53 protein-coding genes, 5 tRNA genes and 3 pseudogenes (2 of these 61 running past the window's edge) are annotated in these 57,671 nt (G+C 47.9%); 16 read left to right on the forward strand and 45 right to left on the reverse strand.

Translation table 11 applies throughout. The annotated features are described in order from the left end of the window. From R2K26_RS05145 to R2K26_RS05285, 30 genes and pseudogenes are all read right to left on the reverse strand, one after another. Nucleotides 1–364: the 5' end (the start) of a DUF4868 domain-containing protein gene (locus R2K26_RS05145; RefSeq protein WP_316519072.1), read on the reverse strand. Its footprint begins 626 nt before the window's first position; only the first 364 of its 990 coding nucleotides appear in the window; its start codon is at nt 362–364; its stop codon lies beyond the left edge, outside the window. Between the two features lie 16 nt (nt 365–380). Then, nucleotides 381–1,016 (reverse strand): hypothetical protein, encoded by a 636-nt coding sequence (locus R2K26_RS05150; protein ID WP_316519073.1) that lies wholly within the window; start codon nt 1,014–1,016, stop codon nt 381–383. A 141-nt stretch (nt 1,017–1,157) separates the two neighbouring features. After that, a complete protein-coding gene (locus R2K26_RS05155; protein ID WP_316519074.1) occupies nt 1,158–1,607 on the reverse strand; it encodes a VanZ family protein in 450 nt (149 codons plus the stop codon). 168 nt (nt 1,608–1,775) lie between these two features. Continuing rightward, nucleotides 1,776–2,678 carry a sugar phosphate nucleotidyltransferase gene (locus R2K26_RS05160; protein WP_316519075.1) on the reverse strand — a complete coding sequence of 301 codons (903 nt, stop codon included), beginning with the start codon at nt 2,676–2,678 and terminating at the stop codon, nt 1,776–1,778. Between the two features lie 106 nt (nt 2,679–2,784). Next, nucleotides 2,785–3,816, reverse strand: coding sequence for an acyltransferase (locus R2K26_RS05165; RefSeq protein WP_316519076.1), 1,032 nt, complete (start codon nt 3,814–3,816; stop codon nt 2,785–2,787). 29 nt (nt 3,817–3,845) lie between these two features. Continuing rightward, on the reverse strand, nt 3,846–5,258 hold the full coding sequence (locus tag R2K26_RS05170; RefSeq protein ID WP_316519077.1) for an oligosaccharide flippase family protein: 1,413 nt from the start codon (nt 5,256–5,258) through the stop codon (nt 3,846–3,848). A 25-nt stretch (nt 5,259–5,283) separates the two neighbouring features. Continuing rightward, entirely contained in the window at nt 5,284–6,501 is a 1,218-nt protein-coding gene (locus R2K26_RS05175) for a hypothetical protein (protein ID WP_316519078.1), read from the reverse strand. A gap of 36 nt (nt 6,502–6,537) precedes the next feature. Next, on the reverse strand, nt 6,538–7,473 hold the full coding sequence (locus R2K26_RS05180) for a capsular polysaccharide synthesis protein (RefSeq protein WP_316519079.1): 936 nt from the start codon (nt 7,471–7,473) through the stop codon (nt 6,538–6,540). After that, nucleotides 7,473–8,546 (reverse strand): acyltransferase, encoded by a 1,074-nt coding sequence (locus R2K26_RS05185; RefSeq protein WP_316519080.1) that lies wholly within the window; start codon nt 8,544–8,546, stop codon nt 7,473–7,475. The genes R2K26_RS05180 and R2K26_RS05185 overlap by 1 nt, the downstream gene beginning before the upstream one ends. Beyond that, nucleotides 8,536–9,090, reverse strand: coding sequence for a DapH/DapD/GlmU-related protein (locus R2K26_RS05190; protein WP_055145739.1), 555 nt, complete (start codon nt 9,088–9,090; stop codon nt 8,536–8,538). The genes R2K26_RS05185 and R2K26_RS05190 overlap by 11 nt, the downstream gene beginning before the upstream one ends. Before the next feature lie 14 nt (nt 9,091–9,104). Beyond that, complete coding sequence (locus R2K26_RS05195) at nt 9,105–10,085, reverse strand: DUF6625 family protein (protein WP_316519081.1); 981 nt, start codon at nt 10,083–10,085, stop codon at nt 9,105–9,107. Nucleotides 10,086–10,092: 7 nt separating this feature from the next. Continuing rightward, a complete protein-coding gene (locus R2K26_RS05200; RefSeq protein WP_316519082.1) occupies nt 10,093–11,181 on the reverse strand; it encodes a glycosyltransferase in 1,089 nt (362 codons plus the stop codon). Nucleotides 11,182–11,236: 55 nt separating this feature from the next. Next, nucleotides 11,237–11,839, reverse strand: a complete 603-nt coding sequence (locus R2K26_RS05205; RefSeq protein ID WP_316519084.1) for a hypothetical protein — start codon at nt 11,837–11,839, stop codon at nt 11,237–11,239. Further along, nucleotides 11,840–12,085 (reverse strand): annotated as a pseudogene (locus R2K26_RS05210) (glycosyltransferase family A protein); the annotation flags it as partial. Nucleotides 12,086–12,117: 32 nt separating this feature from the next. Beyond that, entirely contained in the window at nt 12,118–12,813 is a 696-nt protein-coding gene (locus R2K26_RS05215) for an acyltransferase family protein (protein WP_396897227.1), read from the reverse strand. Continuing rightward, nucleotides 12,771–13,085 (reverse strand): acyltransferase family protein, encoded by a 315-nt coding sequence (locus R2K26_RS15440; protein ID WP_396897222.1) that lies wholly within the window; start codon nt 13,083–13,085, stop codon nt 12,771–12,773. Before R2K26_RS15440 ends, R2K26_RS05215 begins: the two co-directional genes overlap by 43 nt. Continuing rightward, nucleotides 13,085–14,266: a radical SAM protein gene (locus tag R2K26_RS05220; protein WP_118587473.1), complete on the reverse strand. Its 1,182-nt coding sequence runs from the start codon at nt 14,264–14,266 to the stop codon at nt 13,085–13,087. The genes R2K26_RS15440 and R2K26_RS05220 overlap by 1 nt, the downstream gene beginning before the upstream one ends. Further along, a complete protein-coding gene (locus R2K26_RS05225) occupies nt 14,259–15,296 on the reverse strand; it encodes an acyltransferase (RefSeq protein ID WP_316519086.1) in 1,038 nt (345 codons plus the stop codon). The genes R2K26_RS05220 and R2K26_RS05225 overlap by 8 nt, the downstream gene beginning before the upstream one ends. Next, entirely contained in the window at nt 15,293–16,495 is a 1,203-nt protein-coding gene (locus R2K26_RS05230; protein ID WP_396897223.1) for a glycosyltransferase, read from the reverse strand. The genes R2K26_RS05225 and R2K26_RS05230 overlap by 4 nt, the downstream gene beginning before the upstream one ends. 314 nt (nt 16,496–16,809) lie before the next feature. Continuing rightward, nucleotides 16,810–17,934: a glycosyltransferase family 4 protein gene (locus R2K26_RS05235; protein WP_316519088.1), complete on the reverse strand. Its 1,125-nt coding sequence runs from the start codon at nt 17,932–17,934 to the stop codon at nt 16,810–16,812. A gap of 400 nt (nt 17,935–18,334) precedes the next feature. Then, nucleotides 18,335–19,786, reverse strand: a complete 1,452-nt coding sequence (locus R2K26_RS05240; protein ID WP_316519089.1) for a sugar transferase — start codon at nt 19,784–19,786, stop codon at nt 18,335–18,337. A gap of 132 nt (nt 19,787–19,918) precedes the next feature. Beyond that, a complete protein-coding gene (locus R2K26_RS05245; protein ID WP_316519090.1) occupies nt 19,919–20,956 on the reverse strand; it encodes an LCP family protein in 1,038 nt (345 codons plus the stop codon). A gap of 3 nt (nt 20,957–20,959) precedes the next feature. Further along, on the reverse strand, nt 20,960–21,676 hold the full coding sequence (locus R2K26_RS05250; RefSeq protein WP_316519091.1) for a hypothetical protein: 717 nt from the start codon (nt 21,674–21,676) through the stop codon (nt 20,960–20,962). Between the two features lie 42 nt (nt 21,677–21,718). Beyond that, a complete protein-coding gene (locus tag R2K26_RS05255) occupies nt 21,719–22,498 on the reverse strand; it encodes a class B sortase (protein WP_316519092.1) in 780 nt (259 codons plus the stop codon). Beyond that, nucleotides 22,495–23,199, reverse strand: a complete 705-nt coding sequence (locus R2K26_RS05260; RefSeq protein WP_316519093.1) for a CpsB/CapC family capsule biosynthesis tyrosine phosphatase — start codon at nt 23,197–23,199, stop codon at nt 22,495–22,497. The genes R2K26_RS05255 and R2K26_RS05260 overlap by 4 nt, the downstream gene beginning before the upstream one ends. 3 nt (nt 23,200–23,202) lie before the next feature. Then, a complete protein-coding gene (locus tag R2K26_RS05265) occupies nt 23,203–23,946 on the reverse strand; it encodes a CpsD/CapB family tyrosine-protein kinase (protein ID WP_316519094.1) in 744 nt (247 codons plus the stop codon). Then, on the reverse strand, nt 23,943–24,704 hold the full coding sequence (locus tag R2K26_RS05270; protein ID WP_316519095.1) for a Wzz/FepE/Etk N-terminal domain-containing protein: 762 nt from the start codon (nt 24,702–24,704) through the stop codon (nt 23,943–23,945). Before R2K26_RS05270 ends, R2K26_RS05265 begins: the two co-directional genes overlap by 4 nt. A 640-nt stretch (nt 24,705–25,344) precedes the next feature. Next, nucleotides 25,345–25,431: transfer RNA gene (locus R2K26_RS05275), tRNA-Leu, on the reverse strand. 65 nt (nt 25,432–25,496) lie between these two features. Beyond that, nucleotides 25,497–26,996, reverse strand: a complete 1,500-nt coding sequence (locus R2K26_RS05280) for a glycoside hydrolase family 43 protein (RefSeq protein WP_316519096.1) — start codon at nt 26,994–26,996, stop codon at nt 25,497–25,499. 135 nt (nt 26,997–27,131) lie between these two features. Further along, nucleotides 27,132–27,217 (reverse strand) — tRNA-Ser (locus R2K26_RS05285). Nucleotides 27,218–27,528: 311 nt separating this feature from the next. On the opposite strand from R2K26_RS05285, the gene R2K26_RS05290 reads away from it, so the two are divergent. From R2K26_RS05290 to R2K26_RS05315, 6 genes are all read left to right on the forward strand, one after another. Further along, nucleotides 27,529–29,082 (forward strand): phosphatase, encoded by a 1,554-nt coding sequence (locus R2K26_RS05290; RefSeq protein WP_316519097.1) that lies wholly within the window; start codon nt 27,529–27,531, stop codon nt 29,080–29,082. A gap of 16 nt (nt 29,083–29,098) precedes the next feature. Continuing rightward, a complete protein-coding gene (locus R2K26_RS05295) occupies nt 29,099–31,213 on the forward strand; it encodes an RNA degradosome polyphosphate kinase (RefSeq protein WP_316519098.1) in 2,115 nt (704 codons plus the stop codon). Nucleotides 31,214–31,311: 98 nt separating this feature from the next. Then, nucleotides 31,312–32,388, forward strand: a complete 1,077-nt coding sequence (locus R2K26_RS05300) for an ATP-dependent 6-phosphofructokinase (RefSeq protein WP_316519099.1) — start codon at nt 31,312–31,314, stop codon at nt 32,386–32,388. A 65-nt stretch (nt 32,389–32,453) separates the two neighbouring features. After that, nucleotides 32,454–33,335, forward strand: coding sequence for a sugar phosphate isomerase/epimerase (locus R2K26_RS05305; protein ID WP_316519100.1), 882 nt, complete (start codon nt 32,454–32,456; stop codon nt 33,333–33,335). A 281-nt stretch (nt 33,336–33,616) separates the two neighbouring features. Next, entirely contained in the window at nt 33,617–34,828 is a 1,212-nt protein-coding gene (pepT, locus tag R2K26_RS05310) for a peptidase T (protein WP_316519101.1), read from the forward strand. Nucleotides 34,829–34,848: 20 nt separating this feature from the next. Continuing rightward, complete coding sequence (locus R2K26_RS05315; protein WP_316519102.1) at nt 34,849–35,841, forward strand: Gfo/Idh/MocA family oxidoreductase; 993 nt, start codon at nt 34,849–34,851, stop codon at nt 35,839–35,841. Between the two features lie 57 nt (nt 35,842–35,898). On the opposite strand, the gene R2K26_RS05320 is transcribed toward R2K26_RS05315, so the two are convergent. After that, a complete protein-coding gene (locus R2K26_RS05320) occupies nt 35,899–36,672 on the reverse strand; it encodes a CBS domain-containing protein (RefSeq protein WP_316519103.1) in 774 nt (257 codons plus the stop codon). A gap of 96 nt (nt 36,673–36,768) precedes the next feature. After that, nucleotides 36,769–36,843: transfer RNA gene (locus R2K26_RS05325), tRNA-Thr, on the reverse strand. A 192-nt stretch (nt 36,844–37,035) separates the two neighbouring features. On the opposite strand from R2K26_RS05325, the gene R2K26_RS05330 reads away from it, so the two are divergent. Together R2K26_RS05330 and R2K26_RS05335 are read left to right on the forward strand one after the other, a co-directional pair. After that, complete coding sequence (locus tag R2K26_RS05330; protein ID WP_316519104.1) at nt 37,036–38,031, forward strand: DnaD domain protein; 996 nt, start codon at nt 37,036–37,038, stop codon at nt 38,029–38,031. A 3-nt stretch (nt 38,032–38,034) separates the two neighbouring features. Then, nucleotides 38,035–39,036 (forward strand): ATP-binding protein, encoded by a 1,002-nt coding sequence (locus tag R2K26_RS05335; protein WP_176820526.1) that lies wholly within the window; start codon nt 38,035–38,037, stop codon nt 39,034–39,036. A gap of 63 nt (nt 39,037–39,099) precedes the next feature. Here R2K26_RS05335 and R2K26_RS05340 read toward each other — a convergent pair whose 3' ends face one another. The 4 genes from R2K26_RS05340 to prfB all read right to left on the reverse strand — a co-directional run bounded on the left by R2K26_RS05340 (nt 39,100) and on the right by prfB (nt 44,115). Next, the gene (locus R2K26_RS05340) at nt 39,100–40,791 is read right to left on the reverse strand and encodes a M3 family oligoendopeptidase (RefSeq protein ID WP_316519105.1); all 1,692 of its coding nucleotides are present in this window, start codon (nt 40,789–40,791) and stop codon (nt 39,100–39,102) included. Nucleotides 40,792–40,948: 157 nt separating this feature from the next. After that, nucleotides 40,949–42,220 carry a diaminobutyrate--2-oxoglutarate transaminase gene (gene ectB, locus R2K26_RS05345; RefSeq protein WP_316519106.1) on the reverse strand — a complete coding sequence of 424 codons (1,272 nt, stop codon included), beginning with the start codon at nt 42,218–42,220 and terminating at the stop codon, nt 40,949–40,951. Nucleotides 42,221–42,535: 315 nt separating this feature from the next. Beyond that, nucleotides 42,536–42,964, reverse strand: coding sequence for a GNAT family N-acetyltransferase (locus tag R2K26_RS05350; RefSeq protein ID WP_316519107.1), 429 nt, complete (start codon nt 42,962–42,964; stop codon nt 42,536–42,538). Between the two features lie 23 nt (nt 42,965–42,987). Continuing rightward, the gene (prfB, locus tag R2K26_RS05355) at nt 42,988–44,115 is read right to left on the reverse strand and encodes a peptide chain release factor 2 (protein WP_176820523.1); all 1,128 of its coding nucleotides are present in this window, start codon (nt 44,113–44,115) and stop codon (nt 42,988–42,990) included. A gap of 342 nt (nt 44,116–44,457) precedes the next feature. Here prfB and R2K26_RS05360 point away from each other — a divergent pair, with 342 nt between their 5' ends. The 5 genes and pseudogenes from R2K26_RS05360 (at nt 44,458) to rpsR (ending at nt 48,004) form a co-directional block, all read left to right on the forward strand. Then, the gene (locus R2K26_RS05360) at nt 44,458–45,549 is read left to right on the forward strand and encodes an RING finger protein (protein WP_316519108.1); all 1,092 of its coding nucleotides are present in this window, start codon (nt 44,458–44,460) and stop codon (nt 45,547–45,549) included. Between the two features lie 103 nt (nt 45,550–45,652). Further along, on the forward strand, nt 45,653–46,525 hold the full coding sequence (galU, locus tag R2K26_RS05365; RefSeq protein WP_316519109.1) for a UTP--glucose-1-phosphate uridylyltransferase GalU: 873 nt from the start codon (nt 45,653–45,655) through the stop codon (nt 46,523–46,525). 249 nt (nt 46,526–46,774) lie between these two features. Continuing rightward, nucleotides 46,775–47,068, forward strand: a pseudogene (rpsF, locus tag R2K26_RS05370) (30S ribosomal protein S6); the annotation flags it as partial. Nucleotides 47,069–47,212: 144 nt separating this feature from the next. Next, nucleotides 47,213–47,716, forward strand: coding sequence for a single-stranded DNA-binding protein (locus R2K26_RS05375; RefSeq protein WP_316519110.1), 504 nt, complete (start codon nt 47,213–47,215; stop codon nt 47,714–47,716). A 36-nt stretch (nt 47,717–47,752) separates the two neighbouring features. Continuing rightward, complete coding sequence (rpsR, locus tag R2K26_RS05380) at nt 47,753–48,004, forward strand: 30S ribosomal protein S18 (RefSeq protein WP_176820518.1); 252 nt, start codon at nt 47,753–47,755, stop codon at nt 48,002–48,004. Nucleotides 48,005–48,147: 143 nt separating this feature from the next. Here rpsR and R2K26_RS05385 read toward each other — a convergent pair whose 3' ends face one another. Beyond that, entirely contained in the window at nt 48,148–48,639 is a 492-nt protein-coding gene (locus R2K26_RS05385) for a sprT domain-containing protein (protein WP_316519111.1), read from the reverse strand. A 105-nt stretch (nt 48,640–48,744) separates the two neighbouring features. Between R2K26_RS05385 and R2K26_RS05390 the strand changes: the two genes are divergently transcribed. Further along, nucleotides 48,745–49,752 (forward strand): glycosyl hydrolase family 18 protein, encoded by a 1,008-nt coding sequence (locus tag R2K26_RS05390; protein WP_316519112.1) that lies wholly within the window; start codon nt 48,745–48,747, stop codon nt 49,750–49,752. Between the two features lie 348 nt (nt 49,753–50,100). On the opposite strand, the pseudogene R2K26_RS05395 reads toward R2K26_RS05390, so the two are convergent. From R2K26_RS05395 to R2K26_RS05410, 4 genes and pseudogenes are all read right to left on the reverse strand, one after another. Then, nucleotides 50,101–50,391 (reverse strand): annotated as a pseudogene (locus R2K26_RS05395) (methyl-accepting chemotaxis protein); the annotation flags it as partial. Nucleotides 50,392–50,960: 569 nt separating this feature from the next. Beyond that, entirely contained in the window at nt 50,961–52,466 is a 1,506-nt protein-coding gene (locus tag R2K26_RS05400; RefSeq protein ID WP_316519113.1) for a serine hydrolase, read from the reverse strand. Between the two features lies 1 nt (nt 52,467). After that, a complete protein-coding gene (locus tag R2K26_RS05405; protein ID WP_316519114.1) occupies nt 52,468–53,850 on the reverse strand; it encodes an MFS transporter in 1,383 nt (460 codons plus the stop codon). Nucleotides 53,851–53,981: 131 nt separating this feature from the next. Continuing rightward, nucleotides 53,982–54,845 (reverse strand): AraC family transcriptional regulator, encoded by an 864-nt coding sequence (locus R2K26_RS05410; protein ID WP_316519115.1) that lies wholly within the window; start codon nt 54,843–54,845, stop codon nt 53,982–53,984. A 124-nt stretch (nt 54,846–54,969) separates the two neighbouring features. Between R2K26_RS05410 and R2K26_RS05415 the strand changes: the two genes are divergently transcribed. Further along, the gene (locus R2K26_RS05415) at nt 54,970–55,275 is read left to right on the forward strand and encodes a hypothetical protein (RefSeq protein ID WP_316519116.1); all 306 of its coding nucleotides are present in this window, start codon (nt 54,970–54,972) and stop codon (nt 55,273–55,275) included. A gap of 68 nt (nt 55,276–55,343) precedes the next feature. Here R2K26_RS05415 and R2K26_RS05420 read toward each other — a convergent pair. Then, nucleotides 55,344–55,427: transfer RNA gene (locus R2K26_RS05420), tRNA-Leu, on the reverse strand. A gap of 165 nt (nt 55,428–55,592) precedes the next feature. Between R2K26_RS05420 and R2K26_RS05425 the strand changes: the two genes are divergently transcribed. After that, a complete protein-coding gene (locus R2K26_RS05425) occupies nt 55,593–56,126 on the forward strand; it encodes a methylated-DNA--[protein]-cysteine S-methyltransferase (RefSeq protein ID WP_316519117.1) in 534 nt (177 codons plus the stop codon). Nucleotides 56,127–56,251: 125 nt separating this feature from the next. Here the strand turns inward: R2K26_RS05425 and R2K26_RS05430 are convergent. The 3 genes from R2K26_RS05430 to R2K26_RS05440 form a co-directional block, all read right to left on the reverse strand. Further along, a tRNA-Leu gene (locus R2K26_RS05430) sits at nt 56,252–56,335 on the reverse strand. Between the two features lie 114 nt (nt 56,336–56,449). After that, entirely contained in the window at nt 56,450–56,923 is a 474-nt protein-coding gene (locus R2K26_RS05435) for a molybdopterin-guanine dinucleotide biosynthesis protein MobB (RefSeq protein WP_118497182.1), read from the reverse strand. A 125-nt stretch (nt 56,924–57,048) separates the two neighbouring features. After that, nucleotides 57,049–57,671: the 3' portion of an aldo/keto reductase gene (locus R2K26_RS05440; protein WP_316519118.1), read on the reverse strand. Its footprint extends 235 nt past the window's final position; 623 of the gene's 858 nt are visible here — the last part of the coding sequence; the start codon falls outside the window, past its right edge; it ends in the stop codon at nt 57,049–57,051.

Consider the following 57,671-nt stretch of genomic DNA (forward strand, 5'->3'; position numbering starts at 1 on the left):
GGATTGCATCCGCATTATCTTTATCCAAAAGTTTAAAATTTTCAATCTGGCTTTCTGGAACACTCAAATAGCTAAATGGCTGATAAGCATCATCCTGCTTTATCACATAGAAGCAAGTTTGCTCATTTGCCAAATCATCTCCATTAGCATATTTACTGTCATCAGTCAAAAATTTTCTTTGAATTGCCTCCTTAATACTTTCTCGAATCTTTCTTTTGAATCCATCTGTTGCATTTGGACTCCCCTCATCCAAAACAAATCTCTTTACTAACTGCTCTCCATCTTTCATAACAATATATATTTCGAATCCAAACTGCTCATTAAGCACGTCATTTATTGCTGCTATAATTCTTTGTTTAGGCATTTTTATCCATCCTTTATCATACGTCTTCATATATAAGAAACACATTATCAGATATTTTCTGCCTTTTTATACTGTGTCCTACGCTGACCGTGCTCCTTGTGATTCCGATACACTCTTTTCCTCTATACTCCGTTAGCTGCATTGTATCATATTTAAAAGAAAAAACTTCATATCCCAACACAGTTAACACCGGATTTTGGTAATACAAATTCGTTTTCCACATTAGTGCAAATAGCATTACCATTAAAATTCCAAATACAATGAATCCCTTCCAAGTGTCTAAATCATCCATCGCCATTGGAAGGACATACGTCATGAAAAAAGTCACTCCGGAATCGGATATCTTTTCAATATCAATAAGTGATTCACCTTCACTAACAAAATTAGCCCGTTGCGATTTTTCGAATTTTCGTACACTATATATTGAATAAATAATCCACAGTAAACAGAAAAGTTCTAATATCAATGTAACAAATGCCGAATGGTTTACAGCTTTTGTCAAAGCGTAAATTGGATCATTTAGAATTATGTCAGAAAATTTCTTACATAAATGAAACAATTTAAGGTCAAAATATTTTATCAACAAAATCAGAAACAATGGCGCAAAAGACTGCATAATCAACGCTCTTTTCATTGCTGGATTATCAGTCATAAATTCACCTTCTTTCCATTCTTCTCACATCTTCGCCGATCATAATAGATCGTTGCCTGCTGCTCACCACGGAGAGGTGTGTGATTCATTCGAGCAGTGTAGGGAGCTACCGCTCCCATTATATCACAATTTCAACCCTTTTTACAGACGTTTTCTTGCCTTCATCACCGCACAATACATCAATCCGCCGATCATTCCACCGACTGTGTTACAGAAGATGTCTGATAGCTGGAACGTACCTAAGCGAAGCAATAATTGCAACATCTCTATGCTTACCGAAAAGATAAATGCTATCTTCCCGCTTTGCCACAGTATCTTCTTCCCGCCGTTTCCTATCTTCTCTCCGAATGTCCACGCCACTACTGCTGAAAACGGCATCATCATGATCACGTTCTCGATGCACTCGGTGGTCAGTTGCTGTTCACCATTCACTGTCTCCCAGATGCCCCAACCGCCCATGACATCGGATAAAGGATTCATCCACAGCTGACGGTTTAACAGGGTTCGGAACAGAATAAGTGAGGTCACAAAGGCCAATAGAAACAGTTTCCGAAAAAATACACTCTCTTTGAATTTCTGATACCAGGTCACTATGGCACTCTTCCATCCTTTGCCCGCATGTATTGGCTCATACGCATACAGGTAGAAAAACATAGCTAGGAAGGAAAGCAGGAGTGAAAATCCGAATGGCTCATACAGAGCAGTCAAGATGTTTGTGAGGATCTTTCCGAGTAAATCAATCGTTTCTTTTATCGTCGTTTACAGATCACTGAACAGGTCGGCCTTATACACGCCGTTCTCCAACATCTTCTTGAAGCTGTCCTTTACAGCTGCAACATCCTCATGGTAGGTCATACCATACCAGGTGTCGTTGGTCTTCAGAACTTTTACGGACATCTTGCCCCGCTCCAATAATTCTCCAATAAAGATGGGGATCAGGTACTCTGCTTTCAGAGGATTGCCCGGGACTTCTTTCTCAAAGAACTCTTTGAAGCCTTCCTCCAGTACATCCAGAAACTCTGGAGTCAATCCCCACATGTTCATGGAAACCAGAGAATTTACATCCACAGCCACGCCGTCTGCTTCTGCTCCAGTTGCGGTCTTTACAATATTCTTGGTCTCCACAACCTCAGTCAAGTTGTTATCCTCGTCCATCTTGCAGATACCACGAGTCACACCGCCATTATCGGACAGTGTGTTCTTCAGCACAAAGCCTGCCATACAGGACTTACCACCATTCACCAGATACTCATGAACAGCCTTAAAACCTTCCTTGCCGTAGTAATCGTCTGCATTGATCACAATGAACGGGGTATCAATCACATTTTTAGCAGCAAGCACGGCCTGACCGGTTCCCCACGGTTTTGTACGGCCTTCCGGAAGTTCTCCTGGAATATCGTTAATATCCTGGAAAGCGTAGTCTACAGTTACATTGTGAGAGGAACAAATGGAGGCAATGCGATCACCGATGACCTCTTTGAACTCTTTCTCGATATCCTTGCGGATGATAAATACCACATGATTGAAGCCTGCTTCGATCGCATCATGGATGGAATAGTCCATGATAATGTGATTAGAAGCATCCACCGGCTCCAACTGTTTGATTCCTGTTCCGAAGCGACTACCGATACCGGCTGCCATGATAAGTAATGTTGTGTTCATTTTGTTTACTCTCCTTTCGAGGTTTCAAAATTCCGTTTATTCTCTTTAGTCTAAGCATTCAATCTGACTCGTTTTCACTTGAAATACTTTTTGCGAATGCCACACGCTAGTAAAAAATGAAGATCTTTTGACTAATATTAATTATATCACCTAGCATTTTCAACGCAGCTTTTCTAAAAGGTTTCAACATCCATTGTGCTAGTACGTCGATTGACATACAACCAACCATTGCGATTAATGCAACAGCAATATTTACTAAGGGCCAGTACCATTCTCCTTCATATATGCTATAGTCAAAAACAATATTTTGCACAATTTGCCGTAATGCACCTTCAAAAAGATACACTGCAAACACATGTTTTGCAACTCTATTAATGAAATCCGAATGGAATTCAACCTTCATAAAGAACATCATCAGAACCGTTGCTTCTATTACAATAAAAGCACTGCAGTCCCTTGCAAAAGGAATATGTGGCTTTCCTCCTGTAGCAATGCTGATCAAAGAATTCAAAAGAACATTTAATGCCGTCGTTGCTATCAGGATCTTTAAAAGAGATTTCTTATCAAACCGTTCGTCCAAACTGTATTTTCTAATATATGACCCCAGAAAATACAAAAGAAGCATATTTATAACATTCTTGCCTCCCCCCAGAACACTGTAATAAATTACAGTAGGTGCAACAAGAAACACAGCCGACATAAGCAACAGTAGTTGTCTATGTTGCAATTCACTCATCGAATCAATCGCCCTATTGATATATGGGGAGAAGATCATCAATAATATGTAGCAAGAAATAAACCAATAGCAATTCGTTGAAACAGGAATAAAAGCTTTGATTATGCTTAATATAGACGCTTTTCCAAAGTAGCATCCCACTAATGCGCTTAAAACCGCATAAAGAATCACTGTCGATTCCAACTCAATCAACTTTTGAGTGCTTCGTCGTATTCCGAAGTATCCTGATATTAAAACAAAAATCGAAACTCCGGCATTAAAGATGCCATTTTCAATCTGTGTCCAAGCAAATCCAGTTCCTGAACCATGCTCCATTACCGCCCCATTCGTATGCATAATTACAATTCCTAGCATCGCCAGGATTCTAAGCATTTCAATGCTTGAATTTCGTTCTTTCTTCATACATTCCTCTCTACCAAACGCCATTTTTATTATCTGCTCTTCACACGTGACAGCACTTTCCTTGCAACTCCTGTTAATTCTTTAAAATATAACACAAAGACAGCAACTACAAAACCGATTTGAATCAGGCACCCACTCCAGTTATAGCTATAAAACACTAGGAGTGTAGCTTGTAGATACAGCAACACATAACTCAAAACATCTCTAATCAGGCTGATATCTAGTTTCATCTGACGGGTTACTTTATATAGCCGCAACGCCCAAATCAGCATATACGACAATGATGTTGCAATGGCAGCCCCTAAAGGTCCGCAAGCATATACAAAAGCTACATTCATAATCGTATTGGCTGCTGCACCAATCAAAATCGTGTTTCCAAATGCCTTCGATTCTTTTGCCGCTGAGAAAATCCCTCCCAAAAGCTGAACCAATGCACCAAACACTACTGAAATCATCAGGAAAGGAGCATACTTCCATGCTTCATAAAAGTCTGCTCCGAAAAGGATCTTAGCGATAACCTTATCAAATAGAATCAAGCCTGCACATGTAATCACCATACACATGTTGTACGCCTTATAGATTGTGCTATAAAACTCACTGCTGTCCTGATCGTATTCCTTTACAGCTGATATTGTCCATGCCTGATTAAATATCTGCTGAAACATCGAAAGAAGCGATGGGATTTTATATGCCACTGAATACACACCATTGGCAGCAAGGCCACAAATCCACGTTACGATATAGCGATCAGAGACATTATTAATCCACCATCCGATATTGCCAAGTCCCATTGGTACACTGTAGGTAACCATTTCTTTTTTCAAGGACCGATTTTCCGGTTTCCAACTAATAACCTTCCAAATTTTCAGCTTAATTAGCAAATACAAGTCTGTGCTTGCAAATGACAAACAATTGGCAACAAAATATCCAACAAGCCCCCACTTAAATACCAACAAAAAAAGAACATTTAATGTAAGCATCGATACCGAACCGATAATGCCTCCAATGGCAACATCTGATACCTTTTCGATTCCGCGCGCATAATTATTGAGAACATCCGACATCAGGCTTGTAACGAAATATAAAACAAGGAGCTGTGGGTACAACGTCAAGGTTTTTATTATAGAAAAACACTGATTAACACCCACCAGTAAAATGCACAGAACACATGCGACAATGTACCGTCTGACACCAACCATAAAGACTTCACGCTTATCATAGGTTTCATCCAGTGAGAAGCGCATAATTCCATCTGCAATATTCAATGACAAAACTGGAACAATCAAAAAGAGTGTGGTCTGATAGATATCATACGTTCCATATGCTTCTGTTGATAAAATATTTGTATACAGCGGAACCATTAAAAATGATAATATTTTGGTCCCAAAGCTGGCCAATGTCATTATGCCAACATTTTTTAAGAGATATTTGTATTTTTCCATAATCTTCCTGTACGATATTTTTATTCTAGTCTATTGTTTCTACTTCATTAGCAGGCTTCATAACAGCTGCCAATGCTATTGCACCAATCATACCTGCAGGAGCAGAAAGAATTGCAGAGCCAACAGCATGAATTATATACTGCATGTAACCAGCGTATAAAAGTGCTTTCTGCTCCGAATTCAAATTCATCCACTTGAACGAGAAGAAGATCCGTACATAAATCAATATATACAAAATCGAACCAATCCATCCGAACTGTCCAATTGCCATCGGCCAGAACGTGTCACTCAAGAAAGATCCATCCTCGGTATTCATTCCGAATAAGCTGTTAAAGCCATATTGATAATATAATCTCGAATAATTTCTAGCTGCCTGATCCGAACCGAATGTGGCAAACCCGGAACCCAATGGGAAATATGTATTTGCTGTTTTTCCTCCGTAGTAGAAGAACAAATATCTAGGTGCATTTACATTCATCAGATAAGTTTGAATCTGGAAGGTTCCCAAAAGCAAAACAATCACAGCCATAAACACTACTGTCCTTGTTTTAAGCTGTGCTCTCTTTTGAAAATAAATCAAAAGGAATATAAACATTACCGAAAACAGCAACGGAGAACTTTTTGTTGCTAGAATCAGTCCAACGCACACGGCTGCATACGGCAAACGATTGTTGTATTTGTCCTTTGAAATTGAAAGCACAGCAATTGCAACCAACGCAACTGCAAGAAATTGAAAGCTCATCGGAAAAACAAAGTTATAGGATTTGATTCCATATCTTTCGTTTTCAGTCATTCCGAGATTCACAAACTGGGATATAATCGCAAATAAGCCTGCGAGGTAGCAGAACAATTTTGCGAGTGGGCGCAGCGCTCTGGACATATCGCTATATACGTCTGATGTAATATAATATTTAAATGCAAAAATCGTCCACAAAAACTTTGTTTCTGAAATGACATCCACAAAAACCGAGAACCATGAATATGCCAATCCACTCATCGCGTTCGAAAGCAAGCCAATAGCAATTACCACAATCAAAAGGAACACCGATATTTGGTCTGATGAGTCTAATCTTCTCTTTAAAAGAAGTATTATAACATAGAACATGCAAACAAGTGCTAGTCCTTCATCGAAATAAGTTCTGCCACCTCGCATTTCAAAATAAATCTGGAATGCAAGAATCAAGATGCAAATCACAGTATGTGAATGATATACTCTTTGTCCAACTTTCACATTCCAACTCATACCGTCACATCACCTTTAATTTTCTTGTCACAAATACTATATTGAATCATTCTGTTCTCTCCTATTTTGAAACAACACTCCCAACTTCTCGGCAGTTGCCCCACTTGAAGTTTCCACCTTGTATGTTAGTTTGTGAATCGGTGTCAGCCGCATAATTTCTTGGCAACGATTTTTATCATAATGCTTTGGCAGTTCCTGCATCAGCAAATGAGAATCAATGTGATTCATTGCCGGAACTTGTTCCCACAGTTCTGGATTCGCATCTGTTACCATACGGAAAAATATATGCATCAAAAAGTAGTTCTTAATATAATTGTATTTTTTCCAATACGCATAGAGTAGGCTTTGTGTTTCAAGAAGAATTTTATTATTTGTGTACTTACTGAAAATTAGCCAGCTACCCATATTGATCATTTCCATGTCCATCCAACCATTTCTATATACAAAGAAATTGGAATCATTAATATAGGCTGGAATAGTGCCTGTCATATACGTCGTACTATCAATCCACAATCCACCATAACGAATAAGCAACTCAAGTCTTAAAAGATCAGATAAATGTGTATTGCTAATCACTCCTTCTTTCCATTTTCTAACAATATAATCCGGGAATTGCACATATTCGTTTACATTGTCCGCAGTAATAACCGTTATCTTCCAGTCTTTCATCCAGTAACAGACAGATGCATAGCAATCCTGAACAATTTGAGGTGCGTTCTCCATTCCCTGCAGCCAACAGATCCAAACTTGTTTCTCTGCCGCCTCACAATTCTGTTCTTTGGGAAGTTTAGCTTCGATTTGTTTCAAATCATTTTCAAAATGTTTTTTAAGCCATGAATAGGATTTATACATTGTCAGCTGACCCGCCAGGTATTTATCTGCAAATCCAGTCTTTGTCAGCGAATAGCCAAAAACATCTGTAAACAGTGTTTTTTGACTTATACTCTTTTTTATCAATTGTTTTATCTTCATTATCTTCCACCCTTGGTTTTTTTCTGGTTTCTTAATTTCATTGCCTTTATCGGTTCAAACCAAAATAATAGCCACCACTGCTTTTCGGCAATCATATAAATTACTACCGGCACAAAAACACTTGCACTGAAGCCAATCATAAAGTGGAGAACGCCTGAAAAAATGCCGATTTTCAACAATACAGTTCGAACGCCTGCCGCCACAATTGTATGTAGTACATATACGGGCATAAAATACTTTACGTTATGATTAACCAATCCATCTGTTTTATACTGCTCTTTGCTTTGAAAAAAGTATGTAATCACAAACACAAAAATACTGGCAAAGATAAATTGAGCTTTTGCATTATCGGTCGGTGTACTATAGACAGAGTAAGAAAGGATACATGCCAATATCACCATCCCAGCCGCTATCCCATCAGCCAGTTTACTTTTTTTGAATGGAGTCGCTGTAATCAGCATTCCTATGCAAACCCAAACAGCACTTGCCATCACTTTTGCAACCAAATCCGGAATGGCCTTATCCGCAAGCCACCATACATAAGTAATCTTTATGAAACACGCTATAACAACCATGCTGACCAGCGTTTTTCTTTTTCCTTTTCCTATCACCGGAGGAATCAGGCAAAACAGTAAGAACAGCGTATATAAATACCAGTATGGTGCGATTGGTTCTATAAGAAGCGTTTTCAAAAAAGGTGGTGCGGCGTTGTTTACATCCGTGGCAAATACATTCTTTAGTAAAAGTGTAATAGTTGAAAACGTTACATACGGAACACCCAATACGAGGGCTTTTTTCTTAATATTCCCTATGTGTTTTTTTACATTCCATTCGTTCGGAGCAGTAGCCTGATATAGAAAACCACTACAAACAAAAAAAAGAGGCACATGAAATGTATATACCGTTTGGATCGGCCAGCAATATAAGATATTGTTCTCACTGATCCAGCCGCCTGCCATCATCGACATATAGAGATGCCCTATAACAACAAGCAAACAGGCAAACATTTTCAAATTATCAACCCAGAGATATCTTTTGGGTTTGCATTTTAAGGTTGTTTCATTACTGGACATGAAGCATTTCCTCGACTGTACAGGGTTCCCGCAGTCCTTTTTCTAAGAAAGGTGCTGAAAATGCCCTTGCTTTTTCTTTTGCACTTTCATAAGTTCCAATTACCCGTGCCGGAACGCCTCCAACAATACTGCCCGAAGGAACATCCTTCGTAACGATTGCTCCTGCAGCCACGATACAATTATCCCCGATTGTAACTCCATAATTGATAATTGCATCCGCACCTACATACACATTATTTCCAATTTCTACTTTTCCGAAGCGGCAAAGATACTGATCTGTTTTTTCTTCATGATTAAACACCGTATTCAGCGCACTATGAGTTACAATTCTTACGCCTGCCGAAATTGCCACATTGTCATGAAGATAGACCAGAAACGGTTCTGCGGGCAGTATATTCGACTGGAAATAGCAATTTTCACCCACTGCACCAAACATTCCGTGCTTTTTTATGTAGGCCATCTTCTTCCATCCATCACGGATCGTCAGCATGTGAATCTGCCGCCAATAACGGCGAAATTTATCATATACTTTATAAAGTCCCACCTATCGCTACCTCCTTACTTCTTATAGTTCAACATTCCCTTTACATTGAATACAATTCTTTCCCAAGTGATTTTCTTCCTATTAAACCACAGTACCTTCGCATAGTATTTCACTTTACTGCGGCGACTTCTTTTCAGAATCAATTCAGGAGTCAGCTCAAATGACTTATCCGTTGTAGTATCTGCATAAATCAGATAGTCTTTTTGTTCATCGTACTCTTTAACGGCAAAAGTTGTCGGGCGACACCAGTAGTGTAGGTACATATACTCTTCATCCTTTATTTTGCCATGATCCAAATAATGGCGAAGAAGAGTTCCATTGTGCCATGTAAAGACCTGATGTTCATTTTTGTACGAATCCTCTTCCTTACCCCAGTCAAGGAAGAAGCCATAATCATATTTCAGCAAGTTGGCGAAATCGATTTTTTTATAGACTGGAATTTGAAGTACCTCGTAGATGTCATCCATACCCGGTTCATCGAATGCAAAGCCCTTATCGACTGAATAGACATCCCGATAGTACATCTTTCCTTCAATATGTGTTCTATAGCGAGCACACACTTCAGGTGTATTCTTATACAGGTTAGAGTGTCCATTAAAACCAACTTTTTCATATTGACCGAGAACTTCATCCGTATAAAATTTGCGGATATTACCCCAAACCAGATCTATATCACAATGTCCCCAGAAATCGTAGTCTTTTAGCTCGTCTGCAAAAATCTCACCATACGCCGGCTTGAAATCGCAGAGCTTATACGGGCGCTCCAGGAAAATCGGGAAATCATAAATTGCCTGAGCCTTTTTCTTCATCTGATCGAACGTCCAATATGTAACCTTCACATTTTCCGGGTAATCATAAGGCGTTTTGTCATCTGTAAAAATCAGCCAGTCAATCGATGGGTTACACTTACAGCTTAACAGCCAGAATTGAAACCCCTTTGGAAACTTCCCAAAATAGGGTACAACATACGCTATTGAATACATTTTATCCTCCATAATCACATCATTTTTTAACTTCCAAGAACTGTTCTACCCTTTGTTTTGTAGAAAGTTTGTATCTGTATTTCATGCAGTTTTCAATATACATTTCACTGTTAGAAACCACATCATTCAAATCGGATTCATCCCACTGTTTCTTCGCAATGCCAAGTTGATATTCTTTGATATAGGTAGAATTCAGTGGAACGTCTGTTGTAACAATAGGCGTTCCAACCGCAATCGCTTCTACAATGGAAATCATATTGTTGTCTTTCACCGTATTAACGAGCAACGCCTTTGACTTAGACAGAATCGGGAGCAGTTCATCGTGTGTCATCTTTCCTGTAAAAATTACATTCGGAGCAATTCCCAAAGTCTGTGCCATCCTCTGAAGTTTTTCTTTCAACTCCCCTTCGCCTATAATGTATAACCGGCATGTAGAATTGTACTGATCCAGATACTTGGCAAACTTTTCAAGGATTCCATCGATTTTCTTTCGCTCAATCAGCTGCGAACAAACCACAAAACTGTTATCTTTCTCAGTAGATGCTTTAAACTTATCGAGGTTGACACCGTGATCGATTACATTTACATCCGTATTCATGCAGTATTTCTTCACAAAGTTTCTTGCCTCTACTGAGCGTGCAACAACCTTTGCGTTTCGCATGAAGAGTCTTGCTATAACTCCATACCAGATCTTTGAGGGAATTTTCTTCATAATGGCATTATGCTTTGCAAGTTCGTGCCAGATAATCGTCTTGTCCGGTGCAGCTCGATATGCCATCAATGAATTCAATGAGAATACTTCGCTTGTAATAATCAAATCGTACTCTGTACGATGCTGTTTTACATACCAATACGTCTCTGGCATAAACGGCAAGCAGTGCGGCATGCAGACTTTTTGACACTTGCACTCCCACCACAGTACCTCAAATGGATATGTTTCACTTTTTGTCGGCTTGAACGGCTCCCCTCCAACCAGCGTTACAGAATGACCCATTTCATGGAAAGCCAAGCAAAAATCATACATCATTGTGTCTTTTATTGATGCCGCTCTTTTTATATTTTTTGTTTCCGATGTGTACATAATCGGATTAATAACAAGTACTTTCATTAAATATCTCCCATCATCTACTGACAGAAGACATTTAGGCACTTAATCAATCGAATTACTGTGCTTTACTCCATCGTGAATGCAAGAACAATCCACCCGGTGTGCACACTGTTGCAAGAACTTTATGTTTTGATTTGCGAATCAAATCGACAACCTTGACTCCCGCAAATCTCCCATATACAATATACTGTAGTCCACCCTTGATTCTATATCTTGTCTTTAAGTCGGACTCCATAAATTCCTCTGCTCGATGCATACACCCAATCGGCGAAGCGATATTATGCTTGCGACGATTATTGGTCAATCCACCTTCGAGATAATTTCCAACATAAATGGCCCTATTAATATGTACCATCTCATATTCTCTGGCCATTCTAACCCAAACAAGGTCTTCCCCAAGAAATTTCTCATTCGGGTATTCAGGAAAAGGGAATTCCTTCAAGCAATGTGTCTTGAACACCTCTGCCTTATCTGCGCCGGTGTCGTCACCATTTACGCGCACATCGATATAGGAACCTATTTTTTCATCTACATCAAACTTCTTGCCATTGACTTTACCATCAGGGAATGCTCTGAGAAACGCATATCCACAGATCTTATTTTGTGACTTGTATTTCTTGTGAATCTTCAGTATCGACTCAACTGCATCATCTGTCACACAGTCATCTGAATCAACTATAAAGGTGAGTTCGCTGCAAATGGTCTGTATTCCTACATTTAAAGCTGTGTGTTTTCCTCCATTACTCTTATAGATATATCGTATTGGAAAATCACTATTTTCTTGTAACTGAGTAATTAGATTTTTCGTACCATCAGTACTTCCGTCATCAACTACAAGCCACTCAAAATCTTTTACAGTTTGCTTTTGCAGCGAATCCCAAAGGCTTTGTAATCCCCCCCCGATTAAAGGTAGGGGTTAAAACTGTTACTGTCATTTTATGATCTCACTTTTCTAACTAAATTATCCTGGACAACCTTCAACACACTTGACAGAAGTAGGGTTAGCCCAATCGTCCACAATATAATTTGCAAGTTATCTACTTGTTTTCCTTCCGTCGTCTCCTTTTCAAAGAAATAAAGAATAAACGGATGGATGATATAAATTTCATAAGATATTGTTCCTAACCAAATCAGAAATCTTTTCTGTATCTTCACTTTTTTCAATAATTCAATCAGAGGAACAATAAATGCTATCGTGATAATATTCCGAAGAACCGACTGAAACAACTGATTATCAAAACCCGCCACACTTAAAACAAGTCTTCCGATAAACAAAATCACAAAAGCTGCAGTCGCAACAATTTCTTTCCTCAAATAACAGATTTCAAAATAAGAATCTATTTTTCTCTCATATACCGCCCACAGAATTCCAAGAGGCATGCCAATAATGGACGCATACATTTCATCACGTGGATTAACAAAAGCACTGATCAAAATATAGGCAATTGTTATACTCGTAAACCAATATGTTCCAACATTGATTTCTGTGTGCCGAAACACCGCATAAAACATTATATATGCAGCTATTATCACCCATATAAACCAAAGTGGCTGGATGTATCGAATTGTAAATGCTTCAGCGATTGCTCTTACAGGTGTCTGCCCCCCCAGATAATTTCTAGCCCTATCCAGGTGATTGCGACTATCACATAGGGAGCAATAATGTTCAAAAGCCTTTTGGACAGAAACCCTTGAAGATAATTCTTCTTTTGCAGTAACCCACAGGTCAAGCCATAGCCTGACATAAAGAAGAAGAACCCCACTATTGGAAATGCAATGTACCAAATCGGTTTCACATACACAGGTAAATTTGATACTCGAAAAGATATGTGGTGCAACATGATAATTATTGCCGCAATTCCTTTACAGCAATTCGTAGTCGTCCTATCCAATCGGCCATCCATCACTTCGTCTCCATCTGCTGTGCAATATCAGCATCCACGATTTCCTCGCCGGTCTTATGCTTCAGTTGCTCTTTACTTGCCTCACTCAGGCCGTTATTGATTACACAGTTCATATCGCAGGTGCTGCACTTGTCCAAATCCTCTTTAGTAACTTTGCCATCACGATAATCGCGGCAGATTTTCAGTTCGTACATGCTGTACGGATGCTTGGTGAACAGAGCCTTGAACTTGTGAACCAAAACCCAAGTAGCCGGCTTCCAGATGTACTTGTGCATAGCCGGAGAAACAGAACCGATCATCCAGCAGTCACGGTCACAGCAACGAACCTTTGCACGAACCTTCTCAGCCTCCGGGCTGTTCCACAGCTCATCCCAAGTCTGATTGTTCAGGTTGCCCATGACTTCCTTGTCCTTGGTACCATTACAAGGCATGACATCGCCATACGGATCGATGAAGAAGGTATCAAAGCTCATGTCGCAAGGCAGCAGACGCTTCTGGCCGTAGATGTAGTTAATCAGACCGTGGTTGAAGTAAGCACGGAACCACTTCTTCGGACTGTTGCTGCGGAGCAGTTCGTTGACCAGATTCTCAAAGTTCTTAGCAACCATAGGACGGTCATGGATAATGTTCTTTGCCTCAACAAAGTAGAAGCTGTTATGCAGGGAAGCGGTTGCGAACTCCATACCCATCTCGTTGGAAATCTTGTACAAAGGAACCAGATCCGGAGCATTCTTATCCTGAACCGTCATACCGAATCCAACGTCTTTCATGCCCATCTCACGCAGCTTCTTCAGCGTACCGTAACCACGCTGGTAGCCGTTCTGCAGGCCACGGATTTCATTGTTGGTCTGCTCCAGACCCTCGATGGAAATACGGATACCAATCTGCGGGAACTCCTTACACAGGTCAACGATACGATCTGTGAAGAAACCGTTAGTCGAAATGACGATACGGTCAGACTTTTTGTACAGCTCACGCACGATATCCTTCAGGTCAGTGCGAATAAACGGTTCGCCGCCAGTGATGTTCGTGAAATACATCTTCGGCAGCTTCTTGATGGTCTCGATGCTAATCTCTTCCTCCGGTTTGGAAGGTGCTTTATAACGGTTGCACATAGAGCAACGAGCGTTGCAACGATAAGTAACGATGACCGTACCATTTAACTTCTTTTCTTCAGACATGATTAACTCTCTCTTTCATACATATAATAAATTTCTCTAGTACCACTTTTGTGATGTAAGAAAAGGCAATCGCTCCAGTAAGTGTTAAAACCGCCGTTACGCCATATGAAATGGCATTTAATCCAAACATGTGATTTATCTTCAACTTCTCCAAAACTCGATAAATCATCATATGGCTCAAGTAAACCTCGAAACTAATAGAACTAAGCTTTTTTATCAGCTTGTTTTCTCCTAGCTTTCCGTCAGTAGTTATCGCAAAGATAATAATTGCCACAGAAAAAACGGCCATAACCAAGTCATTTTGACTTAGAGAATAATATGCACTAGCCGTTATCGCGAGAATTATAACTGCAACAATTCTATTATTCTTCAGCCGCTCCAACTCATCTCGATAAAGATAAATCAGGCCACCCGCCATGAAAAATATCGCACTGTACAGGATGTTTTCTCTCTCCATAAAATTTCCCAGTACATGTTGCTCATCAAAAAAGTACAACTGACAGAGAATGTTATAAATTCCAGCAATAATAAAACCAAACCATGCTCTTTTCTTTGAAAACAGCAAAAAGCAGAAAAATGGAAATAACAAGTAAAAAACAAATATCACTGCCAAAGTCCAACTCACGCCTACAACAGAAATCTGTGGGTTTGGCAGTAATCCCTGCAACATTGTAAGATTTGCAAAAATTTCGTATACACTATTCGCACTTGGAGAAATCACCACATCCAAGATGCAGAGCAAAGCAAAGAACGGCCATAGTTTTTCATATCGGCGTTTGTAGAATGTTTCTATATTAATTGTATCTGCTTTGAATTTCTCATAATATCCGCAACACATTCCAAAGGCACTTACCATCATGAACAGAATGGTAAAATTGCCCGCCGTTCCGATAACTTTTTCGAATAAAAATCCGCTTAGATCGTAATTCCCATTTGCAAGCACATGCATTAGAACAATGCCCGCTATCGCTATAACACGAACCACATCTAGCCCTGGATAATGATTACTCGCAATTTTTCTTTCACTCATCCTTGTTTATTCTCTCCGCAATACACCTTCATAGTTTTCTCGTAATATTCATCAATAGTATCGAAGCTGATGTCCTTACAGTTCTTGCTATACTGCTCGCACAGCTTCTTATCACCCCAGAGCTTCTCGATCTTCTTCTTCAGATCTTCAGCATTACCACTCTCGAACAGCTCGCCGGTCTTGCCAACCTGAATCAGTTCTGGGATACCGCCGATGTTCGCTCCCAGCACCGGCGTGCCGTACATCTGGGATTCCATCACGGAGAACGGGCAGTTCTCATACCACTCAGAAGGGTAAATGGAGAACCGTGCCTCACGGATCAGCTTTTCCAGTGCTTCACCTTTCTGGAATCCAACGTTCTTGATGTTGCTTACACCATTCACCTTATCTTCCAGCGGACCAGTACCGGCGAAGATGAACTGCACATCCGGCAGCTCCTTGCAGACCTTGATGAGTGTGCCGATACCCTTTTCCTCAGAGAAGCGACCGAAGTAGAGGACGTAATCCTTCTTCGGAGTCTCTTTCCACTCCACCTTATCGATAAAGTTGTGCATTGCCACCGTCTTTTTTGCAAACAGCGGATTGCTGTCCATCTTGCTCTTCATGAACTCCGAGCAGCAGATCATAGTGTCAATGTACTTGTAGGTGCCCTTCCACTTCCAGAACTCAGCCTCCATCATGCCGATAACCGACTTCGCCGTGGAACCGTGGATGCACTTGCCTTTCATGCAGTTCACGAAATGGCCGCCGAGGCACTTCTCACAGTTCTGGTGCGTATTCGGATTGTTCAGCATGTGGTTCGGGCAGACCAACTGGTAGTCATGTGCCGTGAAGATGATCTTACAATCTCTTCCGGTCTCCTTACGCCACTTCACGATTTCCAAGATGATGGAAGGTGTCAGTTGGTAATTAAAGTTGTTCAGGTGACAGACATCCGGCTGGAAGTCGTCCAGAACTTTTCTCAGCTGCACCCGTGCTTCCTTACTGTAGATGGTCTTGATCGGGTAGGTCAGCTTGCTCAGTTTGCTGCCACCGTGGAAGTCCATATCAGATGTATAAGCATTGACCCGGTTGCCTACGCAGCGGCCTTCGTGCTCCATTCCGAAGTACTGAACCTCATGTCCATGCTGCTCCAGTGCCTCACCCAATTTGAATATATATGTCTCACTTCCGCCGTTTCGGTGCAGAAATTTATTCAAAATCAGCGTCCTCACGTTGTATTTCTCCTTATTCTATGTTCTATTTCACTACCTCTGTTCAGATGAAGCACTTCCAATATGTTGTTCATAAACCAGACTGCTCCATACAAACGCAGGTAGTGATACTGAAAGTTCTTATGATAAAATCATCTGCTGTTGCTGAACCCAGGTAGCGAGATAAAAACTGCTCTCACAGCCTTACCCATCTCTTGAAAAGTGCCGTAAATACGCCATTTTTCTAGTGTTTTCACTATGTACATCTCACTACCTGCGTTCGGTTAGAGGAGATTATTTATTATCAATACTCTCATCTATTATTTTCTCCTGTACAGTTTCATCGTTTCCTTTACAACTTCATCCCAGTTATATTTCTCGCAGATAAAGTCAGCTGCCTGCTTCTTCATTTTCATAACCATTTCAGGATGGTCACAGGCATCTTGCAATTTTTCTTGCAAGTCCTCTACATTCGACTTTTGGAAAATTAATGCCTTATCTTCCACAACCTCTGCACATTCTGGAATATCGGATACCAGACAGCAGTTGCCGTAGCTCATTGCCTCCAGCAGACTTAATGGCATTCCTTCCAAATCAGACGGCAGCGTGTAGATGTAAGCGTTGCTGTATAGTTCATCCAGCATTGCTCCCTGCACAAACCCGGTAAAGAGAATCCGATCGTCACCCTTCGCCAGTTCTTTCAATTTCTCCATAAAGGAATCCGTATCACTGGAGCCACCTGCAATGACCATTTTTTTATCTGTCTTGGCATTCTTGAAGGCCTCAACCAGATATCGAATCCCCTTCTCCGGCACCAGACGACCGAGGAACAATATGTATGAGTCTTTTTTCAGCCCGAACTTATCTGTAATCAGACTTGCTTCCCGAATCTGTGGCCTGTTCACGCCATTAGGGATAAAGTGCGTTTCTCTTCCATAAGTTTCCTTAAAATAGTCCTGCACTCCTTTGCTCAGAACAATGACCTCGTCCGCATATTTCGCAGCATTTTTTTCGCCTTGGTGGATAAACTTAGAACCAAGTCCTGATTGCCATTTCTCGCGCTGCCAATCAATGCCATGGACGGTAACAACAACTCTTTTCCCAAACATCTTCGGCAGACATGCAAAGAACGCCGGTCCTTCGGCGTGGATGTGCACCACATCGTATCTTCCAAATGCACTACAAAGTGCTGCGAAAAAGGAAGAGCTTACCGCTGCAAGTCCCTTCTTCTCAATGGTCGGAACAACCTTTTGACGGATACCATCATATTCAATTGTTTTGTCATACTCTGCACCGCTCACATGATGGCCTGCTCTGTTGTAGCAGGTTACGTCACAGCCATTCTGTGCCATTCGGGTGCAGAGCTCTTTGACAACGATCTCTACTCCGCCTTCTCTCGATAATCGCTTCTGTCCGAACATCGCAATCGCAAATTTCTTACTCATAAATCTTTCCCACAATCCCACTCAGTTTCTTCATCTATATTTCAGCTAACACAAAAAGCGGATAGGCTCGTACACCTGTCCGCTGGCTGTCACCCCACCCTCATGGTCGAGATTTCTTCCTGTGCAGCATTTCTGCCACCCAAAAAGATCAATCGTTCATTCTTCGGGTAAGAAAATATGAACTTCGGGTAGCGGAGCCTTTCATTCTCTGCCGTACCCCCTATTATGACAGCCGCGTATTATATCTCTAGCCCCAGTTCCAGCAACCGCGATCGTATAATTTTTTTACATTTTTATCTCTCCGCTTTTGTATGTATTCTAATTTCTATCCGATATTTATACTTATAACTTATCCATTTTCCTGTGCCCCAACCTTTCAAAGATCAAAGCACATATTTTTTTACATAGAGCCATCTTTTTTCAGAACTACCATTATTGTTTTAAAAAATATTTTTATATCTAGCCCAATCTTCCAATTTGTGATATACTCTTTATCAAGACGAACTACTTCTTCAAAATCGGTAATATCACTTCGTCCGCTTACCTGCCACATACCGGTTATTCCTGGCTTAATCGCAAGTCTTGCACGATGGTGTAGCTCATAAAAATTTGTTTCTGAAATCAAAGGTGGCCTGGTTCCAATTATTGACATATCACCTTTCAACACGTTAAAAAACTGCGGAAATTCGTCAATGCTTGTTCTTCTGATAAATTCCCCAATACCAGTCTTATGTGTTCCATCTGGAAGAATCTTATTTCCAATAACTCGTGGGTCAAAATCCAATTTGAACATCTTTTCATCACCCAGTTTGTTATCTTTCATCAGTTCAGCCTTACGTTCTTCTGCATCCATATACATGCTTCGGAACTTATACATTTTAAATCTCTTTCCATTCTTTCCTACACGTTCCTGTGCAAAGAAAATCGGTCCTGGTGATGCTATGTAAATTGCTGGAGCAACAAATATAAACAAGATTCCAGTAATCAAGCATCCTACCAAACCTCCGGCAATATCCACCAGACGTTTCAGCATCAAATCTCTTGTAGATGCATAGTTAATACTGGTAGTCAGTACTGTATAATCTCCGACTTTTTCTACAAACTGCTTTTTCCCCGGCACGCTTTGTACCTTTGCAAGATTTAGATGTACTGTTACTCCGGTTTCCGTAAACTGCTCAATCAGTTCTTTTGGATATGGAACTGCACCGGATGTCACAATCAGAACTTCATCAATCCATTCTTTGCAGACATATTCGGCAGCATTTTCCATATTTGCCACTACTTTCACACCATTAATATACTTTCCTGTCATTTCCTTATCTATAACAGCAATTCCAGCAATCTTATACCGGGCATAATTATGCTCTTTCATGCTCTCTACTACTGCACTCACTACATCTGCTGAAACAACAAGAAGCAAGGAACGATTTTCACCATCTTCCATTTCCTTTCTAAGCAAATGTTTCCACAGCTCTCGTACCAGATAAGTAAGTAGAATATAGATAACGATATTCAGTATCAATGCCAGTCTGGAATATTCATGTCCTTCCTGAAGCATAAACAAATAAAGCAATAAACATGCTCCAAGAATTACTCCATGCTGTGCAGTTACAACAAAATCTTTATAATACCCTCTTTTCAAAACGTTTTTTAATGTTCCCATTGCAAACAGCACTACCAAATCTGCTACTTCCATAAAGACAGCCATATTCCTGTAAAGAATTAGCTGATATGGATTAGCTCCGTATCCGCTTAACGCATACGCCAGAACGAACGCCACCTGCAAGCAAATCAAGTCCAAGATGATAAAATCCACATGCTTTATCCATCCTGTAGAATCTTTTCTATACATACGTTCTTTCCCCTTTATTCATTTTTCAGATTCCAAAGCTTAATCAGCCGCAAAAGTAAATCGTGTTTGAACTTGGACATGAAACCTCTCCTTTATTAGTTCAATATCAAATCCCTCAATTATTCTAAAATATCACTTTTTCACTTTTTCATAAAAAACATTCATCACAAGCGCCTGCAAGGCGTCTTCATCGGGATAGAATTCCATGTATTCCTGCCCTACCTTGGCTTCACCGTCTATGGTGCGGATCTCGGAAACATCGCTTTTACTGAGTAAGTCCGCGATTTTAGAAAGCTTTTCAGCTGTGCAGTCGGAAGTAAGATAATCGCTGACCTGCAGAATCGCATTCGTAGCGAACCACGCATCGCTGTCGGCTTTTTCGGTTAGCTTCTTTTGCAGTGCTATAAGGTACTGGCGCTGGCGCTCCATTCTGTGCAGATTAGAGCTATCCTCTAGCCCGCCACGTGTGCGCACATAAGTTAGTGCATGATTACCCATTAATGTTACGGTCTCGCCTTGTACAAGCGTTGAGTCAATGGAGGAAAAATCATCCATCACTTCCACCTCGACGCCACCGACCAGATCATTTAAAATTGCCACACCATCCATTGTAATGGAGATGTAGTGGTCAATACCAACGCCATACAGCAGATTGGAAACAGCCTCTGCCGTGTTTAGACAGCTGTCCCGCTCACCCGAACCGTATGTATGCGCCAACGCAAGCTGACCGGTAAATGTACCGGCCACATCGCCTCGAACGCCCAAGATCTGAATCTTCGTCATCGTATCGCGGTTCAGCTGGATCGGCGTGCAAGCGCCGGTCTCTTTGTTAATCACAAGCAGCATCAGAAAGTCAGACTGTTCATTATTTAAATAGTTGCTTTCTTCTGTCTCCGCATATTTATCGAGACCCATCAGCAGTACGGTCTCAAGATCATTGCGGCGTGCATACCACCCGCCGTTATAATACGTCAGCTCCCGCGTATCTCCGGCTTCCTCAAGCGCAGAGGAACTGCTTCCCTCTGCGTTTGAGGAAACATCAGGGGCAGTATCCTGTCCCTGATTTTCATCCAAATTCCGGAGTAAAAGAGCAGCTGTCATCAAAAGCATGAGGACGGATAACCCGATTGCCATGCCTTTTAAGACGCGCATATTTACCCGCAGCTTCATAAATTAGCCCTTACGCTTCTTAGAAGCAACAACAGAGCCGATCACAGCTGCACATCCGAGGCCCAGAGCAGCAACGCCTGCTACACGCAGAACGCCATTGTCACTGGTCTGCGGAGAAGACGGAGCATTGGTGCTCAGCGTCGTTGTGTCAGCAGTTTCCTGCTTGTCTACAACAAAAGCGACCGGGGAGAAGCTGTCAAACGTTACGTCGACCGTACCGTCAGCATTCTGCTTTACGCGATCCTTCGGGATAATCTCCCAGTTGGAGCCCTCATAGTTGTGCAGAACGATCAGCGTTGCAGACTGGGAAAGACCCAGATTGAAGCGAACGGTGACAGAGCCACTCTCTGCTGCGGCACCCGTGACGGAAACGTCGAACAGGTCACGAACAACGAGATCTTCAACAGAAGCCTCGCTGCTGATCTCCTTCAGGTAATCGCCGATGGACGGTGCGATGTCGGTGAGCGTTGCAGCAGCCTTAATCTGCTCGTAAGCAGCCTTCAAGCCGTCTGCAATAGCCGCATCAGCGCTGTCTGCAGCGGAAACCGGAGTTACAATAACTTCGCCGTCTGCAAACGCGTTACCGTCGGCATCCGTTGCGGAAACAACTGTCGGTGCACCCTTCTGCTCAACGCTAGGGGTAAAGCCAGCAGCAAAAGACGGCACAGCAAGAGCAACTACCAGCAGGATTGCCGATAAGATTACTACGATTTTCTTCATGTTAAAACTTCCTTTCCTAAATGGGTGATTATACACCATTTATTATTCGACCTCATCGACGCATTTTGCGACGACGAGAAATCGTCTGTGTGAATTGCCCTGCAGGCAGGTGGACAGGATAAGCAATTTATCCTCTGGAGTAACAGACACATCTATACTGTGCTGCGCACCAATCTCACGCACATCGAAAATGCTGTTCAAAAACGCATTGTATCGGCGCTTGCTCGTGAAATCATACGTGTACAAAATGTGGCGGTTATCATATGGCACAGCTGCAAACACCTTGTAGTGCATTTCCTTTTCCGGCAGATACACGGTGATATCGCCGTGCTCCGTCAGCGCATTCGATTCGGAATAGACCTGCTGCAGCTTGCCAAACATCGTGCCGGCAAGCATCTGGTGTCCGTAAAGTACCGTAGCGGGGTCGTCCATTTTTCCGTCGTTATAAGAGCTTTCGGAAAAGATTGCACCCATGGAGTTATCGTTTCCGTCGCTGTCGTGCGTCAGGTAGTAATCATCGTCCCCCGCGCGCTGCAAGATCGGAAAATCAAACTCCGTACCCGGAATGCGCAGCCAAGCGTAAATATCCGGGTTTTCTTTCTGGAGTGACGCAAAGTCAATCGGACTCACATACGGCACTGCGGAATCTGTGGATGCGGAAGATACCGCTTCCGGCGTTGCTGTCGGTGTAACCGTAGCCGTGGCTTCTGGTGTGGGGTCTGCCGTTTCCGGCTGTTTTCCGCCGCGAAGCAGAAAAATACCGAGCACAATGCAGGTAGCGCCCAGTATCGCGACCAAAATGATCAGTGCGCGCTGTTTCACAGGCGTTCCCCCTTTCCTGAAAGATCCGGCAGGTTTTGTTGAAATTCGCGCCACACATCGCGCTCAACGGACTTTTGAATCACTTGTATTGCTTCTCCGAGTCTCGGAGGTCTTGTAGTCATGTTGTGGCAGTCGGAGCCCAGCACATCAATCTCGCCGCGCTGCAGCATCTTCACTGCTTTTCGCTTTGTCCTCCAGCTTAAAAAGAACAAAGCGTTGCATTGCATTTTCACGCCCTGCGCCCGCAACGCCTGCAATGCGTCACTGTTGTGAAACGGCAGGTAGCGCTCAATGTGTGCCAATAACACCTGTGTGTCCCGTCGGTTTTGAATCTCGGCCACTTCATCGGCCATGCGGCGGCTCCACTTTGCAAAAGGCATTTCAAGCAGCAGTATGTTCGTGTTTTGTATCCATAGCGCTTCCAATTCGTCAATACGGCTGACGCCGTCAAAGTAACAAACCTCTGCGCCAAGATAAACACGCGGCAAATCCGGCGTTAAAGCTTCCTGCAGCCGCGCGGCACAGGCAGCCCGTCGCTCCAAAAATTTCTGCGGACTGTTCTGCGAAGCGTAAAAATGCGGCGTTGCAGCGATTTCGGTGATGCCCTGCTCTGCGGAGGTCCGCAAAAGCTTCAGGCTCTCCTCCACACTGCTGCTGCCGTCATCCATCTTCGGCAGAATATGGGAATGAATATCGAGCATGCGTTATTTCTCTTTTCCGGTCTTATTTTTCTCACCGTAGCCGTAGCCATAATTGTAATTTTTATAGTATTTTTTCTTTCCCTCCAACGCTGCGTTCGTCATCACGAAGCCCAAGATCTTCGCTTCCGCAAAGTGCAGCTGGCGCACGGTTTCTGCGACTGAACGGCGTGTAGCGTAATTCTGGCGCACAACAAGCAGCATACCGTTCGTGAGCTTCGATACAACGAGCGGATCGGAAACAGCCGTTACAGGCGGAAGATCCAACAGGATATAATCGAAATCACGACTCAGCACATCCAGTGTAATGCGCATCTGCTCGGAGCCGAGCAGCTCAGACGGGTTCGGCGGAATATCGCCTGCGGAAATTACCCACATGTTCTTGTGCAGCTCGCAGCGGCTGAGCACATCCGCGCCCGTACACTGGCCTGCAAGCAGGTTGGAAATACCCTTCTTTGTCTGAATGTTCAGACGCTTTGTGTACGTAGGCAGACGCATATCCGCCTCAATGACAAGCACAAGCTTGCCGGCTTCCGCAATGGAATACGCGAGGTTCAGTGTGGTGGTGCTTTTGCCCTCGCCGCGCATAGAACTCGTTATTCCGATAATTCGGCATTTCTGCTCATCGGAAAGCGCAAAGTCAAGGTTCGTACGCAGAAGCTTGTATGCTTCGGAAGCTGCAAAGTTTAGGTTTTCACCGAGCATTGCGCCATACTCGTAGTCGGAGGCTGCATTCCTATATTTTCTCATGCGGTTTCCTCCTTCCCACCTTTGCTGTCATCTCTATAATAGTAATAGTTGCTTTTCGAATTCTTCTCCGTCAGATCCGGCACCACAGCCAGCAGCGGCAGGTCAAACGTCACACGTACGTAATCTTCGTTGTGCACAACATCATCCAGAAGATACAGAACCGTAAACACGCCACAGCTCAACACAAAGCCAAGCATTGCACCGAGCATCGTGTTTTTAGAAAGACTCGGCGAAGTTTTCTTGGACGGCACCACAGCGTAATCAACGATGCGCACGGAACTACCCTCTACGATGTCCGCAATGCGGTTCGGCAGCAGCTCTGCAATCGTGTTCGCAATCTTCTCAGCTTCTTCCGGACTCGCGCTCGTCACAGAGATGGAAAAAACCTCCGTGGAGTTCACAGCGCCGGCTTCAATCATACCGGAAAGCTGCTCGTAATCATACGGCAGATTTGCTTCCTTAATGACCTCCTCCAGCGTGCCGCGGGTCTTCAAAATAACCATATAGGTCTCAACAAGGCTCTGCGCTGCGGTTAAGTCACTCAGGTTCACCTGCGTGCTTCCGACGGAAATGGAACTGTTGTTCACATACATCATAGCGCTCGCCGTATAAAGCGGTGTGATGAAGAGCTTTGTGCCCGCAAATGCCATAGCGGCCGTGATAAGCGTCACAAGCACAATGGCCCATGCTTTGTGCCACAGGGCTTTTGCAAGCTGCAGCAGATCAATCTCTGTTTCGTTTTCTCTGTTATTACCCACTTGTTTTCCCCATTCCAAATTTTCTTTTTCTGCACATCTGCGAACACCCCATATATAAAAAGGAATACATCCGTTTTCCCATCAACGAAGGGAAGAAAATCAGTTGCACAAATTTATTCTTATTCTACTATATTTCGACAAGAAAATCATTAGCATTTATGTGCAAACGCACGACCCCCCCCCGATATTTTTAGTGAATTTAACTAATTCGACGGAATTTGATTCAAATTTGTGTAATTATTTTGCGTTTTTCGACATTAACCCCCTATATTTTGTTCCATTACTCAAATTCACCTAATATTGCTCTTTGAATTCACAGGCGCATCTAAGCTTTGCTTTTATATGTATTTTATAAAGTTTCAACGCTATGAGATAAAGCTAAATTTCTATACTCCACTTTAAATCCATAAAAAAAATCCACACCCCCTAAAACCAGAAAAACGCGCAGTTCGGTTTCTCACACTGATATGCCCCCCAATACTGAGTGTCCCGTATTAAGGGGCATATCATACCAACTGCGCTTTTTTCACATTCGTGTATTTTGTTTTCAAGAAATTTCTCGGCGCCGCTTTTATTTATACTGACGGATAAAATAAAAAATCCCAAACCTCTCATTTCTAAGAAGTTTGGGATCTCAGTGTGGTGCCGGTGGCGGGGGTCGAACCCGCACGATGTTGCCATCAACGGATTTTGAGTCCGTCTCGTCTGCCAATTCCAACACACCGGCTTAACAAAATTTATTATACGTTAAACCGGTGGAAAAAGCAAGTGTTTTTTTAATTATTTCGAATTTTATTCGTTTGCGGGCACAGAAACGTCAAAATAACGGTACTTTGCTTCGCAGTCCCCCTGCGCCGTAAGGCCCACAAAGCAGCCCGTAAACGTGCAGTTCATGCACTCTGTGGAAAGCAGCTGCGTGCTGCCGGTGCCGATCTCTTTCATCTCTTCCCCGGCTTTACCCGCAAGGAACGTATAGCGCAGGCGGTTGGCCTGGATGCACAGCGTCAGCGTGACCGTTTCCGGGAAGAACACAGGCTCGCTCTCGATCCGCATATCAACCACGCGGCGACACAGCGTGACCTCCATACCGCCGTTTTTACGCTCGGCAAACAGCTCATAGTGGTGCTCGTTCGTGTGGAAAACCGTCATGCCCGCTTTGCCGTCGCCGGAAAGCGTCATTTCGGTCGTATAGTTCAAACCAAACTGCTGTTGGCGCACACCGAAGAATGTGACCGTCTTCAGCTCGTCGAGCGTCGCCTCGCTGCCGCGCAGTGTAACGCCGCTCTTATCAAATGTATACTTCGTGCGGTCGGGTGTGCGCAGATAGCTCCAGCGCGATGCAGGTGCAGCTGTGTTGAAATCATCGTGCCAACTGCGCGCAACACGCACGTCTCCTTCGCCCTCTGCCGTCATGATGGGCTGAATCTCCTTGCCACCGTATACGACCGGCCAGCCGTTCTCATCCCATGTAACCGGTGCAATCATCGTCTCGCGGCCGGTGTGATGCAGCATGAAAACAGACGGGCGAATGCCGTGAAATACCATCCACCATTTGCTCTCCGGCGTCTCTACAAGGTCGGCATGTCCGAGCGCCTGAAACTCCACGCGGTGTGCATTACGGTGCGTGAGGATTGGGTTGTGCGGACAAGATTCGAACGGGCCCCACACGCTTCTACTGCGCGCAATGGTCTCCATGTGGCCGTACTCCGTACCGCCCTCGGCAATCATCAAGTAATACCAATTGCCGATGTGGTACATGTGCGGTCCCTCCGGACATTTACCGCCGGTACCGTACCAAATGCACTTTGTCTCGCTCAGCTTTGCGCCGGTCTCAAGATCAATCTCAAACTGTCCGATGCAGTTGTTGCCGTTTTCGTCCGTATGTGTACCGGTGTAATACACCTTGCCGTCCGCATCCCAGAACAAAGACGGGTCAATGCCCTGATGGTCGATCCAGATCGGGTCGGACCACTCGCCGCGGATGTCATCTGTCCACACAAAAAAATTGCCGCCGCCTGTCACATTCGTCGTGATCATATAGAATCGGCCGTCGTGGTAGCGTATCGTCGGCGCAAAAATACCGCCGGAGGTGCGGCAGTCCACCAGCGGCAACTGGCTTTCGCGCGTCAAAACATAGCCAAGCTGCTCCCAATGCAGCAGGTCACGGCTATGCCAAAGCGGCACGCCCGGAAAAAACTCAAATGAACTGTTGACAAGATAATAGTCTTCACCTACGCGGCAAATGCTCGGGTCCGGGTAAAAACCCGGTAAGATCGGATTTTCGTATGTCATGTGTACTCCTCCAAATTCCAACGTTCGGACACATTGCTCTTGTATCTTCCATACTGTATAATAGTATATAGTCTACGTTACCAAAAAGCAATGCGGATAAAAGAAAAACCCGGATAACTTCCGTTATCCGGGTACTGGCGGAGAGGATGCGACTCGAACGCACAATGCCTTGCGGCACACCACATTTCCAATGTGGCTCCTTACCATTAGAATACCTCTCCAAGCGACGGGTATTATTATAGCGCATGTCTTTCAAAAATGCAAGTGTTTTTTCAAAAAAATTTCATTTTATTCTCTTTTAGGCAATATTGTGCGAAATATTTGCACATTTATATATTAAAACTATATAGCAGGTTGTATCTTTTTTATTCGATTGTATGGCTCACGTATATTTTATGTAAAATTCGGCGAAAACAGGGTGCTTTTTCCTCTCGGGTTTGCTATAATAAAGTAAATATCTCAAGAATTCTTGCGGGCCCGCTTTCGGCGGCGCTCCGATTTAGTTGCTCTACATTGAAAGGCGGTGCTCATATTGAATAAAAAACTTTCGAGCGGGCCGGCTGCGGTCATCGAGATCGGCTCCAGTGCGGTGCGCATGCGTGTTTCGCAGTTAAAGCACGGCGAGATTGAAATGCTGGATTCTCTCGAATACCCTGTGTTCTTCGGCCACGAGGTCTTCACCACGGGACGCATCAGCTTTGAAAGCCTGCGTCAACTCTCCTCTATCCTCACAAAATTCACAACGGCGCTGGAGGGTTACAACTGCAAAAACGTGCGCGTGGTCTCCTCCACCGTGATGCGCGAGGCGGAAAACCGCTCGTTCGTCATCGATCAACTCAAAATTCACAACAATCTGCACTTGGAAATTCTGGAATACAGCGAAGAAAAAGCGCTCATCTGCTCCGAGATTATCCGGCTTTTAAAAGAAGAAAGCAAGATCGAGATGAAAGACGCGCTCATCGCGTATGTCGGCACGGGCAGCATCGGTGTTGCGCTGTACGACGGCAAGGCAATCTGCACCTCGCAGAACATCCCCATCGGCTCCTTAAAGCTGCACGATGCCCTCGGTGCGCTCAGCCGCGAGTGCGACGATTTTTACCCCGCGGTCGAAGAATATCTCGACATCATTTTAAACCGCGTCGATATTCCGAAAAAAGACATTCGCAGCATCATTTTGACGGGTTCCGATCTGGAGCTTGTCGCCTCCGTGTGCGGCGCCGAAAAAAGCGGCGACCTTTACACCATCTCTGCAAAGAAAATGCACGCGGCGTATAAGGAAATCCGCATGATGTCCCATTCTGCCATCGCGCGCCGCTACAACATTTCCGAGGAGCTTGCCGAAATTCTCTACACAGCGCTTTCTATATATACCGGCATGCTGCGCCTTTCGGACGGCGTGCAGAAGATCATTTGCCCGGATATCGATATTTGCGATGCCATCACACGCCATATGCTCGTGCCGGGCGCGCAAAAAGAATACATTGCGCAAACAAACGAAAGCGCCATTGTTTCCGCAAAACGCATCGCGGCAAAATACAACTGCCACGGCGCACATTCCGACGCTATTTCAGAGTTTGCATGCACGCTTTTCGACAAATTCAAAAACCTGCACGGTCTGTCAAGTGACAAAAAAATCATTTTGCAGCTCGCGTCCATTCTGCACAGCTGCGGTCAATACATCAACGTGCGCATGCCGAACCGGTGCTCATTCGACCTCATTAAAGATCTCGACATTTTCGGCCTCACGCACGAACAAATTCTGCTCACGGCATTCGTCGCCGGCAGCGATGAGTTCACCATGCCGAATGTTGCCGATGCAGGTGCAATCCCGATGACGGAAGAACGCCGTTTGGAAATCTTAAAGCTCGTTGCCATCTTCCGCCTTGCAAACGCGCTCGATAAATCGAAGCGCCGTAAGCTGCGCATCAGTAAAATCCGCATTACAAACGAAAAGCTGGAGATCAAAGCCGTCGCTTCCGGCAGTGCCCTGCTCGAAAAATGGGCGTTTGAGGAATGCGCCGGTCTCTTTAAGGAAGTATTCGGTCTCAGCCCCGAGCTGCAAATCAAAAGCGAGCTGCTGAAATAACGAAAGGACGGAAACCATGTCTGATAAAAAGAATTACTATTATAACCGCGAGCTGAGCTGGATGGACTTCAACGCGCGCGTTTTGGAAGAAGCCCAAAAGAAAGATAACCCCCTCATGGAGCGTTTGCGCTTCCTTGCCATCACCGGCTCCAACCTTGATGAATTCTTCATGGTGCGCGTGGCCGGTGTAAAAAGCCAGATCGCCTCAAACTACACAAAGCCGGATGATTCCGGCATGACACCGAAGGAGCTTCTCTCGGCGCTCGATAAAAAAACGCACGCCTTTATGGAAAAGCAGTATTCCTGCCTATACCGCTCTATTTTGCCGGTCCTCAAAAAGCAGGCGGAAATCGAGTTCCGCACACCGGAAAAGCTCACGCACGAGCAAAGAGCCTTTACGGACGAGTATTTTCATCGCGTGCTGTTCCCCGTGCTGACGCCGCTCGCCGTAGACAGCAGCCGTCCGTTCCCGATGCTCGCAAATAAAAGTCTGAACCTCGCCGTGCGCCTTTCTTCCAAGGAAAACAAGGGTGAAAAGTGCTTTGCCGTCGTGCAGGTGCCGTCCATTCTGCCGCGCTTTACGGAGCTGCCCGCAGACGGCGATACACGCTGCTTCATCCTGCTCGAGGACATCATCACCGATTATCTTGAGGAGCTTTTCGAACTGCACGAGATTAAAGCCGTGTGCCCGTTCCGCATCACACGCAACTCTGATCTCACCATCGACGAAGAAGCGGACGACTTTATGTATGAGATTGAAAAGTCCATCAAGCGTCGTAAGCGCGGCCGTCCCGTGCGCTTGGAGCTCTTGCAGCACACCGATGAAGATACCCGCAAATTTCTCATAAAAGCGCTGAACATCAATGAAAGCGGCATCTACGAGGTGCAGGGACCCATTGACCTCACGTTCTTCTCGAAATTTGCAAATATCCCGGGCTGCGAAAAGCTCTGTTTTGCGCCCATTCGTCCCACCACACCCCCGGGCGATTTCTTCGGCTACACCGATATTTTCAGGGCCATCCGTGAGGGCGACCGCCTTGTTCACCATCCATATGAGACATTCGACTGTGTCGTGCAGTTCATCGCACAAGCCGCAGAAGACGAAAACGTACTCGCCATCAAGCAGACACTCTACCGCGTCAGCGGCAACTCGCCCATCATCGCGTCGCTCATCAAAGCCGCCGAAAACGGCAAACAAGTCACGGTGCTTGTCGAGCTGAAAGCGCGCTTTGACGAAGAAAACAACATCAACTGGGCAAAGAAGCTCGAAAAAGCCGGCTGCCACGTCATTTACGGTCTGACCGGCCTCAAGACCCACTGTAAAATCGCGCTTGTTGTCCGCCGCGAGGAAGACGGCATCCGCCGCTACCTGCACCTCGGCACCGGCAACTACAACGACTCCACCGCGAAAATTTATACCGACCTTGGCCTGTTCACCTGCAACGAGCAGTTCGGCGCAGACGCGTCCTCCCTTTTCAATGTCATCACCGGCTATTCCCGTCCGCCGGAGTACAAGCACTTCATCGTTGCGCCGCACGGCATGCGCAGCTTCTTTGAGTACATGATCCGTCAGGAGACCGAAAACGCCAAAAAGGGTTTGCCCAGCGGCATCACGGTCAAAGTCAACTCCCTCGTTGACCCGAAGATCATCGAGCTTCTCTATGAAGCCTCCAAGGCCGGTGTGCGCGTGCAGCTTATCGTGCGCGGCATCTGCTGCCTCATTCCGGGCATCGAAGGCGTCAGCGAGAACATCACTGTCATGAGCATTGTCGGTCAGCTTCTGGAGCACAGCCGTATCTTCCGCTTTGAAAATGCCGGCAACCCGCGCATTTACATGGGCAGCGCGGACTGGATGCCCCGCAATCTCGACCGCCGCGTGGAACTTGTTTTCCCCATCGAGGACGAAACACAGAAGGCCCGCGCCTTCGGCATTCTCGATACCATGCTGAGCGACACCACAAACGCACGTTTCATGCAGAGTGATACAAGCTACGAGCACGTTGACCTGCGCGGCAAGAAGAAAATCAGCTCGCAGCTTACATTCTACCACGAAGCACAGGCGCGTCTGAAAGAGCTGCAGTCCATCGAAAAGGACAGCGTTTTGATCCCGATTCACTCCGCGGAAGAATAAAGCTTGCATAGTTGTAAATAAAAGATTATAATAGAATAAATTGAGCGGACTTCGGCGCGTTTTGCTGTCCGCACACCACAACGAAAGGTTGAGGAACGATGAAAAGAATCGGTATTTTAACAAGCGGCGGCGACTGTCAGGGCCTCAACGCCTCCATTCGCGGCGTTGCAAAGTCGCTTTACGAAGAATTCGGCAACGACGTAGAGATTTACGGCATCAAAGACGGCTATAAAGGTCTTATTTTCGGCGAATACAAGCTGATGAAACCGGAAGATTTCTCCGGCATCTTAACGCTCGGCGGTACCATTTTGGGTACCTCCCGCCAGCCGTTTAAGCTCATGCGCGTCATCGATGAAAACAGCGTCGATAAAGTCAAGAACATGAAGGATAACTACAAGAAGATGAAGCTCGACTGCCTCGTCATCCTCGGTGGCAACGGTACACAGAAAACCGCAAACCTTCTGCGCGAGGAAGGCCTCAATGTCGTCTCCCTGCCAAAGACCATCGACAACGACGTCTGGGGCACCGATATGACATTTGGCTTCCACAGCTCTGTGGAGATTGCGACGAATGTCCTCGACTGCATTCACACCACCGCCACCTCCCACGGCCGCATTTTCTGTGTGGAGATCATGGGTCACAAGGTCGGCTGGCTGCCGCTTTATGCCGGCATCGCGGGCGGCGCAGATGTGATTTTGCTGCCGGAGATCCCGTATGATATTGACAAAATCGCAAAAACATTGGATAATAGAATCGCAAACGGCAAGAAGTTCTCCATTCTCGCCGTAGCCGAGGGCGCGCTATCCAAGGAAGAAGCCGCCATGAAGAAGAAGGACTTCAAAAAGGCGCGTGCCGAAATGAAGTACCCGTCCATCGTGTACCGCCTTGCGGACGAGCTTGCCTCCCGTGTGGATAACGAGATTCGTGTCTGCGTACCGGGTCATTTCCAGCGCGGCGGCAGCCCGTGCGCCTACGACCGCGTGCTCTCCACACGCTTCGGCGCGGCAGCCGCAAGGCTCATCCGCGAGAAGAACTACGGCAACATGGTCGGCCTTGTCAACGGCAAGATCGTCCCGGTGCCGCTCAGCGAGGTCGCAGGCAAGCTGAAAACCGTCCCGGTCGATTGCGAAGAAATCCTCGCAGCCCGTGAGATCGGCATTTCCTTCGGCGACTAAATTCGCACAAAACGTCAAAAGAGACGTTTTAATAAAAAAGGATTGTATTGAAAGGATTGACCCACATGAAATTTTCCGTCAGTATGTACAGCTACATGCAGAAGATCCGCTCCGGCGAGGCTACTCCGTTTGAGCTGATTGCGAAGACCAAGGAACTCGGCTTTGATGCCATTGAGTTTGTCGATTTCACCGATTTCGGCACCGGCACCAAGGAAGAGCGTCTTGCCCACGCCGAAGAGCTCCGCAAGGAATGCGAGCGCGTCGGCCTTGAGATTTCCGCACTCGTCATGAGCTGCGACTTCATCACCGGCAGCGACGGCGACCTCGATAAGGAGATTGCTCGCGTAAAGGATTACATCGACATCGCACACGTCCTCGGCGTCACCCGTATGCGCCACGACGCAGCCATTGGCTATGCACGCAACTCCGGTGACTTCTGCCCGTTTGATACGATGCTCCCGCGCCTTGCAAAGGCCTGCAAGGAAATCACGGAGTACGCTGCACAGTTCGGCATCCGCACCATGGTCGAAAACCACGGCTTCTATGTGCAGGATTCCGAGCGTGTCGAGAAGCTCTACGCAGCGGTCGACAACAAAAACTTCGGTCTCCTCACCGATATGGGCAACTTCCTCTGCGCAGATGAGGACCCGGCTTCCGCATTTACAAGAGTTGCGCCGTATGCGTACTATGTCCATGCAAAGGACTTCATCGTAAAGCCGTTCACGGATGCTGATCCGGGCGAAGGCAGCTTCCGTTCCCGCGGCGGCAAGTACCTGCGCGGCACCATTGTCGGCCACGGCAATGTACCGATTAAGCAGTGCATGTATCAGCTGAAGCGTGCAGGCTATGACGACTGCATCTCCATCGAGTTCGAGGGCATGGAGCCGGTCTTTGATGCACTGCGCATCGGCCTTGCAAACCTCAAGAAGTATTGGGCTGAGGTCTGATTCCCCTCATATCTAAAAATCTGATTTAAAGTTTGGGCTTCGTGTCTTTTCGGCACGGAGCCTTTTCTTATGTCCCTAACGAGAGATGTCGTATCACATGTTATACCACTTTGAAATTAACTTCTCTTCTTTTTCGAGTCATATCATTTTAGCACGGACAAAGAAAACAGAGCTTTTTTGTTCCCCCGCTTGCAATACAACTTAGAAAGGTGTACAATGAAAATGAATTTTGCGCATCTGTGTCCTGCATAGCTGCACAAGAACTTAAGGAGTGATTGAAAATGTCCGTTAAAGAAAAATTTCTGGATTACGTAAGCTACGACACCCAGTCCGATTCCTCCAGCACCACCATGCCCTCCACCATGAAGCAAAAGCTGCTCGCACAGCACCTTGCCGATGAAATGGTCGCCATGGGCATCGAAGACGCACACATGGACGAGTGGGGTTATGTTTACGGCACCATTCCCGCAAACTGCGAAAAGAAGAACGTCATCGGCTTCATCGCGCACATGGATACCGCAGAAGAAGTCTCCGGCGCAAACGTCAAAGCCCGCGTCATTGAAAATTACGACGGCGAAGACATTGTCCTCAACAAAGAGCTCGGCATCGTCACCGATGTTGAAAATTTCCCGATTCTCAAAAAATTCAAGGGTAAAACGCTTATCGTTACCGACGGTACCACCTTGCTCGGCGCAGACGACAAGGCAGGCGTAGCCGAGATCATGCAGGCTGCGGAAGACATTATCAAAAACAACCTCCCTCACGGCGAAATCCATATCGCATTTACCCCGGACGAGGAGATCGGCGCAGGCCCGAATAAGTTCGACGTCAAGGGCTTCGGCTGCGATTTCGCCTACACGCTCGACGGCGGCGAGCTTGGCGGCCTCGATTATGAAAACTTCAACGGCACCTCCGCCGATGTGGAGATTACCGGCAGAAGCGTGCATCCGGGCAGCGCAAAGAACAAGATGATCAACGCAAGTCGTGTCGCCATGGAGTTCGCTTCCCTGCTGCCGAGCCGCGAAGTGCCGGAAAACACCGAGGGCTACGAAGGCTTTGCGCATCTCAACAACATGGAGGGCGACGTAGAGCACGCTCACCTGCACTACATCATCCGCGACCACGACCGCGACCTTCTGGAAGCGAGAAAGGATAAATTCAACCTCGCGGCCGAGTTCATCAACCGCAAGTACGGCTTAGAGCTCGTCAAGGTCACACTGAAGGACACATACTCCAACATGAAAGAAATGATCCTGCCGCATCAGGAAATCCTCGACGTTGCCCGCGCCGCCATGCGCAAAAACGGCGTAGAGCCGGTCACCACCCCCATTCGCGGCGGCACAGACGGCGCACGCCTGTCCTTTATGGGTCTGCCCTGCCCGAACCTCTGCACCGGCGGCGAGCTTGCGCACGGCAGAAACGAATTTGCCGTTCTGGAAGAGATGGAGACCATCGTCGAGATCGTCAAGACCATCGCAGAGCTCGTTGAATAATGGAAAAGGAATCTGAAACTATGCTGCGATTTGGAACGATCGGCACCGGCTGGATCGCGAACAGCTACGTAGACGGCGCTTTGGACAGCGGTCTGTGGCAGCTCACCGCCGTTTACTCTCGCACAAAAGAAAAAGGTCTGGCTTTTGCCGCGCCTTACGGCGTTAAAACCGTCTTTACCGACCTCGAAGAAATGGCCGCAACGGACAAAATCGACGCTGTGTATATCGCAAGCCCGAACAAACTGCATATTGAGCAGGCACGTGTTTTTCTGGAGCACGGCAAGCACGTCATTTGTGAAAAGCCGCTTTCCGCCCACGCAAAAGACGTGGCAGAGCTGCAGGCGCTTGCAAAAGAACGCGGGCTCATCTACCTTGAAGCCATCATGTTCATGCACCTGCCGCAGAGAAAGCTTTTGGAAGAAGCCTTAAAGAAGATCGGCGATATCTCTATGGCGAAGATTGATTTCTGCCAGCGCTCTTCAAAGTACGATGCGTACCTTGCGGGCAGCCTGCCGAATATCTTTAACCCCGCGCTCGAGACCGGCGCTTTGATGGATCTCGGCGTTTATTGCGTCTATCCCGCACTGTATCTGTTCGGCAAACCGCAGAACACGCTCGCCGTGTCGCATTTATTGGCGTCCGGCGCAGACGGCAGCGACATTGTCGCCATGCAGTACCCGGATAAACTCGTGAACCTCGTGTTCTCCAAGGTCGGTCAGGCCGGCGCGAACACGGATTTTCAGGGCACAAACGGCACTGTATCCGTGGAGTCCATCTCAAAACTCGCCAACATCTCCATCCGTTATAACAACGGCACCGTGGAGGAAGTTTGCGGCGAAGAAGAAAAATTCAAGCTGATGGGCTACGAAGCGAAGGATTTTTACCGTTATATTACAGAGCCCGAAGCTTCCCGCGCGGAATACGAGCAGTGCTCCGCCCTCGCTTACGACGTTTCCGTCTATATGGAAGGAATCCGCAAGCTCGCGAACATCCGCTTCCCCTCCGACAACTAAAACATAGAATAAAACGGCACCGCATGATGAAGTCTTTTCCCGTGCGGTGTCGTTTTCTTATGGAGTAAATTCAGTTTTAGCGTCTCTTTTGTTCTTTTTACGCGGGCTTTCCGGGTCTTCATCTGTGTGCCGAATATCCTGCATCACGTCCCATGGCGTCAGCATTCCGAGCAACGGCTCATCCCGGCTCCCCGTCTTCGTGATGAAAATGACCGAAAGGCGTTTGTTGCGACCACGTATCTTCTCAAACATACGCCGCGCCTCAATGCAGGTCGTTTTCTCATCGACAAACGCAAAGTTTTCCACGTGCTTTTCTACGGCCAGCATTTTTCCAAGCTGTGAAAGCGTCGTTTCCTTCGTGATGCGCAAGGTTGGGTCACGCAAAATGCACGAAAAGATTGTGGACACGCTGAATACACCGAGAAATTTCTCTTTTTCTATAACCGGAATGTGCGAAAAGCCGCTCTTGTCCATGCTTTCCATCAAATTTAAAACGCGCGAAGAAAGCCTTGCACAGCGAATGCTGCTGCCTTTTGTCGCAAAGTCGAGTGCAAGCGGCGGACGGCAAACGTAGTCGAGCGCCTCCCGCAGTGCTTCCACCACCGGCTCGCTCGGCTCCACGATCGGCTCGCCGCCGAGGTTCGCATTGTGCGTCATCAAATTGCGGATTTCCCGGCAGAGATTCAACGTCTCGCGCACAGGCGCGCTTTCATAATGGTTGATGTATTCAAAAACCACGCTGGAATACCGCCGTTGCTTTGCGGTGCTGAACTTCACCTCAAGCTCATCCTCCAGCTGTTTATATAAATCGATAAATTCATCGCTGCGCATGGATCACACTCCTTTTTTTCAAGAATACCACAAAAAACGCCCCTGTGCAAGGCTTTGCAGATAACAAAAAACCCGATACAAACAGTACCGGGTTTCTGGAGCTGATGGTCAGAATCGAACTGACAACCTGTTCATTACGAGTGAACTGCTCTGCCATTGAGCCACATCAGCATATTGGGTTTTACAACGTTGATTATTATACCGAATTTTCTCCGTAAAGTCAACCCCTATCGCGAATTTTCTTTTAAAAAAATTTCGTGCGGACAAAATCCGCCTACACCGGGCGGTTTACGGTTGTAACCACGCACAATGTGTGGTACAATGATACATACAGAAATTCAGGATGGGAAAGGGCGGCTTTTCATGGGTTATAAGCTGGAGCTCGGCGCATGGAGCGCGGTTTTCGCCGTGCCGAACGCGCTTGTAGATCGATATATCAAGGAGGCGGACGGAGATCAGCTCAAGGTCATGCTGTGGCTTCTGCGCCATAACGGGCGGCCGTATGCAGCGGAGGATCTTGCAGCCGCGCTCGGCATCACCCCGCAGCGTGTCGATACCGCGCTCGGCTTCTGGATGAAAAGCGGCCTCATTTGCAGTGTTGACACCCCGCTTGATACCGCCCTTACGCCGAATCACGTGGAGAGCCCCACGCCCGTCGCACCGCAGCCGAAGGCCGCTCCAACACAGCCGCAGCGCCCCACCGCGCCGAAGCGTATGCTGCGCCCGGACGGGCTTTATATCTCGGAGCGCGTAGAGTCCTCCCCGGAGATTCGCCGCCTTGTAGAGGAAGCGCAGAACCTGCTCGGCAAAACGCTTTCCCCCGCGCTTTCCGGCACGCTCATTCAGGCGCACGAAGATTACGGCCTGCCATGCGAAGTCATTTTAATGCTTATCGCCTACGCGAATAAGATTGGCCGCGCAAACACGAGCTACATCGAATCCACCGTGCGCAACTGGGCAGATTCCAACATTTTAAGCATCGCCGCCGCGGAGGAAAAGCTGCGCGAGCTCGACGAGACCGCCATCGCATGGAAGCGCTGTGAAAATGCGTTCGGCATCACCTCCCGCCGCGCACCCAGCAAAAACGAGAGTCAGTTTGCTCACAGATGGGTGTTCGAGTGGCGCATGCCCGATGAGCTTCTAAACGAAGCCTATAACCGCTGTGTGGATAACACCGGCAAGGTCAACATGAAATACATCAACGCCATTTTGGAATCGTGGCACAACGCGGGTATCCATACCTTGAAAGAAGCCGTGGATGAAAGAATTGCCGCCGAAGCCCGCCGCGAGGGTGCGCATAAGCCTTCTTATGACCTTGACGAATACGAAAAATACGATATTTTTGCTACGGAGAAATAAACCATGGGATATGCAAGGCAGGTCTACACGCAAGCTGAAAATGAATTAAACAGACGTCGCACCACCGCGCAGGATAACGCACAGCGCCGCTTAGAGAACTTCTACGCCGTCTGCCCCGAAGCGGAGGACGTGCGCAGACGCATCGCTTCCACAGCAAGTCGGGCGGCTATGGCCGTTTTGCGCAGCGGCAACGCGCGAGAGACCATGGAAGCTTTAAAAAATGAAAATCTTTCGCTGCAAAAGCAGTTTGCCGATCTCCTCGCCGCGCACGGTCTCACCCGCGCTGACATCGAGCCGCAGTACACCTGCAAGCGCTGCGAAGATACCGGCTATGTAGACGGCCGCATTTGCTCCTGTTACCGCAGTTTATTAAAGCAGATCGCCTACGAAAACCTAAACCGCATCTCCCCGCTGACGCTCTCGTCCTTTGAGGATTTCTCCTTGCTCTATTATTCCGATGTTTCCGTAAACGGCGAGCGTTCCGACCGCGAGCAAATGCGCAACATTTACGACTTCTGCCGGCGCTACGCAGACAACTTCAAAAAGGACAGCGGCAACCTGTTTTTCACAGGCGCTACGGGTCTCGGCAAAACGCACCTTTCCCTCGCCATCGCCGCAGAAGCCATCAATAAGGGGTTCGGCGTAGTGTATGGCACGGCGCAGACTTTTGCCCTTTCTCTCGAGCGCGAGCGCTTCACCCGCACTGAAGAATCCGGTGGCGATACGCTCGATCTTTTAAACGACTGCGACCTGCTCATCATCGACGACCTCGGCATGGAAATCTCGTCGTCTTACATCACGGCAACAATTTACAATGTGATTGATACGCGCATCACGCTGAAAAAGCCGACCATCATCAGCACAAACCTCTCCATGCAGGAGCTCGAAAAGCGCTACAACGAGCGCTTCACTTCGCGCATAATCGGATTCTACGACCGCCTGATCTTCCGCGGTAAAGACATCCGCATGAAGAAAAAGCTCAATCCGCAAAATAAACAAAATTAGCACGCAAGCAAAAAGCCGAACGGCATCGGAACTTTCCCCGCCGTTCGGCTTTTATAATTTATTTTAATACTTCGCGGATTCAATCTCTTCAATCACGCCGCGCACGGCTTTCTCCACCGCGCCGTCTTCAAACGGCACCGGAATGCCGGCATAATGCAGCAGATCAAAATAGCCCAGCGTGCCACCCGCTTTGCACAGCTTCAAATAGCGTGCCCAAGCACTCTCGCGGTCTTTCTTCATCTCGTCATAGAAGAAGAATGTGCAGATCTGCGCCAGCGCGTAATCGATATAATAGAACGGGTAGAGGAAAATGTGCTGCTTCTGCATCCAAAAACCACCGTTTTCCAAGAATGCGTTGCCGTCATAATCGCGCCACGGCATATATTTTTTCTCAATGCTGCGCCACACACCGCGGCGTTCCTTCGCCGTCAGCTTCGGGTTCTTGTACACCTCGTGCTGGAACTCATCCACGCACGCCATGTACGGGATAACGGCCAGTGCATCGCACAAATGTGCATAACGGTATTCGTCCGCGCGGTCGCCGAAGAATTTATCCATCCACGGGTAGGTGAAAAACTCCATCGACATCGAGTGGATCTCGCACACCTCGCTCGTAGAGCCCTGCAAAACGCCGATCGGAATCAAGCGCTCGCCGAGATATGCCTGGAACGCGTGGCCGGCTTCGTGCGTTAAAACGTCCACGTCTGCAGAAGTACCGTTAAAGTTCGAGAAAATGAACGGTGCTTTGTATTCCGGCAAAGATGTGCAGTAGCCGCCAAGGTGCTTGCCCGGGCGCGTCTCAAGGTCAAACAGCTCGTACTTCGTCATGAAGTCGAAGAATTCCTTTGTTTCGGGCGAGAGCGCGCCGTACATTTCGGTCGCCTGCCCCACCATATAATCTTTGCCGCCGATGGGATCTGCGTTGCCGCCTGCAAATGTCAAACTCTCATCGTAGTATTTGACGGAATCCAAACCGAGGCGCTTTGCCTGCGCCTTGCGCATGCGGTCCACCGCCGGCGTGATAACCGTGCGGATTTGCTCGCGGAACTTCTCCGCGTGCTCGGGCGTGTAGTCCAGTCTGCCCATATTGCGGTACGCAAGCTCGGTGTAATTGTCATAGCCGAGCTTCTTCGCCATCTCCACGCGCACTTCGATGAGCTTATCGTACAACTCATCGAGCTTGTCGGAAACGCCCTCGTAAAGGTTCGCCCACTTTTCAAACGCTTCTTTGCGCTCCTCGCGGTCAGTGCTCTCCATATGTTTTAAAAGACCGTAGAAGTTGCAGGTCTCGCCGCGAAAATCCACCTTGCAGGAAGCCGCAGCCTTGGAATACTCCACGGAAAGCTCCGATTCTTTCACAAGCTCCGGGATAATGCGCTCGTCCTGCGTCTTGAGGTCGTTTTCCAAAACCGCGATGAAATGCGCACCGTATTCCTTTTCAAAGTCCGCACGGAACGGGCCGTTCACAATGTCTTCCTTCATCGCCTTCTCCGCCGGGATCAGGTTCGGCAGATTTTCGTTCAGGTACGCCATTTCCGCTTCGTAGAATTCATCTGTCGTGTTCATCGTGTTGCGGATGCTGCAAAGCGACGCGATCGTAGACAAGTGCGTGTCGAGCTTTTCAGCGTCTAAAAACACCTTTTTCGCTTCCACAAAGGTCTTTGCTGCCTTAAATGCCTCGCTGTACCGCTTATATTCCTCCACTGCCGCAGCAATGTCCGGTCGGGTATACGGAAGTTCACTGAATTTCTGCACAACAATACGCTTCCTTTCCAAAATCTATTTGCGCTTATCATACCACTGCTTCGCACATTTTGCAAGCTGTTTTTGTTTATCCTGCACAGCAAAATGTAATCTATGCAAAAAGAGACCGCGCACAAAGCCCGATCTCTTTTTTGAGATAAATTTTAAGTTATTTCAGCTCGCCAACAACCTCACGAATGGACTTCGCCAGAATATTGAGTCCCTTTTCCAGCGTATCCATCGGCACCTTCAGCTCCGGCATGATCTTTACAACGGAATCGCGGCGGCCTACACGCTCCACGATGAGGCCGTTTTCAAACGCCTTGTGGATGACTGTCTTCGCAACATCGCCCTCAAACGCGCCGAAATCCACGCCCCACAGCAAACCGATGCCGCGTGTCGTGATGCGGCTGTCAATCGTCTCAATGTTCTCCTTGAGGAACTTCTCCACGAACGGCGCACGCTCACGAACCGCGTCTTCCACGTGCTCGTTCAGCATGAACTCCAGGCCCGCTTTCGCTGCGACCAAAGACAGCTGATAGCCGCGGAATGTGCCGTTGTGCTCGCCCGGCTTCCACTGGTCAAGCTCCGGGCGCAACAGCGTCAGCGCAAACGGCATGCCGTAGCCGCCGATGGACTTCGAGAGCGTCACGATGTCCGGCGTGATGCCTGCGCGCTCAAACGAGAAGAACCAGCCGGTACGGGAAGCACCCACCTGCACGTCATCGACAATCATCAAAATGTCGTACTTGTCGCACAGTGCGCGCACGCGGCGCAGCCACTCATCGGGCAGCACATAAATGCCGCCGTCCGCCTGCGTCGTTTCCAAAATGATCGCCGCCGGCTTCTCCACGCCGGAGTGGTCGTCCGTGATCAGGCGTTCCATATACGCTACGGTGTCGAGCTCCGGGAACATATACGGTGCCGGAATGTGCGTCACGTTGTAAAGCGGCACGCCTGCGCCCTTGCGGGAGTCCGCATTCGTTGTCAGCGCTAAAGAACCCAGCGTCATGCCGTGGAACGCACCCATCAGTGCAAAGACATTGTTGCGCTTCTTTACCTTGCGAGCCAGCTTCAAGGCCGCTTCCACCGCGTTTGTGCCAGTCGGGCCTACAAACTGAATTTTATAGTCAAAGCCGCGTGGGCGAATGACTTCATTTTCAAAATATTCGATGAATTCGCGCTTCGGTTTTGTGTACATGTCAAGCGCGTGCATCACGCCGTCGTTTTGCAAATATTCAACGACCTTCTCTTTGATGTACGGATTGTTATGCCCGTAGTTCAGTGCGCCGGAGCCGCAAAAGAAGTCGATATACTCCTTGCCGTTCTCATCCGTCTGGATAGAGCCCTTCGCCTTGACAAAGACCGTCGGGAAGTTACGGCAGTAAGAGCGAACTTCGGATTCATACGTTTCAAATGCTTTCGTGTTGTTTGTACTCATGTAGTACCATCCTTTCTACCATGCCATCTGCACGATTCAGCGATCACACGCGTTATGCGTGGGGCTGCGTTTTTCCCGCTCATGAGTTTTGAAGCGAGAGTCAGCGGTCGTTCGGCCAATGTGTAATAGAAATTTTGGCCGGATCCATACGGCACGCACAAATCGTTTTGTGCGATACCGTGATTAAGTTTACCACACTTGTCCGAAAAAAGAAAGGTCTTCTTTCGCAAAAAAACATATATCTCTGCAAAAATTCTGCAAAAAAGAGCAGCGCCCGCGAAAGACGCTGCCCAAATTTACAAAATTGGAATTTGACTATCTCTTAACTCGTTTTGATAAATGAAGTTCATTATCATCTACATATCCAAGTTTATTATATACAGTTTGTGCAACAAGATTTTCTTGTCCTGTTAGAAGTTCATATTTGTCAAGTGGATAATTCTTACTACAATAAGCCTCTGCAAAAGTAATCATCCCACTCGCTAAGCCTCTTTTTCTGTATGCTGGTTTAACATACACTTCTGTAATTTCAGGCATATATTCATCATAGCAGAACGATTTTTTAAGCTGAACACAAACAAATCCAACTAACATATCATCTTCATCAGCAACGATAACAACTTCCTGTTTATTATTCATAAGGGAATTTCTAATATTGTCTATGCTTGTTTCGCCCTCACCATTAAATTCGTTATTTAAGATTTTTAATTGCTCTGCATCATTTACTGTTGCAAATCTTACCAAATTACACCTCATCAAATCTAAATTTATTCGATGTTCTCGCCGAGCGTACCCTGGCTGAGCGCCTTCAGATACGCAGTGATGAAATCATCAAGGTCGCCGTCCATCACCGCGCTGATGTTGCCCTTTTCGCAGCCCGTGCGGTGATCCTTTACGAGCGTGTACGGCATGAAGACGTAGGAGCGGATCTGGCTGCCCCACGTGATCTCCTTCTGCTCGCCCTTAATGTCGGAGATTTTTTCAAGGTGTTCACGTTCCTTGATCTCAACGAGCTTAGAGATAAGCATTTTCATAGCCACGTCGCGGTTCTGGTACTGGCTGCGTTCCACCTGGCAGGAAACGACAATACCCGTCGGAATGTGGATCAAACGCACAGCCGAAGAGGTCTTGTTGACCTTCTGTCCGCCCGCACCGCTCGCACGGTACACTTCCATCTTAATATCGTCCGGGTTGATTTCCACGCTGAGGTCCTCGTCAATCTCCGGCATAACCTCCAGAGAGGAGAATGAGGTGTGGCGGCGGCCTGCGGAATCGAACGGCGAGACGCGCACCAAACGGTGAACACCCGCTTCACTCTTCAAAAAGCCATAAGCATTTTCGCCCTCGACAAGGATGGAAGCGCTTTTCAGGCCCGCTTCGTCGCCCTCAAGGTAATCGAGCGTAGAAACCTTAAAGCCGTGACGCTCACCCCAACGGTTGTACATACGGAACAGCATCTCGGCCCAGTCCTGCGCCTCCGTGCCGCCGGAACCCGCATGGAACGTCAAAATCGCGTTCTTACTGTCATATTCGCCGGTGAGAAGCGTTGTCAGACGCATCGTCTCAATCTCTTTGCCGATGGCCTCCACTTCCTCCTGTGCCTCCGGCAAAAGAGAAAGGTCTTCTTCCTCATTGCCCATTTCAATGAGCGTCAGCGTATCTTCGCAGCGGGAAACAAGGTTCAGGTACGTCTCGTCCTTCTGCTTTAACGCAGCAGTCTTCTGCAAAATCTTCTGTGCAGATTCCATGTTGTCGTAAAAGCCCGGCTCCGCCGCCTTGTTTTCCAGCATCTCCACTTCTTCACGCAGTCTTTCAAGGCCCAGCGCGTCCTTCAATTCATCCAGCGCCGCCTGCTTTTCATTCAGTTCATGTTTTAATACTTCATATTGCAACATACGTTTTCGTTACCTTTCAAAAATATCCGTCCAAACCCGCCTTCAAACATTTCACGGCGGCGTTCAGCTTAAATGTGCGCAAATCTCTGTTTATTATAATAGATAACCCGCCGTTTGTAAATAGAAAAAATGCGGGAAAACGCACGGTTTCGCTGAAATCTTTATATTTGCCTTTCTTGAAGTTTTACTTCGTTTTCTCGCTGAATTATTAACAGTCTGAAAATTTGCACGCTTTGCATTGCGATTGCGGGCATTTTGTAGTATTATATGAATAAGAAAATAATTCTGGCAGTATTCTGACCGTCTTTCGAATATTGCCAACCGAATTTTGGAGGTTCTGTTTTGGACTACAAAGGCATCAAGTGTCCCGTGTGCGACAAGCCGTTTACGGAAAATGACGATATCGTCGTTTGCCCGGTCTGCGGTGCACCGTACCACAGAGGCTGCTATAAAGAAAAAGGTGCGTGCATTTTCACAGATCTGCACGAAAGCGGCAAGACTTGGGCGCCGCCTGTTCCGCCGGACGCGCCGAACACGGCCAGTGAGCTTAAAGACAAGGAATGCCCGAACTGCGGCACCTTAAACGCCCACAGCGCGCTGTTCTGCAACATCTGCGGCGCTTCCCTCACCGGCGCGCCGGATGAACACCGCAACACGGGCTACAACACGCAGCAAAATCCGAATAACGCGAACAATCCGAACGGCTATAACAATTACAATAACCCGTACGGCAGTTATCCCCCGCCGCAAAACAACGCAAACTATCAGAGCCGCGGCTTTGGCGGCGTGCCGTTCGCGTTCGACCCCATGGGCGGCGCAAATCCCGCAGAATTTGTTGCGGATAACGTCACCTACGGCGACGTGAGCAAGGTCGTGCAGCAGAATACGGCGTATTACCTTTCTGTGTTCCGCAGCATCAAGTCCTTCGGGCGCAGCAAGTTCAATTTCAGCGCGTTCCTGTTCTCCGGCGGCTGGCTCCTGTATCGCAAGCAGTACAAGGCGGGCATCATCACCACGACGCTCATGTTCCTTTTATATATCGCGAACCTGATGCTCTCGTGTTTCGTCGTCAACCCCATCACGACGCACGTCATCGATAACGCCGGCGTGTCTTCGTCGGATCTCAGCTACGTGCAGCTTGCAAACCTGCTTTCGCAGTACTTGATGGATAACCCCTCACAGTATCTTTTGTTCTGCCTGCCGCTTTTGTGCAGCGCCCTGATGCTCGGCATTATGATCTTCGTCGGCGTGCGCGCAAACCGCATGTATTTAAATCACTGCGTCCGCACCGTGCAGGAGATTAAAAGCGTCAGCAATACGGAAACCGACCTTTCCGCAGAATACACCGCACGCGGCGGCGTGAACGTTGTCGTAACGTTTTGCCTGCTCGCCTGCTACATGATCCTGCGTTGGATCCCGCTCTTTTTGACTTGATTCCAGCTTAAAAGCGACATTACCGCTTACGGCTTCACGCGGTAATGTCGTTTAAAATAAAACACATTTGGAAAATAGGAAGTATATTTGGAGGTATTGATTTATGAAAACCGTCAGAAAAGCCGTCATCCCCGCAGCAGGCCTCGGCACACGCGTGCTCCCGGCGTCGAAAGCGATGCCCAAGGAAATGCTGCCCATTGTGGATAAGCCCGCTATCCAGTTTATTGTGGAGGAAGCGGTCCGCGCCGGCATTACGGATATTCTCATCATCACAAACCGCGGCAAATCCATCATGGAAGATCATTTCGACCGCGCCCCGGAGCTTGAGGAGCGTCTGCTCGCAAGCGGAAAAAAAGAAGTGTACGATGAAGTTGTGAACCTTGCGCACCTTGCAAACATCACCTACATCCGCCAGAAAGAGACGCGAGGTCTCGGTCACGCCATCTCCTGCGCCAAAGCATTTGTCGGCGATGAGCCGTTCGCCGTTCTCTACGGCGATGACGTCATCCTCGGCGAAGATCCCGCCTGTGGCCAGCTCATCCGCGCTTATAACGAGACCGGCAAGGGTATCGTCGGCGTGAAAGAGGTCAGCGAAGAAGCCATTCAGCGCTACTCCTCCCTCAAGGTAGAGCCTCTGCACGACAACTGGTTCACCTGCACCGATATGATTGAAAAGCCGAGTAAGGATAAGATTATGTCGCTTTATTCCATCCTCGGCCGCTGCGTATTGCCGCCGCAGATTTTTGACATTCTCGCCCACACCGCACCCGGTGCCGGCGGCGAAATTCAGCTCACCGATGCCATGTGTGAGCTTGCCCGCACCGAAAGCATGATCGCCGTCGATTTCACAGGCAAGCGCTACGATATGGGCAATAAGCTCGGCGTCATGCAGGCACAGGTAGAAGTCGCCTTAAAGCACCCCGAGATTGGCGAAAGCTTCCGCGCCTACCTTAAAGAGCTTGCCAAAACGCTTTGAGCATAAAGTCAATTTGCATTACACGTATGTAAAGTTTATTTGCTTTGTAAAGTCAGCCAACTTCACAAAGTGCCTATATCAAATTTGATTTTCCAAAAATCCGCCGAGTTCCAAGATTTTTCTTGACTTTGCGGATTTTTATGTTATAATACTTTTGTTAGTTTGTGCTTATGCGTTTTGTGTAACACAAATGACAATCCTTGCTCCGTTTAAAAGTACGGGGCCAAAGTCCAAAAGGAGGTGCAAACCATGACAGAGGTAGTAAAGAACAAGTACGAGACCGTTATCGTTCTCTCCGCAAAGCTCGGTGAGGAAGGTAATGCAGAGCTGGTCGAAAAGTTCAAGGCATTGATTGCAAAGCACGGCACTGTCGAGAGCGTTGACGAGTGGGGTAAGAGAAGACTCGCGTATCCGATCAACAAGGAAACCGAAGGCTACTACACCCTCGTAAACTTCGAGAGCACGCCGGACTTCACCGCTGAGCTGGACAGACGCTATAAGATCACTGACGGCGTTCTCCGTTCCATCATCGTGAAGAAGGATCCCCGTTTTGCAACCGCTGCTGCAAAGCCGCGTAAAGCCGCTGAGCCGAAGCCGATCGACGTTGAAGCTGTTGCAGCCGAGGCTGTCGAAGCAAACGAGTCCGCTGCTGAGTAAGTTTTTTGAAACGAAAGAGAGTTGTTACCTATGTTGAATGTTGCAGTTGTTATGGGCAGACTGGTTGCCGATCCTGAGCTTCGCCACACCCCGAGCGATGTTGCCGTTACCAGCTTCACGCTGGCGGTAGACCGCTCCTATGTTAAGTCCGGCACAGAACGTCAGGCTGATTTCATTGATGTTGTCGCTTGGCGCAGCACTGCGGATTTTGTGTGCAAATACTTCCGCAAGGGCCAGATGATGGCAGTTCACGGTTCCATTCAGACGCGCACATATACAGATAAGGACGGCAATAAGCGCAAGGCGACCGAGATTGTTGCGAACGATGTCAATTTTGCGGATTCCAAACGCAGTGACAGCGGCGCAAATTACGGTGCCCCCTCTGCCCCGTCTTACGGCAATAATTACGGAAGTAACAACGCAGCCGGAAATGAAATGCAGCGCCCGGCTTACAGCGAACCCGCTCCCACCTATTCAAGTGGTAACAGCGGAGATTTCGAGGAGATCATCGGGGACGACGACCTGCCGTTCTGATGATCCAACAACGACTAAGATAAGGAGGCTTTCGCAATGGCAGACAGACCGGAGAGAGATAATCGCCGCGGTGGTCGCAAGGGCCGCAGAAAAGTATGCAGCTTCTGCGTTGACAAAGCGGATTACATCGATTACAAGGATGTTGCCAAGCTTCGCCGTTTTATTTCTGAAAGAGGCAAGATCCTCCCCAGAAGAGTTACGGGAACTTGTGCACATCATCAGCGTGGCCTGACAGTCGCTATCAAGCGTGCTCGTCACCTCGCTCTCCTGCCCTTCAGCAGCGACTGATCGTGCAGATCTAATATCAGCGTACAAGGGAGATTTTCGTCGGAAGGTCTCCCTTTTGCTATCCCCCATTGATTTGCAAAACCCGCACTCTGTGCCTTTAACGGTACAGAATGCGGGTTTCTTTTAATTTATTTGAATCGTCATCAGAACAGACGAATGATCTTGCCGCCGCAGCCGCAATGGTACCGCTCCGGGTGCTGCACCACTGCCGTGAGTTTCATGCGCGGAAACTGCCTTTTGCATTTTGTACATTGCAGCATATATTTCACCGGTTTCTCCTCGTACTCCACAAGTGCTTCCTTCGTCGTTGCCGTAATGCAGTAGCTATACGCGTTGTTCATCTTACCTGCGTATGTCTTCCAAAGGAGCTTGTGATTCATGCAGCGCGGGCACGTGTGCAAAAGCTCATGCGCTAAAACGCTGCGCACACAATTCTCGTCCTTGTCCTCCAAATACGCAGAGACCTCGATTCGATATTCATATTTTTCGCCATGTAATCGCATACAGCGACCGTAGCGCTTTTTTGCGCGCGTGTTGATCTGCACCTCCGGCTCGATGTTGCCCGAGACCGGGATACCCAGCACACGCACTTCTTCGTAGATTTCTTTCATCAATGCGTTATAATCATACTTCATAAAGTTTCCTCGCTTTTCTTTATTTTACTACTATCTACTACGAAAGAAAAGTGGTATAATTAAAAAGGAAAATCGTTTTCCTATCAATTTTTCGGAGGAATTTTCATGAAGTATTATTCGATCGGCTACGCCGTCAACGACGGTTTGCCGGAAGTTACACGCGAAGACGTGCAGAAGCTCACCCACATGAACCTTGCGTTCGGTCTCATCAGCGAAAACGGTCTTTTGGATCTGCACCAGATGACACATCTCGATCTCATTCCGCAGTTCCGCGATTGGAACCCCGCTCTGCGCGTGGTGCTTTCCGTCGGTGGCTGGGGCGCGGGCGGCTTCTCCCTCATGTCCCGTACCGAAGAAGGCCGCCGCGCATTTGCGGAGTCCTGCCGCAAAGCCGTGGAGGAGTATCACCTCGATGGCATCGATATCGACTGGGAATACCCATGCAGCGACCAAGCCGAGATTGACTGTGACTCGAGCGATAAACAGAACTACACAAAGCTCCTGCAAGCTCTGCGCGACGCCCTTGGCATGAACCGCATTGTCTCCACCGCTGTCGGCGCAGGTGATTATTTCCCGGAAAACACCGAAATGGACAAGGTCGCCGAGATTGTCGATTACGTGCAGCTCATGACCTACGACATGCGCAACGGCTTCACGCATCAGGCCGGCCACCACGCCTCCCTCAGTGCCAGCCGCGGCGATACGAGCAATACGAACACGCGCTACATCGTCGAGCTGTTCTACAACGCCGGTGTGCCGTACAATAAGCTCGTCGTCGGTGCAGCGTTCTACTGCCGCCACTACACGGGCGCCGCAAACGTCAACAACGGCCTCCTGCAGGAAGCCAGTGCCGGTATGTACGGCCCAAACTACGACGGTCTCACCGAGGAGTTCCGCCGCAAGCATAACTACACGGAATATTGGGACGAGGACGCTGAAGCCGCATATCTCTGGAACGGCGAAACGTTCATCAGCTTCGAATCCCCCGAAGCCATCCGCCGCAAGTGTGAGTACGTCAAGGAAAAAGGCATGCTCGGCGTCATGTACTGGGAGCACAGCGCCGACCACACCCGTGAGCTGCTCACTGTCATCGCAAAAACACTGAATATCTAAATTCTAACGGAAAAGGAGCCTGCGCGCATGAAAACCGCGTTCAGGCTCCCTTTTTTAACGATAAAAACGGGAATGTCTCCGATTTTTTGTAAAGTAAAAGCCCATCGGAAATTCCGATAGGTCTTTTGGCGTGGCAGGGGCAGAAGGATTCGAACCCTCGGCACGTGGTTTTGGAGTGGATGTGGAAAAAGCATTAACGGGCATACAACAGCCGGTTTTCCGCGCCCCTTATTTTAAAGGTAGCCACCAGGTTTTTCAGCATCTCCGCCTAGCCGGACAGCTCTTCGCTGGCTGCGGCGCTGCGCTGGGCGTTATCCGCGTTGCTGTCCACCACGCTTGAGATCTGCTCTATGCCATGGCAATCTCTGCGGCGCCCTCCGCCTGGCGGCTGGTGTTTTCAGCAATACTGTCGATGAGCCCACTCATCTCGTCAGCATGGGTAACCACTGCTAACATGGACTCCGAAGTCTCCTGCGTGGCCCTGGTCCCCTCATCTATAGAGCCAACGGTTTCACCCAGCAGGACCGTTGTTTCCCGGACAGCCTCCGCAGACCGGCTGGCAAGAGAACGCACCTCTTCCGCTACCACGGCAAAGCCCTTGCCGGCTTCACCGGCCCTGGCTGCCTCTAGGGAGCCATCCGTCAGGGCCACGTACAGCCCGGCGGGGTAGGCTTCGTTCTGGTCCACTGTGTGCTTGATGTATGCCTCCAACTCCGGGATGTCCATATCTCCGTATTCGATGGTATCCCGCTGTGTTTACAGCATTGTAAGGGTCCTTTTCATCCACGCGCTGGTCTCTTGGATAGTCTTACCTGTAGTGGCTTGAAGCAGCTCTTCACTTTTTGTCAAGAGTGCGTCAGACACTCTGGAATAGACTACCACAAGCAGCGCCGACACTGCCAGGACAACACTAATAACAATTGCCGAAACAAGCTTAGCCGTTATCCCCTTGGCCTTGCTGACCTTTTTTCGCAACTCGCTTTTCTTGCATACCCTTATTCTCTCCTATCTTTCCCGCAGACTGCTGGGACAAAAATCACCTTGCCATATTCAATTTTGTGTATACACTTTTTGTGGAAAAAATCAACTGCTTTTCGGGCACCGTGATAAAGAAAGCGTGAGCAGCAAGCTATAGCATAAAACCGCAGCAGTGGAGAAGTTATCAAAAAAGCAGGCAGCGCTTTTCACGCTGCCTGCTCGAAGCAAGATTACTTTTGCGTTTCCCCGACGAACACCCTGTCCCGGAAGCACACGTTCCGGTCGCTGGTGGCGCCAAAGAGCTGGAACATCCCTTTCACCCCGTCGGTGACCCACAGGAAGAGCTTCTCCCCATCGAATTGGAATTTCCAGGTCTGGTAATGGCCTGTTTCCCGCCAGCAGACTGTGAGCAGCAGGGTATCCTGGTCCACCCAGGTGTGGTGGGCAGAGTAGGACCAGGCCCGGGAGCGCTGTTCCGGCCCCCGCAGGGGGCTGTTGCTGGGGATCTCAATGGCAAAGGTCGTCTCCCCGTGCCGATCCGTTACGCAGGAGCTCTCCAGAGACTGGATGCCGTCCACGGCAATGGCCAGCCGACTGTTTGCCAGCTGCAGCCGAAGCCGGTGCTGCTCCTGGCTGTCCACTGATTTTAAGAGGTATGTCTTGTCCTGCAGCAAGGCCTGCAAATAGGAGGAGCTTGGCTCATACACAGCAGGGGCTTCCCATTGGCAGAGTACCTTTTGCAAATGCTCATAGGCCCAAGCATCCCGCCCCTTTTGGGGATCTGTCAAGTTCGCAAGCAGGTATTGTTCCACCAGAGGGAAGACCCGGGTACCGTCGATTTCTTCCGCTGTGGTGACGATGACCATGTCCTTTTGTGGAAACACCATAATATACTGACCAAAAGCGCCGTCCGCCCGGTAGCTGCCGGGGCTGTTTTCCCAGATCTGATAGCCGTACCGCTGGCCCCAGCCGGCGCAGCCCTGTCCCAGGGTGGGGACGTGAGGAGCGGTGGCCTCATCAATCCACTCTTCCGAAAGGAGCCGCTGGCCATTCCATAGGCCCTTGTTCAGGTAGAGTACGCCCACCTTGCACAGATCCCTGGGGGCGATAAGCAATCCCCAAGCACCGGTGTTTACTTTGCCGTTGACGTCCCAGCTCACGTCGGTGATTCCCAGGGGTTCAAAGAGCTTCTCCTGCAACCACTGAAACAGGCTCTTACCCGTTGTCCGGCTGATGACCTCCGAGAGCATATAGGTGCCGCCGGAGTTGTACACAAAATGTTCCCCCGGCGCGTAAGCCATTTTCCGGGTGAAGAAGATTTCCGGCCAAGGGGTGCCCTCGCTGTTGCACATATCCCCTACGGTGTCCCGTTCATGGCCGGTACTCATGGTCAGCACGTCCCGCAGGGTGATCTCCCTTGCTCGGGGGTCCATGTCTAGGTCTTTGCATTCCGGGAAATAGTCCAGCAGCGGATCGTTCACATTCACAAGACCCTCCTGCACGGCGAATCCAATGGCTGTGGAGGTGAAGGTCTTGCTCACCGAGTACACCAGCCGCTTATCGCTGGCCCGGAAGGGATAGCGGGCGGCCTCCACCACGGCTTTCCCGTGGCGGATGATGTGGAGCGTGCGCAGCTTGTAGTGGATCTTGTCACACTCCTGCAGGAAGTTCGCGACGGCGATAGAGGAAATGCCCACGTCCTCCGGTAAGTAGAAACGGTCGAATAAGTCTGCCAAGTTATTCCGCCCCTTCCTTTCTCATGTTGGCCACCTCTTTGTCGGCATCCATCCGGCTGCTGAACAGCACCAGCAAAATACTGCACACCAGGGGGATTACGGCGTAGCCCACAGTCTCCATCACACGGGTGAAGGAGGACTGGGCCAGGCCTGCGTTGGCCGCTTCGCCGCTGTAGCCGCCAATGGCCAGCACAGCCGCCACGCCCACGCTGCCCAGGAGCATTCCAAACCGCATGCCGAATTGGGCGATGCTGGTGGAAAGGCCGGAGAGGTCGGTTTTGTTTTTTAAGTTGATGTAGTCAGCCACATCGGCGGTAGCGGTGCCCAGCAGCACACCAAAGAAAGCGCTGCCAATGCCATACACCGCATTGCCAATCAAGACGAAGACCAAGTTGGGGACGATCATCAAGGCGTAGCCCACCACCTGGAACATGGAACCCAGCACAAGCACCTTTCGCTTGCCCAGCTTGGCATTGGCAATAGGTACAATGCCAAACAGGCAGCAGAGGATACCAGGCACCAGCTTTGCATAGCTGATCTGGGTCATGTAGCCGGCATCGCCCAGTACGTCTCGCAGGAAGTAGATGGCCATAGAGCCGAAAATCATACCGGCAAAGTTGTAAGTGAGGAACATACCAAACAGCGGGAGGGCGTATTTGCAGCCAAAGACATACTTCAGCTGGGTTTTGACGGGCAAGGAGGGGCGCTTCCGGGCCGCGCTGAGCTGCTGGGCGGCTTCGGCCCACACCTCCGGGGTCTCTCGGCAGATAATGCCGGTGAGGAAGGGCAGGATAAAGCCAATGGAGCAGAAAATCAGGCTCAGACCGAAGTAGCCTTTTTCATAGCCGCCAAAATACATAAGCACCGGCACGCCGTAGGCACTAACGATCAAGTTGGAGATCTGTCCCAAAAGGCCGCCCAAGTTAGTGACCTTTGCTCGTTCCACAGAGTTGGAAGTTATCTTGATGAGCAGGGTGGCGGTGGCGACACTGATAACGGCGCCGAACACAGCTACATGGAGCAGGTAGTTTACAAACACCCAGATCATCCGCCCGGTGGGGCTGAAGCTGGTAGGGGTGTTAAAGATCAGGAACACGGGCAGGGCCACAAAAAAAGCGGTGCCCAGGATCCAGGGGCGGGCCTTACCTATCTTGGTGTGAGTCATGTCAATGAGGAAGCCGCTCAGGCCTTCTGTAACGGCGTTGATGATCCGGGCAGCGGTCATCATGGCGGTGATGAAGCCCATGGAAAGCAGCAGGTTGTCCGTCAAATAGATGGTGAGGAAGCCGCCCATAATGCCGGCAATGCAGCTGGATCCGCAGCCGTTGAGGGCAAAGCCGATCATTTGCGACACAGGGAGCTTATCTTGTTTCTTTTCTGTCATTTTTTCAATCCTCCAAGTCGAAGAAATGCGGCAGGCGGTGCGCGCACTCCGCTTGCAGCTATACTATTAGAATACCACGGGGAGAGTTGAGAAAATATGGCGGAATTGACTGCTCTTTAGGGAGAAATTGACTAATCTTGCCGAAAAAATGGATTTTGGGTAATTTCTTTTCGATAATTTCGAGGGGTACAGCCATAGTATTTTCGGAAACATTGGATAAAGCTGCCTTCATCGGCAAAGCCCGTTTCCAGGGCGATTTCCGAGATTTTTTTGGATGTCTGAGCGAGCAGCTGCTCTGCCTGAAGAACCCGGTATTTGGCTAGGTATTGGGAGAAAGTGGCTCCCGTATACTTTTTGAAAAAGCGGCAGAAATACTCTTTCGAGAAGAAAAACTGCTGCGCCATCTGGGCGGTGTTCAGGGGCTCGCTGTAATGGTCATGAATGTAAGTCAGGATCCCCTCCAGCTTTCGAAAGGGCTCCTGAGAGGTGCTGTCTTTGGCCCGGTCCCGTTCCTGGCAGCACTGGGTGAGCAGGACATAGACAATCTCGCAGATCTGCCGGAGGACAAGCACTGACAGGAAGGGAGTATCCTCCTGCTCATACCACTCGTTAAGCGCAAGGATCAGGGATTGAATTTTCGTATTAGCCTCCTCTGTGAGGACGAAATAGCATGTATCGAAATTGGGGATCAGGCTTTTTAAGAAGGAGTAGCTGATTTGCAGTGTGATGCCGGTGATGGCAAAGCCGTCTGTGGCGAAATAGGGGATGGAGGAGTGGACCTCCCGGCTATTGACCAGCACAATGTGCTGAGGTGTCACATCTTCCACCCGGCCGTTGATAAAAAAGCGCGAGGAGCCTTCAAAAGCTGTATTGATCTCCAATTCCGGATGCCAATGGCTTTTGACAATTTGGCTTCCCGGCCTGGTGTGCCGGATGATGAAGCCCGGGACAGCTCCGTATATCTCCACTTTTTCAAAAATGCCGTGGTCGGGCATGGGAATCAGCTCCTTCCTGTGTTTGTTAATTATACCGGAATCCGTCGAATGATGCAAAATGCTGCAGAGAGTTTTTGACAAGCCAGCATAAGGGAGAGATGTTGCTTTTCAGAATGTCCGCTTTATGGCTGCCAATTTTCCTGTGCCATTTGCCATCTCCAAGGGTATTCCTTCAAAAAGGTATAAACTATTATTAAACATTATAGCACAAATCCCGTCGATTTACAAGGTTTTGCTGTCACTTTTCCGCGACATCTCTGTGCTTTTCCGTATTCAAATCCCGTCGGGTGCTGTTTTGCCAACTTCTTTGCTGCGCAAAGAAACGCGAAAAGTAACACGCCAATTTCACTACCTAAAAGCAAAAAACAGGGGCTGGCGCGGCCTCAATGACCGTTCCAACCCCTGTTTCAGCGGTATTTTCCTATATTGAGGGCTATTTTGCCCCGAAAAGCATGAAAAAACCTCTCTTGTCTTGGTAAACAAAAGAGGTTTCTTTCGTGGTGCGCGAGACGGGACTTGAACCCGTACGTCATAAACACACGCCCCTCAAACGTGCCTGTCTGCCAATTCCAGCACTCGCGCTCAACAATATGTATTATAGCATAAGCCGCGCTGTTTGTCAACTGTTATTTCTCAAAACGCAAAAACATGTCCGTTTTTTGCATTTTACCGCAAAAGGCTGGCGAAAAGGGTCAAAACATGCTATACTGCATGTAACATGTAACAGGAACGCGGGAGGAAAACACGATGACGTACACAAAACACTATACGTCGCCGCTTGGCGTGATCTTGCTTGCGGCAGATGACGCGGGGCTTACGGGGCTGTGGTTTGAGGGCAGCAAGTATTTTGCGGCGGAGTTGCCGAAGGCGCACATAGAACAGGACACACCCGTTTTGCTCGAAGCTATACAGTGGCTCGACGTATATTTTGTCGAAAAAGAACCGAATTTCACGCCGCCGTTACACCTCATCGGCTCGGATTTTCGGCAGGCGGTTTGGAACATCCTGCTCTCTATCCCCTACGGCCGGACGATGACCTACGGCCAGATTGCAAAGCAGCTTGCAAAAAACACCGGGATAGACAAAATGTCCGCACAGGCGGTTGGCGGTGCGGTCGGGCACAATCCGATCTCGATCATCGTCCCCTGCCACCGCGTTGTTGGCACAAACGGCAGCCTGACCGGCTACGCCGGCGGCCTTGATAAGAAAATCGCGCTGCTGGAGCTTGAAAAAGCCGACACCGAAAGATTTTTCCGCCCGAAAAAGGGTACGGCGCTGTAACACGCCCTTGCACTAGAATAAACGAAAAGGTCTTCCGTTAGGATTGCGGGAGACCTTTTTGCTATAAAAACCAAGCTAAACGTAAAATAAAAGACCCATCGGAAATTCCGATGGGTCTTTTGGCGTGGTGCGCGAGACGGGACTTGAACCCGTACGTCATAAACACACGCCCCTCAAACGTGCCTGTCTGCCAATTCCAGCACTCGCGCTCAACAAGTGATATTATAGCAACAAACAGGCAAATTGTCAAGACTATTTTAAAAGAAACTTGAATTTTTGGTTACAGTTCAGCCTTGCGGCTGAAACAACACATTTAACACCGGCTAGAAAATAGCCGGTGTTCCTATAAAGATCTGTTTGATGTTCTCCATTAGATTCATTTTACGCCGTTTTAAGGTTTCTACGATGCTTAGGATTCGGCAATACATCTCCTTCCCCTGTTTCTTACGGAATCCGCCTGCCATTTTTTGACGGTTCTTTACTTTCCTCAGATCCCGTTCTGATATATTATTATCAAATGGTACCTCAGAACGCTTTATGAACAGCAAATGGTTTTCACGGTATTTTTCCAGACGGTTTAACAGAGCCTCTTCCTGCTTCGCGTATTTATAAAACACTGCCGTCCCAAAGGCTCCGGCTTTCATATGCCTGTAGGTATCCGTCCCCGGCACATCCCCTTCAAATTCATGCCCGTCGTGCTTGACAGTGGCAACCTTCAAGCCATAGTCGGTCAAAACAGGCAGCAAGCGAGTGATCAGGGTGGTTTTTCCGGCATTTACAACCTTGTTTTTACACATTTTCCGATCACCCTGAGATAACCGAAAAAGACCTGGCATACCAGACTTGGAAATTCCGGTACGGCAGGTCTTCTTATCTTTTTATCCAATCAGTTTCCTGGATGGTCGATGCCCTTTTAACCATCTCAGAATTTTGCATTGTCCGGATCAGAGCCTGTCCGGCCTACGCATTCCAGCTTATCTATCGCTGCCACGTCCTCCTGGGATATCTGAAAATCAAAAAGCTGCAGATTCTCCTTAATCCTCACAGGGGTAACGGATTTGGGCAGAGGAAGATGTCCTTTCTGCAGGCACCACCGCAGACAGATCTGGGCTGTGGATCGGCCGTATTTCTGTCCAAACTCCTTCAGCTTTGGATCTTCCAAAAGCTTTCCGGAACCAAGGGGACTCCACGCCTCCACCAGGATGTCATGCTCTTTGCAGAAGGCCGCCGTTTCCGGCTGCATCCAGCCGGGATGGAACTCAATCTGGTCTACCATAGGAATGACCTGTGCTGTTTTCAGCAGCGCCTCCATATGCACCGGGAGAAAATTGCTTACACCGATGGCCCGTACATACCCTTTTTCCAACAGATATTCAAAGGCCTTCCAGGTCTCCCGGTTTACCTCCTGGTAGGTATCCCTGAAAGCCAGGGGACGGGGCCAATGGATCAGGTACAGATCCAGATAATCCAGGGCCAGCCTTTTTAAGGAGGCATCAAAGGCTTTCAGGGTTTCCTCATAGCCTCTCACATCGTTCCATAGCTTGC

It is taken from the genome of Neglectibacter sp. CSJ-5, from assembly GCF_032490475.1.
Classification (GTDB): domain Bacteria; phylum Bacillota; class Clostridia; order Oscillospirales; family Acutalibacteraceae; genus Hominenteromicrobium; species Hominenteromicrobium mulieris.

What these genes read in the sequence shown, in the direction of transcription:
- R2K26_RS05150 (WP_316519073.1), bottom strand. Translation starts at nt 1,016, where the DNA reads ATGACTGATAATCCAGCAATGAAAAGAGCGTTGATTATGCAGTCTTTT.
- R2K26_RS05160 (WP_316519075.1), bottom strand. Translation starts at nt 2,678, where the DNA reads ATGAACACAACATTACTTATCATGGCAGCCGGTATCGGTAGTCGCTTC.
- R2K26_RS05165 (WP_316519076.1), bottom strand. Translation starts at nt 3,816, where the DNA reads ATGAAGAAAGAACGAAATTCAAGCATTGAAATGCTTAGAATCCTGGCG.
- R2K26_RS05170 (WP_316519077.1), bottom strand. Translation starts at nt 5,258, where the DNA reads ATGGAAAAATACAAATATCTCTTAAAAAATGTTGGCATAATGACATTG.
- R2K26_RS05175 (WP_316519078.1), bottom strand. Translation starts at nt 6,501, where the DNA reads ATGAGTTGGAATGTGAAAGTTGGACAAAGAGTATATCATTCACATACT.
- R2K26_RS05180 (WP_316519079.1), bottom strand. Translation starts at nt 7,473, where the DNA reads ATGAAGATAAAACAATTGATAAAAAAGAGTATAAGTCAAAAAACACTG.
- R2K26_RS05185 (WP_316519080.1), bottom strand. Translation starts at nt 8,546, where the DNA reads ATGTCCAGTAATGAAACAACCTTAAAATGCAAACCCAAAAGATATCTC.
- R2K26_RS05195 (WP_316519081.1), bottom strand. Translation starts at nt 10,085, where the DNA reads ATGGAGGATAAAATGTATTCAATAGCGTATGTTGTACCCTATTTTGGG.
- R2K26_RS05200 (WP_316519082.1), bottom strand. Translation starts at nt 11,181, where the DNA reads ATGAAAGTACTTGTTATTAATCCGATTATGTACACATCGGAAACAAAA.
- R2K26_RS15440 (WP_396897222.1), bottom strand. Translation starts at nt 13,085, where the DNA reads ATGGATGGCCGATTGGATAGGACGACTACGAATTGCTGTAAAGGAATT.
- R2K26_RS05220 (WP_118587473.1), bottom strand. Translation starts at nt 14,266, where the DNA reads ATGTCTGAAGAAAAGAAGTTAAATGGTACGGTCATCGTTACTTATCGT.
- R2K26_RS05225 (WP_316519086.1), bottom strand. Translation starts at nt 15,296, where the DNA reads ATGAGTGAAAGAAAAATTGCGAGTAATCATTATCCAGGGCTAGATGTG.
- R2K26_RS05235 (WP_316519088.1), bottom strand. Translation starts at nt 17,934, where the DNA reads ATGAGTAAGAAATTTGCGATTGCGATGTTCGGACAGAAGCGATTATCG.
- R2K26_RS05240 (WP_316519089.1), bottom strand. Translation starts at nt 19,786, where the DNA reads ATGTATAGAAAAGATTCTACAGGATGGATAAAGCATGTGGATTTTATC.
- R2K26_RS05245 (WP_316519090.1), bottom strand. Translation starts at nt 20,956, where the DNA reads ATGAAGCTGCGGGTAAATATGCGCGTCTTAAAAGGCATGGCAATCGGG.
- R2K26_RS05250 (WP_316519091.1), bottom strand. Translation starts at nt 21,676, where the DNA reads ATGAAGAAAATCGTAGTAATCTTATCGGCAATCCTGCTGGTAGTTGCT.
- R2K26_RS05260 (WP_316519093.1), bottom strand. Translation starts at nt 23,199, where the DNA reads ATGCTCGATATTCATTCCCATATTCTGCCGAAGATGGATGACGGCAGC.
- R2K26_RS05265 (WP_316519094.1), bottom strand. Translation starts at nt 23,946, where the DNA reads ATGAGAAAATATAGGAATGCAGCCTCCGACTACGAGTATGGCGCAATG.
- R2K26_RS05280 (WP_316519096.1), bottom strand. Translation starts at nt 26,996, where the DNA reads ATGACATACGAAAATCCGATCTTACCGGGTTTTTACCCGGACCCGAGC.
- R2K26_RS05295 (WP_316519098.1), top strand. Translation starts at nt 29,099, where the DNA reads ATGTCTGATAAAAAGAATTACTATTATAACCGCGAGCTGAGCTGGATG.
- R2K26_RS05300 (WP_316519099.1), top strand. Translation starts at nt 31,312, where the DNA reads ATGAAAAGAATCGGTATTTTAACAAGCGGCGGCGACTGTCAGGGCCTC.
- R2K26_RS05305 (WP_316519100.1), top strand. Translation starts at nt 32,454, where the DNA reads ATGAAATTTTCCGTCAGTATGTACAGCTACATGCAGAAGATCCGCTCC.
- pepT (WP_316519101.1), top strand. Translation starts at nt 33,617, where the DNA reads ATGTCCGTTAAAGAAAAATTTCTGGATTACGTAAGCTACGACACCCAG.
- R2K26_RS05315 (WP_316519102.1), top strand. Translation starts at nt 34,849, where the DNA reads ATGCTGCGATTTGGAACGATCGGCACCGGCTGGATCGCGAACAGCTAC.
- R2K26_RS05320 (WP_316519103.1), bottom strand. Translation starts at nt 36,672, where the DNA reads ATGCGCAGCGATGAATTTATCGATTTATATAAACAGCTGGAGGATGAG.
- R2K26_RS05330 (WP_316519104.1), top strand. Translation starts at nt 37,036, where the DNA reads ATGGGTTATAAGCTGGAGCTCGGCGCATGGAGCGCGGTTTTCGCCGTG.
- R2K26_RS05335 (WP_176820526.1), top strand. Translation starts at nt 38,035, where the DNA reads ATGGGATATGCAAGGCAGGTCTACACGCAAGCTGAAAATGAATTAAAC.
- ectB (WP_316519106.1), bottom strand. Translation starts at nt 42,220, where the DNA reads ATGAGTACAAACAACACGAAAGCATTTGAAACGTATGAATCCGAAGTT.
- prfB (WP_176820523.1), bottom strand. Translation starts at nt 44,115, where the DNA reads ATGTTGCAATATGAAGTATTAAAACATGAACTGAATGAAAAGCAGGCG.
- galU (WP_316519109.1), top strand. Translation starts at nt 45,653, where the DNA reads ATGAAAACCGTCAGAAAAGCCGTCATCCCCGCAGCAGGCCTCGGCACA.
- R2K26_RS05375 (WP_316519110.1), top strand. Translation starts at nt 47,213, where the DNA reads ATGTTGAATGTTGCAGTTGTTATGGGCAGACTGGTTGCCGATCCTGAG.
- rpsR (WP_176820518.1), top strand. Translation starts at nt 47,753, where the DNA reads ATGGCAGACAGACCGGAGAGAGATAATCGCCGCGGTGGTCGCAAGGGC.
- R2K26_RS05385 (WP_316519111.1), bottom strand. Translation starts at nt 48,639, where the DNA reads ATGAAGTATGATTATAACGCATTGATGAAAGAAATCTACGAAGAAGTG.
- R2K26_RS05390 (WP_316519112.1), top strand. Translation starts at nt 48,745, where the DNA reads ATGAAGTATTATTCGATCGGCTACGCCGTCAACGACGGTTTGCCGGAA.
- R2K26_RS05405 (WP_316519114.1), bottom strand. Translation starts at nt 53,850, where the DNA reads ATGACAGAAAAGAAACAAGATAAGCTCCCTGTGTCGCAAATGATCGGC.
- R2K26_RS05410 (WP_316519115.1), bottom strand. Translation starts at nt 54,845, where the DNA reads ATGCCCGACCACGGCATTTTTGAAAAAGTGGAGATATACGGAGCTGTC.
- R2K26_RS05415 (WP_316519116.1), top strand. Translation starts at nt 54,970, where the DNA reads ATGGCTGCCAATTTTCCTGTGCCATTTGCCATCTCCAAGGGTATTCCT.
- R2K26_RS05425 (WP_316519117.1), top strand. Translation starts at nt 55,593, where the DNA reads ATGACGTACACAAAACACTATACGTCGCCGCTTGGCGTGATCTTGCTT.
- R2K26_RS05435 (WP_118497182.1), bottom strand. Translation starts at nt 56,923, where the DNA reads ATGTGTAAAAACAAGGTTGTAAATGCCGGAAAAACCACCCTGATCACT.